Genomic DNA, 55689 nt, shown 5'->3' on the forward strand with positions numbered 1-55689 from the left:
TCATTCAGACACCCTACCCGACCAAAGCCAGACAGAGTGTCCATTACATATGGAATATGTGAAGGACATATGAGAACGACTTAGCTTTAAACGATACTCCGGAGCCTTGAGGACCCCGGAAACCGCAAGCCGCCGCCCACATGTCCCTTCATCTTAACCTACAATGTCAAAGAGCCGACAAAAATACCGACACTCGCATAACCCTCCCTTCCGAGAAAGCTTGCAGCATCTGGTTTTTTGCGACCGCGGCGTCCAGACCGTGTGGTCGTTCGCTGCGGTGACACCCCTCTAAGCGGGGTTCCGATTCGCGTCAAACACAATCTTTCACATTTGTGGCAATTTTCTTGAGTTGGCGCGTTTATGACGCCCCACACCCCCCGGCCGGTGCTGACGAAGCGCTTGTAACTGCACTTCATTCCGCCGCCGGAGATCGCCAAAGGACGCCCCCGCGTCCTGTGGCACGCACCATCCGTCTTTAGGGCCTCGCCTTAAGCGCTTGTGAAGGCCCATATCGCTACATGCCCGATACGATGGATACCGCGATCCCTGCCCCCCCGCCGGCGAACGTGCCCGAGACCCTGTCGGCGCCTGGGTCCTCGGACGCGCCGGGCGCGCTCTCCGGACCGACCTCGCTCGCCGGGCAGGTCCGCAGCGCGCTCATATGGCGATCGGGCAGCCAAATCGTCGCGCAGATGGTTCAGTGGTGCGCGACCTTCCTAGTTATCCGCATCTTGGCGCCTGCCGATTACGGCCTGTTCGCGATGTGTCAGGTGGTTCTCACCTTCATGGCGATGCTCAACGGCTATGGCTTGGCGAGCGGGCTGATCCAGCAAAAGGAGATCAGCGAGCGCGAAGTCCGGCAGCTGTTCGGGATGCTGATCGTTTTGAACGTCGGGCTTGCCGTCGCGCAGCTCTCACTCGCACCACTCGCCTCCGCCTATTATCGCCAGCCGATCGTCGGCGACATGCTCCGCGTCCAAGCGCTGCTCTATCTGACGACCCCCTTCATCGCGCTCCCGTATGCGCTGCTCTCGCGGGCGATGGATTTCCGTCACCAGGCCAAGGCTAACATCACCGCGTCGATCGCCTCGGCCAGTGCGGCGCTCGGCGGTGCGCTCTATGGTCTCGGGGTATGGACTTTGGTGCTGGCGCCGATCGTGCTGTTTAGCGTGCGCGGCGCGATGATGACGTGGAGCGCGCGGTCGCTGGTCTGGCCGAGCTTTGACTTTCGCGGCGCCGGGACGATCGCGCGTTATGGCGGGGTGATGGCCGCGGGGCAGCTGTTCTGGTTCCTGCAGAGCCAGACCGACGTGTTCATCGCCGGGCGCAGCTTTTCGCCGCACATGCTCGGCATCTATACGACCAGCCTGTTCCTCACGCAGATCTTCGTCTCGAAATTCGTGCCGCCGCTGAACGAGGTCGCCTTCTCCGCCTATGCGCGGATGCAAGCCGATCCCGCCGCGATCGGGCGCGCGTTCGTGAAGGGGGTGCGGATGGTGATGATCGTCGCGATGCCATTCTACATGGGGCTGGCCGCCACCGCCGAGCCGCTGGTGCTGACTGTGCTGGGCGACAAATGGCGCGAGACGGCGCCCATCGTCCACCTGCTCGCGCTGGCGATGCCGTTCATGACGTTGCAGGTGTTGTTCACGCCAGCATCGGACGCGCGCGGCCGTCCGGGAATCGGCGTCCAGAACGGCGCGGTCGGTGCAATGATCCTGACCACGGCGTTTCTGGTCGGCGTGCAATGGGGCCCTACCGGCATGGGCATCGCGTGGATCACCGCGTATCCGCTCTACCTGGCGATCAGCGCATGGCGGACGCTGCCGGTAATCGGGGTGCGCGCGCGAGACGTGGCGCGGGCGGTCGCATCACCGGCGCTGGCGGCGATCGCGATGGCGCTGATCGTCGGCCTGGTGGATCGCGGCCTGCCGCCGCTCGACGCGCATTGGCGGCTGGTGGTTCTCGTAGCTATCGGCGCAGCGGTCTATGCGGCGTCGATGCTGATCTTTGCGCGGGCGACGGTGCGCGAACTGATCGCCGTGGTGCGAAAGCAACCTGTCGCCGCCTAGTTTAGCCCCCTGATCTAGGCGGACTGAATGTATTCGCGCATCGCTGCGGCATCGGCTTCGATCCGGTCGATGCGGTATTTGACCAAGTCGCCGATCGAGACGAAGCCGACCAGCGTGTCGCCGTCGATCACCGGCAGATGGCGGATGCGGCGCTGAGTCATCAGCGACAGCGCGCCGATCGCGGACTCGTTCGGCCCGACCGACTTCACCGCGGTAGTCATCACATCGGCGATCCGCCGGTCCAGCGCCGCGGCCCCGTCCGATTGCAGGCAGTGGATGACATCGCGTTCGGAGAATATGCCGACCACCCGGTCGCCATCGAGCACCGGTGCCGCGCCGATCCGCTTCTCTGCGAGCAGCGCCACCGCCTCCGCCACAGTCGAGTCCGGGTGTAGCGACTCTATGCCGCCCTTTCGGTCCTTCAGGATCGCCGCGATCGTCATCTTCGCCTCTCCTCATATGCGCCTGGTGCGCCTGACTTGAGGAAACCATGTTTGCGCGGCAATGTGAAGCGATGACCGATCGACTGCCTGAACCACCGGCCGGGTTGGACGACCCGCATTATGCGGCGTTCGCATGGGCGCGGTTTCGCGCGATCATGGCGTGGATGGTGCTGGCGGCGGCGATCTGCGTCGCGGCGGTGATTGCGGCGATGGCGCACCTGCAGGGGCCGCTGCATCTGGTGACGATGCTCGCGGTGATCGGCGGGGTCGGCGGATCGGTGATGATGGCCGGGCTGCTGATGGGGCTCGCGTTCCTGAGTTCGGGAAGCGGGCATGACGAGGATGTCGCGCGGATCGATTGAGCGGACGCCGATCATGACGTCGATCAGACGTCGAACATGACAAAGGCCGGTGTCGCGTGACGCGGCACCGGCCTTATCAGGTCTCAGCTATACCCCGGACCAGTCCGGGATGACGGCTTCAGCCTGCGACCTCATCCGGTACCGCACGAACGCGGCGACGGCGGGGCTTTTCTTCCGGCGCCGCATCGGTAACGGTCGCTTCGGCCGCCGGCGTTGGCGCCGGCGCGGGCGTTATGGCCGAGATGCCGAGCGATGGCGGCAGGCGGTCCGCATCGAATGCGGTCGGTGCTGCATCTTCGGTCGCAACGGGTGCGTCGAGGCTGCGATCGCGGCGCGGACGACCGCGACGGCGGGGCTGCTCCTCGGTGGCCGCGGCGACAGGCGTCGTCGTCTCGACGGCTTCGATCGGCTGGGCAACCTGCTCCGAGGCTTCGGTTACCGAACGGACCGCGTCGGCTTCCGAATCCTGGTTGGCGTTGGCGACCTGGACGCTGGTGCGCGGCGTGCGACGGATCGTCTCACGCTGCGGCGCATCGCGGTAGTCCGAGCGGGGCTCGCGGACCTGCTCGTCGCGGGGCTGGGTCTCGCGCGATTGGTTCTCACGGGCCTGGTTCTCACGGGCCTGGGCCTCGCGCGCCTGACCCTGCTCTTCGCCGCTACGCTCGTCGCGCTGCTGCGTATCGCGGGGAGCGTTGCGCTGGTTGCGCTGGCCTTCGCCACGAACGCGGTCTTCGCGCTGACCTTCGTTGCGCGACTGGCCCTCGTTACGCTGACCCTCGTTACGCTGACCCTCGTTACGCTGACCTTCGTTACGCTGACCTTCGTTACGCTGGCCCTCATAACGGGCGTTCTCGTACCGCGGGCGCTCTTCGCGCTGGGGCCGGTCGTCGCGCTGCGGACGATCTTCGCGGGTCTGCGTGTCGCGATTCTGGCGGGGCGCGTTCTGGTACTGGCCGTTCTGGCCGCCATTCTGCTGCTCAGCCGAAGCCTGCCCCTGCTGCTCGCCGGAGCGGATCGGTTCGCCCTCGTCGCCATAATCGTCGTCGCCGTCGAGATCGAACGGCTGCTGGCGGCGCGGCTGCTGCTGCGCCTGCGGCTGGCTCTCTTCGAAGCGGGCGCGGGTTTCGCTCAGGACGCGGAAATAATGGTCCGCGAACTGGAGGTAATATTCGATGTTGACGCGGTCGCCCTGCTGCTGCGCGTCGCGCGCGAGGTTCTTGTACTTCTCGTACAGCTGGCTCGCGTTGCCGCGCGCGCGGCTGTCGATGCGGTTGCCGGTATCGCGACCACCCTGGCCACCGCCGCCACCCTGGCGTTGACCGCCACCACTACCGCCGCCGCCATTATTATTGTTGCCACGACCGCGACGGCGGCCGGCTTGCCGGTTGTTGATCAAGCTTGTGTCCTCAGTCGTCGAACCAAAATCTGGTCGTGCTCCGAAATGCGGTGCAAACCCCCGTCGCGCACCGACGATCTAGACGAGATCGGTGCGTCGAACTTGCCAGGGCCGCCGGACTGCAGCGACCTCAAAGCGAAGGATGCGGGTCATCGCTCTAAACCGACCAATCGTCGAGAGTGCGTGCCCCTGCCCGCGTGATAGCGGCCGCAAGGGACCTACTACAAGCGAAATGTGAGGTTTAGCGCCATATTGTTCAAGTCGCGGGGGCGTAGGTTGCGACTAACGCACGCGCGTTGCCGCCATAGTCGTGGTGGAGCGCGACGTGCAGGCCCTGCGCTTCGAGCAGCGCGGTGACGGGGGCGGCCTGCGTCGAACCGATCTCGATCACCGCCGCGCCGCCGGGGGCGATCAAGGCGGGGAGTTGTTCGGCGAGGATCCGGTAGTCGTCTAGCCCGTCTGCGCCGGCGAAGAGCGCGGCGTGGGGTTCGTGGTTATGGACTTCGGCTGGGAGGCGTTCGTCGGTGGCGATGTAGGGCGGGTTGGCGAGGATCAGGTCGAACTGGCCGACGATCGCGCTGGCCCAGCTGCCGCGGATGAAGTGGGTGCGGTCGGCCATGCCGAGGGTTGCGGCGTTGGCGCGGGCGTAGGCGAGCGCTTGGGGGGAATAGTCTACGCCGAGGCCTTGCGCCGGCCATTCGTCGAGCGCGGCGAGGAGTAGCGTGCCGGGGCCGGTGCCGAGGTCGAGTATCGTTGCGGGGGGGCGCCCGGCGAAGTGCGCTTGGGCGGCGATCAGGAGGGTTTCGCTGTCGGCGCGGGGGACGAGTGCGCCGGGGCCGACGGCGAGGTCGATCGACCAGAAGCCGCGGGTGCCGGTGATGTAGGCGATCGGCTCGTGGTTGAGCCGGCGTTCGACTAGCGCGGGGAAGGTGTCGGGGACGGTGTAGCGCGTCGGGTCGAGGAGGATCGCGTTGCGCTCGACGCCGAGCGCGTGCGCCATCAGGAGTTCTGCGTCGAGGCGTGGGGTGGCGGAGAACGCGAACCGCGCAGCGGCAGAGGTGATGGCCAAACTTACCCCCCCGCCCGCTTGCGGGAGGGGGTTGGGGGGTGGGCACGCGCTCACCGCGTACGAACCGGCTGCGATGGATCGAAAGACCCGAACGCAACGCACGTTTGGAACCAGTCGCGAGCCCACCCCCCGGCCCCCTCCCGCTTGCGGGAGGGGGGGAAGTAGGGACGCTCAGCCATCTAGCTGCGCCAGGCGGTCCGCTTCGTCCTGCGCGACCAGCGCGCCGATCAGTTCGTCCATTTCGCCCGCGACGATCTCCGGTAGGCGGTGCAGCGTCAGGTTGATGCGGTGATCGGTCACGCGGCCCTGCGGAAAATTATACGTCCGGATTCGCTCCGAACGATCGCCCGAGCCGACCATCGATTTCCGCGCGCCTGCCCGCTCGGCATGCAACCGGTCGCGCTCGGCCTCGTAGAGGCGTGTCCGCAGCACGCGCAAAGCCTTGGCCTTGTTCTTGTGCTGCGACTTCTCGTCCTGCTGGATCACCGTCAGCCCGGTCGGGATGTGGACGATCCGCACCGCGCTGTCGGTGGTGTTGACCGACTGACCGCCGGGGCCCGACGAGCGATAGACGTCGATCCGCAGGTCTTTGTCGTCGATCTTGACGTCGACCTCCTCCGCTTCGGGCAGCACCGCGACGGTCGCCGCCGAGGTGTGGATCCGGCCGCCGGCCTCGGTCGTCGGAACGCGCTGGACGCGGTGGACGCCGCTTTCGAACTTGAGTTTCGCGAAGACGCCCTGCCCGGTGACGCTGGCGACGACTTCCTTGAACCCGCCCGCGTCCGACGACGATCCGGAGATCATCTCGACCCGCCAGCCCTGCGATTCGGCATAGCGCTGGTACATCCGGAACAGGTCGCCCGCGAACAGCGCCGCCTCGTCGCCACCGGTGCCGGCGCGGACTTCGAGCATCGCCGAGCGCTCGTCGGCGGAGTCGCGCGGCAACAGCGCGAGCGCGAGTTTGCGGTCCGCGGTCTCGAGCAACGTGCGGTTCTCGTGCAGCTCGTCCGACGCCATCGCGCGCAGTTCGTCGTCGGCATCCTCGGCCATGAACGCGAGGCTTTCGGCCTCCTGGCGCAACCGGCGCACCTCGGTGGCGGCCTGCGCGACGGGTTCGAGCTCGGCATATTCCTTCGACACCGCGACGAAGCGGTCCGAGGAGAGGTCACCGGTCGACATCAGCGCCTGCAGCTCGTCACGCCGCGCCTCGATCGCGCGGATGCGGTCGGGGGAGATCTGGGTCATTCTCCCGCCCCCTTATCCGTCATCCCAGCGAAAGCTGGGATCTCACTGGGGCGGGTGCTGCGTCCGCCCACCGGGATATCCCAGCTTTCGCTGGGATGACGGGTGTGGAGGGAGCCGGCAGACGGCGCGACGTTCAACGCAGCGCCTCCGCCAGATTTGCGAACGCGACTTCGGCTTGCGTGCCCGCGCCAAGGGTCTTCACCGCAGCAACACCCTTGGCGAGTTCGTCGTCGCCGATAATGATCGCAAACCGTGCACCGAGCGCATCCGCCTTCGCCATCCGCGCCTTCATCTTACCCTTATACGCCATCTCGACCGCCACGCCTGCACGCCGCAGATCGGCAACGATACCGGTCGCGCGGGTTTCGGCTTCGGCACCCATCGGCACAACGACCGCATCGATCGTTGCCGCCGCCGGCTCCTCCAACAGCATAGCCAGCCGCTCGACACCAGCAGCCCAACCCACGCCCGCCGTCTCCGGCCCGCCGAGCGAGCCGATCAACCCGTCGTACCGGCCGCCCGCGAGCACAGTTCCCTGCGAGCCCAACCGGTCGGTCACGAACTCGAACGCGGTGTGGCGATAATAATCGAGGCCGCGGACGAGGCGCGCGTTGCGCTCCCACGCGACACCCGCCGCGTCGAGCCCGGCTGTCACCGCCTCGAAGAACGCGCGTGCCTCGGGCGTCAGATATGCGTCGATATCCGGCGCGCTGTCGGCGATCGGGCGGTCGCGTGGGTCCTTCGAGTCGAGGATTCGCATCGGGTTCTTCTCGAGCCGGGTCAGGCTGTCCTCGGACAGTTCGCCGCGATGCGCCTCGAAATGCGCCACCAGCGCCTCGCGCCATGCGTCGCGCGTCGCCGCGTCGCCCAGCGTGTTGAGCTGCAACGTCACGCCCTCGGAAATGCCGAGTTCACGCAGCAACTGATCCGCGAGCACGAGCAGTTCGACGTCGGCTGCCGGTTCGGCCGCCCCTATCACCTCGGCGTCGATCTGGTGGAACTGGCGGAAGCGCCCCTTTTGCGGGCGCTCGTAGCGGAACACCGGCCCGCTGGTGGTGAGCTTCAGCGGCGCGAACTGCTGCCAGCCCTCGGTAAGGTAGGCGCGCGCGATGCCTGCGGTGAACTCGGGGCGGAGCGTCAGCGAATCCCCGCCGCGATCCTCGAACGTGTACATCTCCTTCGACACGACGTCGGTCGTCTCGCCGAGCGAGCGCGCGAACACCGCCGTCGACTCGAACACTGGAATATCGACGCGCTGGAAGCAATACAGCGCCCGCACGCGCTCGAACGTGGCGAGGACGTGCGCGAACCGGCGCTGCTCGTCGCCGAAAATGTCCTGGGTGCCACGGATGCGGCGCGGGGTTTCTGTCTTGGCCATGATGCGCGCGTATCTAGGCGACGTGCCCGCGAAGCGCTAGCGCTGTGGCATGACCAGCAAAGCCAGATATTGGGGCCTAGGCCAACGCGTTGCCCCGCCGCGCTTCATCCTGTTCGTGCTGGTCTTCGCGATCGGGCTCGCCGCGCTGATCCCACGTATCGGGTTGGGCCGGGGGACGATGGCGGCGTTCGACGTCGCTGCGGTCGTGTTCCTGATCGCGGTTTCGACGCTATTCCGCAACGCCACCGCGGCACGGATGCGCCGCGCGGCGGAAGAGAACGACGCCAATCGCGCGGTGCTGCTCGGGTTCAGCGGTATGATCATGCTCGTCATCCTGGTCGCGGTCGCCAAGGAATTGCAGGGCAAGAACGACGCGGTCGGGATCGCGCTGACGATCGCGACGCTGGCGCTCGCGTGGCTGTTCTCGAACATGATCTACACGCTGCACTACGCGCATCTTTATTATGTCGACGATCCGGATGGGAAGGACGCCAAGGGCCTCGATTTCCCGAGTTGCGACGAGCCCGATTACTGGGACTTCGCCTATTTCGCGTTCACGCTGGGGATGACGTTCCAGACCTCCGACGTGCAGATCACCTCGCGGCGGGTGCGCAAAGCCGCGCTCGGCCAGTGCATGGCGGCGTTCGTGTTCAACATCGGCGTGCTGGCGTTCACGATCAACGTGCTGGGGAGCGGTGGCTGAGGTGAGCTCGTGTCGTCATGCCGGAAGGGCTCCGGCATGACGACATGGCGAAATTATTTCGCCGTCCACTTATCCATCCAGCCGAGCACCTCGCCATACCATTGCCGCGAGTTCTTCGGCTTCAGCACCCAGTGGTTCTCGCCCGGATTGACCAGCAGCCGCGACGGAATCCCGCGCCGCTGGAGCGCGGTGAACGTCGCCAGCCCCTGCGTGTACGGAATGCGGAAATCCTTCTCGCCGGTGATCACCAGCATCGGCGTCTTCCACTTGGCGACGTAATTGACCGGGTTCCATTTCTCGAACGCCTGCGGGTCCTCGTAATAAGCCTTCCCGCCATGCTCCCATTCGTCGAACCAGAGCTCCTCGGTTTCATATGCCATCGCGCGCGCGTCGAACACGCCGTCATGCTGGACGATGCACTTGAAGCGATCGGGCCACTGCCCCTCGATCCAGTTCATCATGTAGCCGCCGTACGACGCGCCGAGCGCACACGCGTTGTCGGCATCGAGCCACGCGAACTTGTCGGTCGCGGCCTTCAGACCCTTTTGCAGATCCTCGAGCGGCCAGCCGCCCCAGTTGTTGCTGATCGCATCGGTGAAGCCCTGGCCGTAGCCGGTCGACCCATGGAAATCGACCGCGACCAGGCCGTAGCCTGCGCCGGCGAACACCGCGGGGTTCCAGCGATACGACCAGCTGTTGTTACTCGATCCCTGCGGGCCGCCATGGACCATGTACGCGATCGGCACTTTCCTCGCGGAACCGTACGGCTTCACCGCATAGCCCCAGACGGTGTCCGCGTTCGCGCCCTTGAAGTTGAACCGCGTGACGGTCGGCATGTCGATCCCGGCAAGCTTCGTCGCGTTGACCTGGGTCAGACGCTGCGGCGCACCGGCGCCTGCGACGCGGTAGAAATCGGCGGGTGCGGTGAGGCTGTCGATCGCTACCACGGGACCGCGCGGGGTAATCGCGACCGCGCTGACATGACCCTCCTGAGTCAGCCGCGTGACCGCACCGGTGGTCGCATCGACGCGAAACAGCGGCGTCTCCTGCGTGTCGTCCGCCGTCACGTAGAGCGACTTCGAATCGGGCGCCCACGCGATCGAACCGACCGAGCGGTCCCAGCGCTCGGTCAGCGACACCGTCTTGCCGCTGGCAATATCGCGCAGCGTCAGTACCTGGCGATCCGCCTCGAACCCCGGCCGCCGCATCGCGAAAAACGCGAGCGTGCGGCCATCGGGCGATACCGTCGGCAGGTTGTCGGTCGCCTTGTTCGCCGCGGTCAGGTTGACCGGCGCCGCAGAGCCGTCCGCCAGCACTGAGAAGATGTCGAGATTGGTCGATAGCGCTTCGATCCGGCCCGCTTCGCGCATCGCGAAATAGACTGTGCGGCCGTCGGGGCTCCACGAGATTTCCTCGCCGCCGCCGTTGGGCTTCGAGGGCGTATCGCCGACCAGCGCGCCGACGATCGCGACGCCGTTGCCGGGTGCGCCCGCGGCGGTCAGCGGCAAGACGAACAGCTGCGATCGTGTGCCATCCGCCCACGTATCCCAATGCCGTACAAACAGCTGGTCATAGGTGCGACCGGCGCCCGCGTTCGGATCCTTCTTCACCATCGCCGGCTCCAAGCTCGGCGCGCCTGGCTTGCGATCCGCCCAGACGAGCAGCTTATCGCCGGTCGGCGCGACCTTAAAGCCGCTGAACCCGCCTTTGAAGCTGGTCAGCTTGCGCGGTGTGCCGCCCGTTACGGGCACCGACCAGACCGCATCTTCGCCGCCCTTGTCCGAGGTGAAATACACCGTGTTGCCGACGATCTGCGGGTCGTTCTCGTTGACCTGCGGATCGGCGAGCAGCTTTACCGGCGTCGCGCCCTGCGTGCTCAGATCGAGACGCCAGAGGTCGTAGCGCCCCTTGTCCGCCGCGAGATCGGTCTCGCGCTGCGCCCAGACGAGCCAATGCCCGTCCTGCGACGCGGTCGGCGCGCCGACGCGGCTGAGCATCGTCACGTCGTCGATGGTGAGTTGCCGGGCGGCGGCGGGGGCACTCGCAAAGGCGAGCACGGCGAGGCTGGCGGAGAGCATGATCTTCATGCGCGTGTGATAGGACGCTTGCGGGATTAGGCGCAATCACCGGGGTTTGGTGACGGATCGATTTGCCTGCGGGATCAAAGACGAGATGGACAGATGCGATAGCGATCCGCAGCGCCTCGCCTCGTCATCCTGACGAAAGTCAGGACCCAGGGTTACGAACGGTGACTTTCGCGGCTCTGAGTCCTGACTTTCGTCAGGATGACGGATGGGGGTTGTCGAACGGAAAGCTATCTTCACTAAAGACACCCCATGCCCCTCAAGCACTCCTTCCCCCCGATCGCCGCGCCCGATGCGCGCCTGCTCGTCCTCGGCAGCCTGCCAGGGGATCGCTCGCTTGCGGCGCAGCGCTATTACGCACATCCGCAGAACCAGTTCTGGCAGCTGATGTCGCCCGTCGTCGGTCGCGACCTCGCCGTGCTGGACTATGACGACCGGCTCGACGCGTTACGCGAGGCCCGCGTCGCGCTGTGGGACGTCATCGGTTCGGCCCGCCGCGCAGGCAGCACCGATGCGGCGATCGTCGATATCGAAGGCAACGACCTCCCCGCGCTGATCGCCACCCTGCCGCATCTCCGCGCGATCGCGTTCAACGGCGGCACCGCGCTCAAGCAAGGCATGAAGCTCCTTGGCCGCGACGTCGCTGGCCCCGAGATCGTCGCGCTCCCATCGAGCAGTCCCCTCCACACCGTCGGCATTGCGGCCAAGCACCCCGCCTGGAGCGCACTGGCGACGTTCCTGCTCGACCCGCCTGCAGAGCGCGCCTAGCCTTCTCGAATGACCAGCCTCTACGACCTCACCGTCCCCGCCTTCCGCCGCGGTTTTGCCAGCCTGTCGACGATCCTGACCGTCGGCGAGACGTTCGCGCGTGACAACGGCATCGCGGAGGCGGACATGCTCGACACCCGGCTGACCGCCGACATGACGCCGCTGACCGCGCAGGTGCAGCGCGCGAGCGACACCGCCAAAGGCGCGATGGTGCGGATCGGCGACATTCCCAATCTCGGCATGGCGGATGACGAAGCCAACTTCGCCGCGCTCCAGCAGCGGATCGTCGCGACGCTCGCGTTTCTCGACACCGTTCCCCGCGCAGCGATCGACGGCAAGGAGGACGCCCCGGTCACACTCGTCACGCCGGGTGGCAGCATCGACTTCACCGGCAAAAGCTACGTGCTCGCCTTCGTCCTGCCCAACTTCTATTTCCACATTACAACGGCCTACGCGCTTTTACGGATGCGCGGCGTGCCGATCGGCAAGATGCATTATCTGGGCCGATAAGCACGGCTGGCCAAACCCCGTGCGGTCCGGCAAGGGCGGCGAATGTCGATCGAAAGCTTCATTTCGCAGTACGGCCTTGCCGCGATCTTCCTCGGCGCAGCGTTCGAGGGTGAAACCAGCGTCGTCACCGGCGGGCTGCTCGCGCACCAGCATCTGGTATCGCTGGTCGGCAGCGCCGCCGCCGCGGTGACCGGATCGTTCTTTGCGGACCAGCTCTTCTTCTTCGCAGGCCGCCGTTATCGCGATACCAAGCGGGTCCGCCGGATCGCCGAAAAGCCCGCCTTCGCCAAGGCGCTCGACACGCTCGATCGACATCCGACGGTGTTCATCCTCGGCTTCCGCTTCCTCTACGGCCTGCGCACGATCAGCCCGATCGCGATCGGTACCTCGCATATCCCCGCGCGCACCTTCGTGGTGCTCAACGCGATCTCGGCGCTGGTCTGGGGCATGCTGTTTACCGGGATCGGCTACGTGTTCGGCGACGGGCTGATCGAGCTGGTTGACAAGGTCATGCCGAAGCAGAAGCTGGTCGGCGTGGCGATCCTGGTCGCGGTCGCGGCAGTGGTGATCACCGCGATCCGCTTCTGGCGGGGCCGCCACGTCCGCAAGGCGAGCGCGACGACCGCCACGTCAAACGCCGTCGTCAGTCGAGATCATTCTCGCTGATCACGACGATCTCCTGGTCGGGATCGCGGGCCAGCGCGACGACGCCGAGGTCGGCGATCTCGTCAAGATGCTGTTTGAAGATCGCCACCGCATCACCCTCCGGCGCCACCGTGCTCAGCGCTTCGAGCACATCATATTGCACCGCGAACTGATAGCGTTCCTCGCTGACTTCGCCCTCGAACTCGACCTGGCGCAGGTCGCTATTGTCCTCAAGGGTCTTCATATCGATGTCCAACCGGTCTTCGGCCATGTTCTACGCTCCTAGATAGATGGCCGTTAAGCGCGGTTGGACGTTCGATGTTCCGTCCTTAAACGTCGAGGTTGGCGACGTTGAGCGCGTTGTCCTGAATGAACTCGCGGCGCGGTTCGACGACTTCGCCCATCAGCTGCGTGAAGATCTCGTTCGCGCTCTCGGCGTTGAGCGCGGTGACGCGGAGCATCGAGCGGACCGACGGATCGAGCGTGGTTTCCCAGAGCTGCTCGGCGTTCATCTCGCCAAGCCCCTTGTAGCGCTGGATCGCGAGACCCTTGCGCCCTGCCGTGAGGATCGCGTCGAGCAGGTGGCTCGGGCGTGAGACCTGCGTCGAGCCGCGTGCGGCAACCGCGGTGACCGAGCCGATCACGCCGGTACCGGCCTCGGTACCTTCCTCAGCCTCGGGCTCTTCAACCTGCGAGGCCTTGCTGGCGGGAACGAGGTTCGAGGTGTGGGCGTAGCTCTCGGCATGCTCGCCCGACAGCGCGTGAAGCTTGCGCGCTTCGGCCGACACCAGGAAGCTGGCCTCGATGATGTGGTGGTCGGTGACGCCGCGCCATGCGCGTTGGAAATGGATGCCGCCGTCTTCGGTCAGTACGGCGGTCCAGCGTGCATCGCCGTCGTCGAGTTCGAGACGCCGCGTAACGATCTCTAGACGCGAGGTGCGGTCCTCGACCGACGCCTCCGGATCGAACACACCGCCGAGCGCGAGTGCCTCGATCATCCCGGCGTCGTAGCGCTTGGGAACGTAGCGCATCAGCGTCCGCATCCGGCGCGCGTGATCGACCAGATCCTTCAGGTCGCGACCCGAACGACCGCCGCCGGGGCCGTCGAGCACCATCGTATTGACGCCTGCATCGACGAGATATTCGTCGAGCGCCGCGTCGTCCTTGAGGTACACCTCGGACCGGCCCTTAGTCGCTTTGTAGAGCGGCGGCTGGGCGATGTAGAGATAGCCGCCCTCGATGATCTTGGGCATGTGACGGTAGAAGAGCGTCAGCAGCAGCGTGCGGATGTGCGCGCCGTCGACGTCTGCGTCGGTCATGATGACGATCTTGTGGTAGCGCAGCTTGTCCGCGTTGAAGTCGTCGCGGATGCCGGTGCCCATCGCGGTGATGAGCGTGCCGATCTCGCGGCTCGACAGCATGCGGTCCTCGCGTGCGCGCTCGGTGTTGAGGATCTTGCCGCGGAGCGGGAGGATCGCCTGGAAATGGCGGTCGCGGCCCTGCTTTGCCGAGCCGCCGGCGGAGTCACCCTCGACCAGGAAGAGTTCGGACTTGGCGGGATCGCGCTCCTGGCAGTCGGCGAGCTTGCCGGGGAGCGAGGCGATGTCCATCACGCCCTTGCGGCGCGTCAGTTCGCGGGCGCGCTTGGCGGCTTCGCGGGCGGCGGCGGCGTCGATGATCTTGGCGACGATCGCTTTCCCGTGCGCAGGGTTTTCCTCGAGCCACTCGGCCATCTTGTCGGCCATGAGGCTTTCCAAGGGCTGGCGGACTTCGGACGAGACGAGCTTGTCCTTGGTCTGGCTGCTGAACTTCGGATCGGGCAGCTTGACCGAGACGATCGCGGTCAGGCCTTCGCGCATGTCCTCGCCGGTGAGCTGGACCTTTTCCTTCTTCAACAGCCCCGATTTCTCGGCGTAGTTGTTGAGCGTGCGAGTCAGCGCAGCGCGGAACGCGGCCATGTGCGTGCCGCCGTCGCGCTGCGGGATGTTGTTCGTGAAGGCGAGGACGTTCTCGTAATACGAGTCGTTCCACTGGAGCGCGACGTCCATCGTGACGTCGTCGCGCGTGCCGCTGATCGCGACGGGCTCGGGCATCAACGGCACCTTGGCGCGATCGAGATACTTCACGAACGCGGCGATCCCGCCTTCGTAATAGAGCTCGACGGTCTTCATCTCCTCGTGCCGCGCGTCGCTGAGGAACAGGCGCACGCCCGAGTTGAGGAACGCGAGCTCACGGTAGCGATGTTCGAGCTTGTCGAAGTCGAAATCGGTGATCTTGAAGGTGGCGGGCGACGGGAAGAAGGTGACGCGAGTACCTTTTTGACCCTCCGTTGCGGGTCCGACGACCTTCAATGGCGCGACTGCGTCGCCGAACGCGAAGCGCATGTAATGCTCCTCGCCGTTGCGCCAGATCGTCAGGTCGAGCCATTCGCTGAGCGCGTTGACGACCGAGACGCCGACGCCGTGCAGGCCGCCCGAGACCTTGTACGCGTTCTCGTCGTTGGTGTTCTCGAACTTACCGCCGGCGTGGAGCTGGGTCATGATGACCTCGGCTGCGGACACGCCTTCCTCGGTATGGATGCCGGTCGGGATGCCGCGGCCATTGTCGGTGACGCTGACCGAGCCGTCAGCGTTGAGGACGATGTCGATCCGGTCGCAATGCCCGGCGAGCGCCTCGTCGATCGCGTTGTCGCTGACCTCGAACACCATGTGGTGGAGGCCCGAGCCGTCGTCGGTATCGCCGATGTACATGCCGGGGCGCTTGCGCACCGCGTCGAGGCCCTTGAGGACCTTGATCGAGTCGGCGCCGTAGTCGCCCATGTTCGGGAGGTTGGGATTATTGGATTCAGGGTTGGATGCCATGACAAGTATATAGGCATCCGGGGGCCGAAACGGAAGCGAAATGGCCTGTAGGGGCTGGGCGTCGGCGAGTGAAGTATAGGAAGTGCAGACGCTGGGAGCGTTTTGGCGCGGGTGTGCACTTCGGATGTCGGGCGTGCCGGTTTCGCGGAGGTTGGGAGCGCCATGCGGGGATGGTGACAGCGTCTGGCTGTGTAGGACAGCGCGCTCGCCCTAGCACCGCCCAGGCGAAGGTAGCACCGCCCCGGCGAAGGCCGGGGTCCAATTGGAAAGGTCGCAGTAACGACGAACTGCGCTTCGTCATCAATGTCCCCCAATTGGGCCCCGGCCTTCGCCGGGGTGGTGCAAGCATGTCCCTCTCCCCTTGGGGAGAGGGAGGGAGGAGCCGGAGGCGACGGGAGGGTGAGGGGGAGTTGGGATCAGCGTCGCGAGCCTCACTCCCCTCTCCCTTCCCACGGCAAGGGCCGCGGGCCCCTTCCCTCTCCCCGGAGGGGCGAGGGAGACGGTCCTCAGAAACGGTCGGCGCGCTGGCCGAGAAGGGTGACTTCGACGCGGCGGTTGAGACGCATGCCGGCGGGCGTTGCATTCGTGGCGACCGGATCGCGCTCGCCGTGGCCGACCACGTTGAACCGTGCACGTACGACGTCCATGTCGTCGAACGCCTGGCGGACGCTCGCCGCGCGCCGCTCAGACAGGTCCTGGTTGTGCGCGTCGGTACCACGCGAGTCCGTAAACCCATCGATCGACACGCGCACGCCGGGGTTACCGCGCAGATAGCGCGCGAGCGGACGCATCTTCTCGATCGCGCCGGGACGCAGCACATCGCTATCCGTGCGGAACAGTACGTCCTCCTGCAGCGTCAGCGTCGCGCCGCGCGGGGTCTGGCGGAAGCCGTAGTTGCGCATCGCGCCGCGATCCCACGTCGTGGTGGTCTCGACAATCGTCGTACCACCGCGGTCGCCGCGATAGCCGCCCGGGTCACGGCCGTATGCTTCCCAGTCGAACCGGTCGCGGCGGGGGCCTGCAATGCGCGCGAATTCGCGGTTGGCGTCGTCGGCTTCCCGCGGGCTAATCCGGCCATCGCCGTTCGCGTCGAAGTTCGGCATCACGAATGCGATGCCGCGCCGCGTATTGCGCAGTTCGGGGTAAAGCACCGGAACGCCGGCGCCTTCGAGGCGGTAGCCGGGGCGCAACCAGGGGGCGCGGCTCATGTCGTAACGCCCCTCGGGACGTCCGTCGTCTCGCGCTTGCGCGAAAACGGGGGCGGTGGTCGCTGCGACCATCAGGACGCCAAGGGCTGCGCGCGTGAAATTCCGGGTCATCATGATCTCTCCGTGTCTTGGATGGACCGAGCTTTGCCCGCGCCCGCTTGAACGCGCGGTGAGCCTGCTCGACAGCGCGCGTTCAGCCTAACGCCCGACCGCGATCCGCGTTGCCTGGGCGCCGATCGCGTCGAACAGCGCGTCTTCGGTGCCGGTCATCCACACCTGCCCGCGGCCTGCGAGGCGATTAAACAGCGCGGCGCGGCGTGCTGGATCGAGGTGCGCGGCGACCTCGTCGAGGAGCAGGACGGGGGGCTGGCCGGTGCGTTCCGCGACGAGGTCGGCGTGGGCGAGGACGATGCCGAGCAGGAGCGCCTTCTGTTCGCCGGTCGAGGCGAGCGAGGCGGCTCGCGCCTTGTCGAGATGGGTGACGATCAGGTCGACGCGGTGGGGTCCGCTGAGCGTGCGCCCGGCAGCGGCATCGCGCGCACGGCCCTGGGCAAGGTCGGATTGCAGGCGCGTGGTGTCGCCGGCCCAGCCTTCGAGTGTCAGGCCGGCGCGGGGAAATGGGCTGTCGCCTTGTTCCGCAAGCCGTGTTCCGAGCAACGTCACTGTCTCGCGCCGCGCGGCATCGACCGCGGCGCCGTGCTCGGCCATTTGCGCCTCGAGCGCGGAGAGCCAGTCGCTATCGGGCCGGCCTTCGTCGGCGAGCAGGCGGTTTCGCGCGCGCATCGCCGCGTCATAGCGGGCGGCGTGATGCGCGTGGCTCGGGGCGAGCGCCAGCGTGAGGCGGTCGAGGAAGCCGCGGCGTTCGCCGGCGGGGGCGACGAACAGGCGGTCCATCGCCGGGGTGAGCCACAGGATCGTGAGCCACTCGGCGAGCGCGTTCGCGGTGGTGGTGGCGCCCTGGATGCGGACGATGCGGCGTTCCGGGGCCGAGGCTAGCGTGCCGGTTGCGACGTCGACTTCGGCGTGCGCGTGTATTCCCCCTTCCGGCTCTGACTCCCCTCCCGCTGGCGGGAGGGGGCGGGGGAGGGGCGCGTTCTCCTCGACACCGGACGCCAGTACGTACGTCGCGCCCTCCCCTAACCCCTCCCGCGAGCGGGAGGGGAATTCTGTTGCGTGCTCGGGAGAAAGTGTCGCCGCGACACCGAAGCCTCCCGCCCCGCCCTGCCGCGCCATCTCGCCCAGTGCAGCGCGGCGAAGTCCGCGGCCGGGTGCGAGCAGCGACACAGCTTCGAGGATATTCGTCTTCCCTGCGCCATTCTCGCCGGTCAACATCACGAACCCCGGCCCCGGCTGGAGCGTCAGATCGGCATGATTACGAAAATCGGTAAGGACCAGGCGCGACAGCATCGCACCGCCCTTAGCGGCAATTTTCGCGCGCCGTCAGCCTTTGCCTCAGGCGGCGATCCGCTCGGGGACGATCGCCGGTTCGAGCTTCGCCTTCTGCATGCTGAGATACGAGGCGAGTTCGGGGCCGAGTTCGCGCTGTGCCCGCAGATAGGCGACCGGCGTGACGATCCCGAGCCGCGCGCGCGCCGCGTCGAGCGGTTCGTGGAGGAGGTGCAGATAGTCCTCGCCCGAAATCCACTTCGCTTTGCGTCCGTTGCGATAGCCTTCCCAGACCGCCTTCGCGAACAGCTTGCTGCCCGTGACGCGGATGCTCTTCAGCGCAGCCGCGGAGCCGATCAGCGCCCAGCCGAGCCCGCCGACCTGCGCGTAGCTGAACGCGACGAGTGCCGCCTCGCCCATGCTTTCGTCCGCCTTGTAGCCGGTCAGCACGTGCCAGATGTCGTGCGTGTCGCGCACCCGCCGGCCGAACCACGCATAGGGATGTGCCAGATCGTCCTCGGACGGCTCGAGCCGCGACACCTCGACCAGCCCGTCCGCGGAATAGCCCGTCGTCTCGAGGAAAGTGCGATACGCCGCGCCGACCGTGCCCGGCGCGAAGCTCGCGACGAACGCGGGGTCGGAGAAACGCTGTGCGAGTTCGACCCGGTCATAGGCGATGCGCCCGCCCGCCGCGGTGGCGATCAGCCGCGCGTAATTCATCGGCGCATTGCCGACGTTCAGCGCGCGCATGATCCGGAACACCTGGGTCGTGTCGTCGCCGTTCGCGAGCAGTTTCCTGATCGCATCGAACGCGGTGCGCCAATCGCGACGACCGGTCGTACCGGGAAACGGAGGAAGCTTCGCCATCGAGTCGACTCCTTACTGACATTGCTGTTAGTATTGGAGCCAATCCTTGCGGTCAAGCCGGCAGTAGAGCAACAACCTCCACACCATTGTGGCGCGCCGCGCCGGCCAATTGCTTGTCTAACGTCGCGAGGCCCAGCGCTCGGTCGACCACGATCGCCAGATGCAGCGCATCACCTGATCGTAGGCCCTTTGGTGGCGATGAGACGAGTCGCTGCGCGTCGACAAAATGGCGAGTTTCGACCGGTATCGACGATAGCGACGTAAGCAGCACCGCCGCAGCCCGTGTGACTTTTGCATGCGTGACGTCGTCAAGCTCACCAAGCCGACGCTTCAGCGCGAGCGCGCCGGCTAGCTCGGTGCCGACCCATGCGCTGGCGAATAGCGCACCCGCCGATTGTTCGCGCATCCAAAAATCCGCGACGATGCTGTGCGTTTCTCGGACCAGGAGGGCGACAAGCAGCGACGTGTCACAATAGATCATGACGGCGCATTTCCTCGACCGTCATGCTGCCATTGACGCCCCCGGCGTGATTGACCGTTGTCGCGCGCAACGCCCTCAGCGCGTCGAAATCGATGGGCTGGCGGGGCGGCAGAGGCGGCGCCGCGGGCGTGACGCAGGCGAAGTACTGGCCATCACGCATGATCTGCACCGCCTCGCCGGCTTCGAGCCGGTCGATCAACGTGTCCAGCTCGTCCTTGAGGTCGGCGATATTGATCGAGTCCATGATCCCGCTCCTGCCTGTCGCGCCGCTATACCACGGCGCGACAGGCAGACCGAATCACACGCGCATCGGCATCAGCACGTACAGCGCCGGCGACTTGTCGTTCTCGCGGATCAGCGTCGGGGCGGCGGCGTCGGCGAGGTGGACCTCGACCATGTCGCCATCGATCTGCGCGAGAATGTCCATCAGGTAGCGGCTGTTGAAGCCGATCTCGAACGGGAGCGCGACGTACTCGCCGGGGACTTCCTCCGCTGCGGTGCCGTTCTCGGGCGAGGTGACCGACAGCGTGATCTTGTCGCGGTCCAGCGCCATCTTCACCGCCCGCGTCTTCTCCGTCGCGATCGTGGAGACGCGGTCGACGCCTTCCATGAAGCTCTTCGGGTCGATCTTGAGGATCTTGTCGTTGCCGGTCGGGATCACGCGGCTGTAATCCGGGAACGTGCCGTCGATCAGCTTCGACGTCAGGATCGCCTGACCGAGGTCGAAGCGGATCTTGGTCGGCGACAGCGACACACCCACCGAACCGTCGACCTCGTCGAGCAGCTTGCGCAACTCACCGATGCATTTGCGCGGCACGATCACGTCGGGCATCGATTCGGCACCCTCGGGACGCGGCAGCGTGACGCGCGCGAGACGGTGGCCGTCGGTCGCGGCGGCCTTCAGCACCGGGTTCGAGCTGTCGCCGTCCGCGACATGGAGGAAGATGCCGTTGAGATAATAGCGCGTCTCTTCGGTCGAGATCGCGAAGCGAGTCTTGTCGATGATCTGCTTGAGCGTCTCGGCGGGCAGTTCGAACTGGGTCGGCAGTTCGCCCTCGGCGATCACCGGGAAATCGTCGCGCGGCAGCGTGCCGAGCGAGAAGCGGGCGCGGCCTGCGACGATGCTCATCCGGCCTTCCGACGCGGCGAGCTGGACCTGCGAGCCTTCCGGCAGCTTGCGCGCGATGTCGAACAGCGTGTGCGCGGACACGGTGGTCGCGCCGGGCTGGTCGACGGCTGCTGCGATCGATTCGTTGATCTGGAGATCAAGATCGGTCGCCATTAGCTTGAGCGTGCCCTCGGCGGTCGCCTCGATCAGCACGTTCGACAGGATGGGGATGGTGTTGCGCCGCTCCACCACGGACTGGACATGGCTCAGCCCCTTGAGGAGCGTTGCGCGTTCGATCGTCGCCTTCATCAAAATTCCCCCGGCCTCCACAGCCGGACTCGGGGCTGGGGGCAATCCGCTAATGGCTTACCCAACAACAAAGGGTCGGAGCAAGCGCCCCGACCCTTCTTTGATCACGGTAAACGTCGCGTTAAAACCCGCGCGCCGTTCCGATCAGAAACGGAAGCCGTAGCTGGCGACCACCTGATGACGATCCGTGTCGACGTCGAAACGCCCGCTGGTGCCACCGGTCGCGTAGTCGATGTCGCCGCGCTCATAGTTCGAATAGCGATATTCGAGCTTGGCGTAGCTGTTGGGGCCCATCGCATGCTCGGCGCCCGCACCGACGCGCCAGCCGCTGAGCTTGAAGTTGGTGTCGGTGGTCTGGCTGGTGCTGCCGGCGAGCACGCTCAGCTTCGAGTTGGTGTAGCCGCCCTTGACGTACAGCATCGTCGTCGGTGCGACGATGTAGCCTGCGCGCGCGCCGACATAGATGTCGCGGCCCTGCTTGACGCGGCCATAGCCGAAGTCGCTGGTGTAATCGTTGCGGTCGCTCTTCGCGGTCGAGCCGGTCAGTTCGGCTTCGGCGCCGAGCACGATGTTGTCCGACGTCGCGATGTCGTAGCCGATGCCGCCGCCGTACAGCAGGCCGTCGATCTTCTGGTCGTCGCGCCCGTTGTTGTTGGACACGCTGCTGCCGGCGCCGGTGTGGTCGTAGCCGAGCGTGGCCTCGACGCGGGGGCCGGTGAAGGTCGGGTTGGTCTGCGCGAGGGCGGGTGCCGCGACTGCGGTGGTGGCGAGCAGCGAGACGGCGATAAGCGTACGCATTGGGGTTACTCCTTACTGAACTGGCACCCCATTACGCGGGGCGGACCGCTCCAATGGACCAGTAGGCGAGGCGTTGCATGAACCCCAGATAAACGCGGAAATCCGTTGCTTTTGCGCCACAGGGGGTTGAAACGCGGGCCATGATTCCAAGCCAACGGCAGGGTGAAACGGACGCCCGATCAAGCGATAGTCCGGCCCTTCGCAAGGGACGCGATTTCGTCGCGCGGCACGGCGAAACCGTGTTCAACGCGGCGCATCGGTTGCAGGGGAATGCCGCGCATACGCCGTTGACTCGGGCTGGGTTCGCGCAGGCGGACGAGCTTGGGCGGGCTTTGCGTGGGGTGCTGGGGGTGAAGCCGAAGCTGGCGTTGTGGGCGTCGCCGACCGGGCGGGCCTTGCAGACGCTGGCGGTGATCTGCGAGCATCTGGAGCTGGATTGGCACGACGCGCGGACCGATGCCCGGTTGGTCGAGATCGACATGGGGTCGTGGGGCGGCCGCTATTACGCGGACGTCGTCGATGAGGTCGGGCCGGTGATGCTGCCGGGGGGCACGCTGAAGCCTGCGCCGGACGGCGAGACGTATGCGGAGATTGCTGCGCGGGTTGGCGGGTGGCTGGCAGATACCGCGGAGGAGTCGGGCGACCGGCTGGTGATCATGCACGGGATCTCGAGTCGGGTGATGCTGGGCGTGATGACAGGTGCGGCGGTCGATCCGTTGCTCGGTGCGCCGATTGCGAAGGGGTTGCCGCAGGGGTCGGTCACGCTGGTAGAGAACGGACGCGCGACAGTGCCGCATCTTGGTACGGGATTCGCTCCAGCGTGAGATTGGCGGCTCTGCTGATCCTCGCGACCGCGGTCCCGGCATCGGCGCGCGACACGATCGGCGTCTACAAGGGCTGGGGGGCGTTTCGCGATGCCTCGCCCCCGCGGTGTTACGCGATTGCTCGGCCGGTGATGGCGGGGGGGCGCTCGTCCGGGTTTGCGAGCGTGGCAACGTGGCCGAAGCGGGGTTTGCGCGCGTCTTTGTATGTGCGGCTCAGTCGGGAGCGAGATCGGTCGGCGGGGGTGACGCTGACGGTTGGCGAGCGTCGATTCGCGCTGGTGGCGAACGGGCTGGATGCGTGGGCGAGCGATGCGCCGAGCGATCGGGCGATCGTGGCGGCGATGCGGTCGGGACGGAGCATGAGTGTCGAGGCGGTCGGCGTCGGGGGGCAGCCGTTTGCGGATGTGTATGCGCTGTCCGGGGCGGCGACAGCGATCGATGCGGCTGTGCTGGCATGTAGCGGGGGGTGAACTGTAGGCGTTCGCCCTCACTCAGTACCACCACCCCGGCGAAGGCCGGGGCCCAATTGGGGGACGGGTGTAACGACGCTCAGTTCTCCGTTGCGACGACCTTTCCTATTGGGCCCCGGCCTTCGCCGGGGTGGTGGTTATTTTGGGTGACGTTCGGCCTGACTGCGCCGACTCCGCCCCCATCCCGCAGCCAGTAGAAAAATCACGAAAATTCGGCTACGGGCTCGCGCATGCAGACCGCCGCGAACCTCATGCCCATCCCTGGGCACATTGATCCCGTGCCCGTTCCCCGCAGCTTCGTGCCGCGTAGCGATGGGCGGATCGACCTGCTCGGGCTGTCGCTCGCCGATCTGCGGATGGCGCTGGAGACGTCGCAGCTCGAGGAGAAGCAGGCCAAGCTGCGCGCGAAACAGCTGTGGCACTGGATCTACAATCGCGGCGCGACCGAGTTCTCGGCGATGACCGATATCTCGAAGACGATGCACCCGTGGCTGGAGCAGCGCTTCGTGATCAGCCGGCCCAACGTGGTCGAGGCTCAAGTGTCGACCGACGGGACGCGGAAGTGGCTGCTGCGCTCGGACGACGCGCAGGATTACGAGATGGTGTTCATCCCCGACGCGGATCGCGGCACGTTGTGCGTGTCGAGCCAGGTCGGCTGCACGCTGAACTGCACCTTCTGCCACACCGGCACGATGCGGCTGGTGCGCAATTTGACGCCGGCCGAGATCGTCGGTCAGGTGATGCTCGCGCGCGATACGTTGGGCGAATGGCCGAGCCAGCCTGAGGGCCGCATGCTCACCAACATCGTGATGATGGGAATGGGCGAGCCGCTGTATAATTTCGAGAACGTCCGCGATGCGCTGAAGCTGGTGATGGACGGCGCGGGGCTCGCGCTCAGCCGTCGACGGATCACGCTGTCGACGTCGGGCGTCGTGCCGATGATGGCACGTGCGGGGGCCGAGATCGGCGTGAATCTGGCGGTGTCGCTGCACGCGGTGACCAAGGAAGTGCGCGACGAGATCGTGCCGCTCAACCGGAAGTACGGCATCGAGGAATTGTTGCAGGCGTGCGCGGACTATCCGGGCACGAACAACGCGCGGCGCATCACGTTCGAATATGTGATGCTGAAGGACAAGAACGACTCCGACGACGACGCGCGCGAACTCGTGCGGCTGCTGCGGAAATACGAGCTGCCGGCGAAGGTGAACCTCATTCCGTTCAATCCGTGGCCGGGTGCGCAATACGAGTGCTCGACGCCCGAGCGGATCAAGTCGTTCTCCAGCATCGTGTTCGGCGCGGGGATTTCGGCACCGGTGCGGACGCCACGTGGGCGCGACATCGACGCAGCGTGCGGACAGTTGAAGACCGCGTCGGAGAAGAAGAGCCGCGCGCAGATCGATCGCGAGGCCGCTGCCGAGGCTGATTCCGCCTTTGTCTGATCTCGGTTCGCTGGGATTGGCGGCGGGGGCGGGGATGCTGGGCGGCGCAATGAACGCGCTGGCGGGCGGCGGCAGCTTCGCGACGATGCCGTCGCTGATCGCGCTCGGCCTGCCCTCGCCGATCGCCAACGCGACCAGCAACGTCGCGGTCCAGCCGGCGGCGATGGCGAGCGCGTGGGCCTATCGGGCGGATCTCGGGCCGGTCGGCGGCGTCGGTATCCGGACGCTGGCGGGGATCACGTTCGTCGGCGGGCTGGTCGGCAGCCTGCTGTTGTTCTTCACCCCGGCGACCGCATTCGATGTGATCGTGCCGTGGCTGCTGCTGATGGCGACGCTCGCGATCGCGTTCGGCAAGCCTGCGTCGACCTGGCTGCACGCCCGCGTCGCGATCGGGTCGCGCTCGCTGATCGCCGCGCAGACGTTGCTGGGGATCTATGGCGGCTATTTCGGGGGCGGCGTCGGGATGATGCTGACGGCGGCATGGGGATTGTTGGCCGGCGCCTCGCCCGCCAAGCTCGCCGCGCCGCGCACGCTGATGCTGGCGACCGCGAATGCCGCCGCGACGATCGTGTTCGCGGCGACCGGCATGGTGGCGTGGACATTGTGCCTGCCGATGATGGCGGGCGGCGTGGTCGGCGGGTATTTCGGCGCACGGTTCGGGCGGAAGCTGCCGGATGGGGTGATCCGCGGGTGGACGCTGCTGGTGACGGCGACGACGACGGTGGTGTTTTTTTACAGAGCATACGCCTGAACCACGATGTTTCCCGCGAAGGCGGGGACCCAGTCTGGGCACCCGCCTTCGCGCGTGAACACGCTTGGTTGCCGTTACACATTTGCTAAAGAAGCCGTCACTCCAGCGAAAGCTGGGGTCTCGTGCGGCAAGGGCGCGCTCCGTTACCGGGATATCCCAGCTTTCGCCGGGATGACGGACTTTGGGGTGATGACGGACTTGGGGTTCAGCCCGGCCGGCGCATCTGGAACAGTGCGTCCTCGGTGATCTCGAAATAATCCGCGGGGCCGCCGCCGCGCAGGATCGGTTGCGCGCGCGCCGTCTGGTAGACACCGTCCTCCAGCATGGCCGAGTCGATGTGGATCGCGACCGCCTCGCCGAGCACCAGCCACTGGTCGAGCTCGCGGCCTTCCTTCGTTTCCAGCCGGATAAGCTGCGTCAGCTTGCACTCGAATTGCGCGCGGCTGGCGGCGACCCGTGCCGGCTTTACCTTGGTCGAGGCGGCCATATCGAGCTTGGCCAGCGCGAATTCGTCGACGTCGGCGGCGACGTTCGCGGCGGTCGTGTTCATCGCCTCGCTCAGATCGCGCGATACCAGGTTCCAGACGAACTCGCCAGTCGCCTCGATGTTGGCGACACTGTCCTTCCAGCCCATCGACGAGAAGCCGATCAGCGGCGGGCTGTAGTTGAACAGGTTGAAGAAACTGTACGGCGCGAGATTCGGCACGCCGTCGGCGGACAGCGTGCTGACCCAGCCGATCGGCCGCGGCGCGACGATCGCGTTCAGCGGATCGTGCGGCAGGCGATGGCCGTTCGCGGGCTCGTAAGAATGCCATTCGGTCATACGCTTATCCCTGCTATGCAACGTTTCGACTGCCTAGAGCGAAGGTCGAGCATGAACGATCCCCTACCCATCCCGATTATCAAGCGCCACAAACTGGCGACGCGCATCTGGCACTGGGTGACGGTGGTGACGATGTTCATCATGATCGGCAGCGGGATCGGCATCCTCAAGGCGCATCCGCGGCTGTACTGGGGCCGGTACGGCGCGAACTTCGATACGGCGTGGACGACGCTCGACCAGTGGCCGAGCTGGCTGGTGTCGCTGCTCAACCTGCTGACGATCCCGATGAGCTACAATCTGGCGATCTCGCGGCGGTGGCATTTGCTGTTCGCGCTGGTGCTCGCCTTCGCGCTGCTCGGGTTCATGATCGTCAGCCTGATCAACAAGCATTTCCAGCGCGACCTGCGCGTGCGGGCCGCCGAGTTGTCGCCACGCGAGGTCGTGCATGACGTGAAGGAGCATCTCGCGTTCCGCTTCCACGATCCGAAGCGGCCGGGCGCGTACAACATCCTCCAGAAGCTGTCGTACGTGGCGACGATCTTCGTGCTGATCCCGGTGATGATCCTGACCGGGCTGACGATGTCGCCAGGGATGGATGCGGCGTGGCCTTGGCTGCTCGAGGTATTCGGCGGGCGGCAGTCGGCGCGCTCGATCCACTTCATCGCCGCCACCGGGCTGGTGCTGTTCATCATTGCGCATCTGGCGCTGGTGATCCTCGCAGGGACGTGGAACGAGGTGCGGTCGATGATTACCGGGCGTTGGAAGGTTCCGGGGCACGTTCCCGCCCACCCGTCGGAGGACGTCGCATGAGCACGATCATTACCCGCCGTGCGCTCGTCACGGGTGCCGCGGTCGGCGCGGGCGTTCTCCTGACGGGCTGCGACAAGATCGCAGCGAACCCCGAGGCGCGGAAGATCCTGTTCATGGGCGAGGACATGAACCGCGGGCTGCAGCGTGCGCTGACCAACCGCAACGCGCTGGCGCCCGAGTTCAGCCCCGCGCAGATGTCGCCGATCTTCCGCTCGAACGGCACGAGCAATCCGGGGACGGCCGACTATACCGAGATGGTCGTCAACAACTTCGCGGATTACCGGCTGAAGGTCGGCGGGCTGGTCGATAACCCGTTGTCGGTGTCGCTCCCGCAACTCCGCCAGATGCCGTCGCGTGCGCAGATCACGCGGCACGATTGCGTCGAGGGCTGGAGCGCAATCGGCAAATGGCAGGGGCCGAAGCTCGGCGCGTTGCTGACCGCCGCGAAGATCCGCGACACCGCCCGCTATATCGTCTTCACCTGCGCCGACCTCTACCGCGGCGCGAACTATTACGAGTCGATCGATCTGGTCGACGCGTTCCATCCGCAGACGATCCTCGCCTGGGCGCTGAACGATCAGGTGCTCGACGTCGCGCATGGCGCCCCCGTCCGGCTGCGCGTCGAACGGCAGCTCGGCTACAAGCATGCGAAATACGTCATGGCGATCGACGCGGTCGCCAGCCTCGCGGGGATCGGCAAGGGCCAAGGGGGCTATTGGGAAGATAACGTAGATTATGACTGGTACGCGGGGATTTGAAGCGCGCCGAGGGGTGGCGCATTTCCGTACCAGTCATTAGCTAACCCAGCATGGCTCTTTTCGATCGTTTCCTGGCCCGGCAGGTTAAAACCGGCGAACTCACGCTCATCCATGCCAACGGCACCACGAAGCATTTCGGCAAGCCCGATCCCGCGTACAATCCCGTCACGATCCGACTGACCGAGCCTGGTATCGCGGGGGCGATCATCCGCCACCCGGCGCTGGGTGCAGCCGAGGCGTTCATGAACGGGCGGCTGGTGATCGACCGCGGCGACATCCGCGATCTGGTCAATCTGCTCAAGGGCAACAGCCCGTGGGAGCGTGGTGGTGGGCTCAATCCCTCGCTGCCGATCAAACTGCTCGACAAGGTGGTGCACCGTGTCGACCGCGTGAACATGGCGCGCCGGTCGAAGAAGAACGTCGCGCATCACTACGATCTGTCCGACCGGCTGTACGACCTGTTCCTCGATGCGGACCGGCAATATTCTTGCGCGTACTTCACCGATGCCAGCAACAGCCTGGAGCAGGCGCAGTCCGACAAGAAGGCGCACATCGCCGCCAAGCTGGCGATCCAGCCGGGGATGCGCGTGCTCGACATCGGCTGTGGCTGGGGCGGGATGGCGCTGTACCTGCACGCGAAGACAGGGGCGGAAGTGCTCGGCGTGACGCTGAGCGAGGAGCAGCTGAAGGTCGCGCGGCGGCGGGCCGAAGAGGCTGGCGTTGCCGACAAGGTGAAGTTCGAACTGATCGATTATCGCGCGCTGACCGGGAGTTTCGACCGGATCGTCTCGGTCGGGATGTTCGAGCATGTCGGCCCGGCGCACTACAAGGCGTTCTTCCGCAAGTGCCGCGACCTGCTGACCGACGACGGCGTGATGCTGCTCCACACGATCGGCCGGATGGGTGGGCCGGGCGTCACCGACACCTTTACGACCAAGTACATTTTCCCGGGCGGGTATAATCCGGCGCTGTCGGAGATCGTGAAGGGGTATGAGGGGCTGCGGATGTTCCCGACCGATATCGAGGTGCTGCGCGTCCATTACGCGCTGACGATCGACCAATGGTACGATCGGACGGTGGCCGCGAAGGACTCGATCGTCGCGCTGTACGACGAGCGGTTCTATCGGATGTGGACGTTCTACCTGGCGGGCGCTGCGGCGGCGTTTCGGACCGGGGGGATGGTCAATTACCAGATCCAGCTGTCGAAGAGCCGGATGACGCTGCCGCTCACGCGCGATTATATGATCGAGGGCGAGCGGGCGTTGCGGGACTAAGTCCGTTCGTCCTGAGTAGCTGCTGATCTTGTCGAAGCGGCGTATCGAAGGATTCGCCTGGGGCAATGTCCTTCGATACGGGTCTTCGGCTTCGCTCAGCCCCTACTCAGGACGAACGGAATTCTGGCGACCATCGGGTGGGCGTCAGCGCGGCCCCTGCACGTCGGCCTTCGCGGCAGCGCGCTCGTCGCCGCCGATCTTGCCGTCCTTGTTGGCATCGTACTTCGCGAACGTCGCCGCGAGCAGCGCCTGCGCTTCGGCCTGCGTGACCTTGCCGTCCTTGTTCTTGTCCGCGCTGGTGAACCACAGGTCGGCGAGACGCTTGGCGTGGACCGGATCCGGACGCCCCTGTCCGCCGACCTTCATGTTGCCGATCCGCGCCTGCACTTCCGCGCGCGTGAGGACGCCGTCCTTGTTCGTGTCCGACGCAGCGAACTCGGTCTTGAACTTGGCCGAGGCGGACGCGCGGGTTTCCTGCGCGAGCGCTGGCGTCGCAAGGCCAGCGAGGACGAAGAGGGTGAGGCTTTGGCGTAGCACGGTGGTTAAACTCCAGAGGATGCGAGGCGCGAATAGACCGGTTTGGTTGTACGCGCCATGAATGCGCGCGGTTGCATGAGGGCCACTCAACGCATAGGGGCGCCGCATTGGATATTGCCCGAAGGACCCTGCCCGTGACCGATCAGATCAACCGCGTCGTGCTCGCCTATTCCGGTGGCCTGGACACGAGCGTGATCCTGAAGTGGCTCCAGCAGACGTATAACTGCGAAGTCGTGACCTTCACCGCCGATCTCGGCCAAGGCGAGGAACTCGAGCCGGCGCGCGCCAAGGCCGAGATGATGGGGGTCAAGCCCGAGCATATCTTCGTCGACGACCTGCGCGAGGAGTTCGTCCGCGATTACGTCTTCCCGATGATGCGGTCGAACGCACTGTACGAGGGGCTGTACCTGCTCGGCACGTCGATCGCGCGGCCGCTGATCGCCAAGCGCCAGATCGAGATCGCCAAGATGGTCGGCGCGGACGCGGTCAGCCACGGCGCGACCGGCAAGGGCAACGACCAGGTCCGCTTCGAGCTCGGCTATTACGCCCTGTCGCCCGACATCAAGGTCATCGCACCATGGCGCGAATGGGATCTCACCAGCCGCACCAAGCTGATCGAGTTCGCCGAGCAGCATCAGATCCCGGTCAGCAAGGACAAGCGCGGCGAGTCGCCCTTCTCGACCGATGCCAACATGCTGCACACCTCGTCGGAGGGTAAGGTCCTCGAGAACCCGTGGGACGAGGTCCCCGACTACGTCTATTCGCGCACGGTGAACCCCGAGGACGCGCCCGACGCGCCGGAATACATCACGATCGATTTCGAGCGCGGCGACGGCGTCGCGATCAACGGCGAGGGGATGAGCCCGGCAACGTTGCTGTCGACGCTCAACGACTATGGCCGCCGTCACGGCATCGGCCGCCTCGACCTCGTCGAGAACCGCTTCGTCGGCATGAAGAGCCGCGGCATGTACGAAACGCCCGGTGGCACGATCTATCAGCTCGCCCACCGCGGTATCGAGCAGCTGACGCTCGATCGCGGCGCCGCGCACCTGAAGGACGAGCTGGCGCCACGCTATGCCGAGCTGCTCTACAACGGCTTCTGGTTCAGCCCCGAGCGCGAAATGCTGCAGGCGGCGATAGACCACAGCCAGGAGAAGGTGTCGGGCACGGTTCGCCTGAAGCTGTACAAGGGCGGCGTGTACGTGGTCGGCCGGAAATCGCCGAACTCGCTGTATTCGGAGAAGGTCGTCACGTTCGAGGACGACCAGGGCGCCTACGACCAGCGCGACGCGGAGGGCTTCATCAAGCTGAACGCGCTGCGTCTGCGGTTGCTTGCCAAGCGCGACCGGTAAGCCCCTGCCACGATTATACCTCTCCGGCGAAGGCCGGGGCCCAGTTGGGGGACGCCGCTAACGAAGGTCGGCGCGCCGTTACCGAGACCTTTCCATCTGGACCCCGGCCTCCCCCGGGGAGGTGCACTTGGCGTGAGCACTTCCGCTCAATCCCTCAACGCCCCGCCCCGTTAACCACGCCTTAGGCATCTTCCCCCATAGATCGAGCATCTTGTGGGGAATGCCTGGATGCCGAACACACCTGTCGACGTTGCGATCATTGGCGCCGGCCCCGCTGGCCTCACCGCGGCCTATCTGCTTGGCAAGGCTGGCTATTCCGTCACCGTGATCGAGAAGGATCCGGTGTACGTCGGCGGGATCAGCCGGACCGTCGAGCATCAGGGCTTCCGATTCGATATCGGCGGGCACCGGTTCTTCTCGAAGTCGCAGCCGGTGGTCGATCTCTGGAACGAGATTCTGCCCGACGACTTCATCGAGCGGCCGCGGATGAGCCGGATCTATTACGAGGGCAAATTCTACAGCTACCCGCTGCGCGCATTCGAGGCGCTCGGCAATTTGGGGATCTGGCGCTCCACGCTGTGCATGGTGAGCTATGCCAAGGCCAAGTTGCGTCCCAATCCCAACGTGCGCAGCTTCGAGGATTGGGTCGTCAACCAGTTCGGCCACAAGCTGTATTCGATCTTCTTCAAGACCTATACCGAGAAGGTCTGGGGCATGCCGTGCGACACGATGTCGGCGGATTGGGCCGCCCAGCGCATCAAGGGACTGAGCCTCGGCGGGGCGGTGATCGATGGGCTGAAGCGCTCGCTCGGGCTCAACAAGAAGCCAAACGACGGTATGCAGACCAAGACGCTGCTGGAGAGCTTCCGCTATCCGCGGCTCGGGCCGGGGATGATGTGGGATGCGGCGCGCGACAAGGTGCTCGGCCACGGCAATACGATCCTGATGGGGCATGCGCTCAAACAGCTTGCCGAAGATTCGACCGGTCGCTGGCGAGTTACCGCGACCGATCGCGACGGCGCGACCGTCACGATCGATGCGGGGCACGTGATCAGCAGCGCGCCGATGCGCGAGCTGGCGGGGCGCCTGCACCCGTTGCCGACGACGTTGCCGCAAGCGAGCGCGCTCAGGTACCGCGATTTCCTGACGGTGGCGCTGATGATCAAGTCGCCCGACCTGTTCCCCGATAACTGGATCTACATCCACGATTCGAAGGTGAAGGTCGGCCGCGTCCAGAACTTCCGCAGCTGGTCGCCCGAGATGGTGCCCGATCCGGACATCGCCTGTGTCGGCCTCGAATATTTCTGCTTCGAGGGCGACGGGCTGTGGGCGTCGAGCGATGCCGACCTGATCGCGCTGGCGACGAAGGAGATGGCGATCCTCGGGCTGTGCGACCCGGCGCATGTGACCGGCGGCGCGGTGGTGCGGCAGGAGAAGGCGTACCCCGTGTACGACGAGGAGTACCGCGACAATGTCGATGCGTTGCGCGAGGAGATCGAGGCGCGGCATCCGACCTTGCACTGCGTCGGGCGCAACGGGATGCACCGCTACAACAACCAGGATCACGCGATGATGACCGCGATGCTGACGGTGCGGAATATTCAGGCCGGCAAGCGGGTGCATGACATCTGGAGCGTCAACGAGGATGCGGAGTATCACGAGGCGGGGAACGAGGGCGAGCAGGCGGGGATCGCCGCGGCTTTGTCGAGTGTGCGTGGGGTACCGGAGCGGCTCAAGGCTGCATGATGGGCCTGCGTCTACGTCATTCGTGAGCACCACCCCGGCAAAGGCCGCGGTCCAGTTGGAAAGGTTGTAGTAACAGCGCGATGCCCTCCGTTTGCGACGTCCCTCAACTGGGCCCCGGCCTTCGTCAAAGTGGTGTAAATAGGGCTGATCGCTGGAACGAACACGGCATGATTGACGCCCCCTTCCCCTCTGCCACACCGAAGCTCGACACCCGCCTCTGGCCAACCGTCCTGGGCGGTTGGGCACTCGCGGCGATCGTGCTCTGCCTCGCCTATTCCGGCGCGATCGCGACGTTGCGCTTCCCCGACCCCGACGATGCGATGCGGTTGCTCGAAGTGCGCGACTGGCTTGGCGGGCAGAGTTGGTGGGACGTCGCCCAGCACAGGCTGAACGGCGGCGACTTCGCGATGCACTGGTCCCGACTGGTAGACCTGCCGATCGCCGCGGCGATGCTGGTGCTGGATCCGTTCTTCTCGATCGATACCGCGAACCGGATTGCGATGACGATCGTGCCGCTGATGACGCTGCTCGCGCTGATGGCATTGGCCGCTGCGCTGACGCGGCAGGTGAGCGATGTCGAACGCGCCAAGCTTGCGCTGCTGCTGGCGCCGCTGTCGGTCCCGATTCTATATCAGATTCGCCCGCTGCGGATCGACCACCATGGTTGGCAGATTGTGCTCGCGATGGCTGCGACCATGGCGCTTCTCGGACGTGCCAACCTGCGAAACGGTATCCTTGCCGGACTGGCGTTGGCGACTCTTGTGACGATTTCGCTGGAAGGGTTGCCGGTCGCCGTCACCATAACCGCAGTTGGGGCGCTGGCCTGGGCGTGGGACCCATCGCGGCGCGCTGCCTTGATCGGCCTTGCAATTACGTTCTTCGTAGCGGCTTTGATGTTGCACATCGCTACGCGGGGGCCGGGGGCTTTCACCGCCGTTTGCGACGCGGTGTCTCCAGGCTGGTTGGCAGTGCTCGGCGTTGCGGCAGTGGGGCTGTCGGTAGCGACGCTATTTGGGGCTCGATCGCTAGCGGCTCGGCTTGGAGCACTGGCTGCTGGCGCCGGCGCCTGCGTGGCGACGCTCGCCTTGATGACGCCGGAATGCCTTCGTGGGCCATTCGCAAGCCTCGATCCGCTTGTTTATAATCTGTGGTATCTCAAAGTTTCCGAAGGCCTTCCGATCTGGGACCAGATGCTGGTGCCGGCAATCATTACGATAGCGTCCCCTGTCGTTGGTCTCATTGGAACCGCGCTTGCACTTCGTCGAACGTCCGGTGCGGGGCGAGAGAGTTGGGCTATGTTATTGGCGATATTGCTGGGCGCATTCGCAGTCTCCCTCATGGTTCAACGAGCCGCAGGCACCGCTAATGCATTGGCCTTGCCGGGTGGGGCGTGGATTTTATTGGCCATGCTCGAACGGGCACGGCGCATCGTGCCTGTCTTGCCCCGTATATTAGCGACGATGTTGGCTTTGATCGTCGTTTCGCCGGGCATCGTAGCCGGCACCGTTTATTCGGTATCGCGCTCAAACGCATTGCCGGGCGGCGCTGTAGCACAACTGACCGACCGCGTTGCCTGCACGAAATTCTCCGATGTACGCGGTATAGCGATACTGCCGCCCAGCGTGATCTTTGCGCCCCTTGATCTTACGCCCGACCTGATCGCTACCACGAATCACCGTGGCATCGGCTCAGGTTATCATCGCAACGTGGCTGCTATGCACCGGGTCATCGCCACCTTCACGGGAAGCCCCAAGGCAGCCGAAGCGATGATCATCGCGAGCGGGGCGCAATATGTCGTTGGGTGTCCAGCACTCGACGAAACCGAAATATATAAGCACTTCGCCCCAAATGGCCTTTGGGCCCGTCTTGAACGCGGCGAGCGGTTCGCGTGGCTGACTCCCGTCCCGATCGCCGGATCGCCGGTTCTTGCATGGCGCGTGAACAACTCGTCGCGCGCACCCTTGTCTGGAGCGCCCGTCCGCCCCTAGGGTCGGACGATATGATTACTCAGGGGGAAACGCCGCATTGGTGGCAGACGCGCGGCTTTGTCGTCGCGGTGGCGCTGGCGTCGATGATACCGTTGCTGTGGCCGGAAATCCCGCCGCTGGTCGATCTGCCCGGCCATATGGGGCGCTACCGCGTCCAGCTCGCGATCGGCGACAATCCCTGGCTTTCTCAGTGGTATAACTTCCATTGGCAGATGATCGGCAACCTCGGCATCGACCTGCTGATCGAGCCGCTCGCGCCGATCTTCGGGTTGCAGCTGGCGGTGAAGCTGATCGTGATGACGATCCCGGCGCTCACTGTGACGGGGCTGCTGTGGATCGCGCGCGAGGTGCATGGGCGTATCCCGGCGACCGCGTTGTTCGCGTTGCCGCTCGCCTACAGCTACCCGTTCCAGTTCGGATTCGTGAATTTCGCGCTCGCGATGGCACTCGCGCTCAACCTGTTCGCGCTGTGGCTGCGGATGGGGCGGCTCGGGCGAACCACGCTGCGGACCGCGATCTTCATCCCCGTCTCGTGCCTGTTGTGGCTGTGTCATACATTCGGCTGGGGCGTGCTGGGCGTGCTTGCCTTCTCCGCCGAGCTGATCCGCCAGCATGACATCCGCCGCGACAGCGATCCCAAAAGCTGGGCGCATGGCTGGTTCAGGGCGTTCGTCCAGGCGGGACTGAACTGCCTGCCGCTCGCATTGCCGATGGTGATGATGGTGGTGTGGCGGTCGGGCGATCATGTCGGCGGCAAGACGCAGGACTGGTTCAACTGGCGCTGGAAAATGAACTGGATCACGATGGTCCTGCGCGATCGGTGGATGGCGTTCGACATCGCGTCGGTGACGGTGCTGTTCGTGATCCTGTTCCGCGGCGTGCGCGACCAGACGATCGAATATTCGCGCAACCTGGGGCTGTCGGCGCTGTTCCTGGCGGCGGTGTACGTGCTGTTGCCGCGGATCGTGTTCGGGTCGGCCTATGCGGACATGCGGCTCGCGCCGTTCGTGCTGGCGATCGCGGTGATCGCGCTGCGACCACGGCATGGGCTGTCGTTGCGTGGGGCGGCGGTGCTTGCGGTGCTGGGGTTTGCGTTCTTCGGCGTGCGGCTGGCGGGGACGACGGTCAGCTACCTGATGTACGACCGCAGCTACGACCAGGCGATCGCGGCGATCGATACGGTGCCCGAGCGGTCTCGCGTGGTGTCGTTCGTCGGGCGGCGGTGTCGCGACGACTGGGCGTATTCGCGGCTCGAGCATGTACCCGCGTTGCTGCTGGAGCGGCGTCTCGCCTTTACCAACGATCAGTGGTCGATGGCGGGCGCGCAGTTGCTAACGACCAACTATGCGGCGGCGAAGGGCTTTGCGCATGATCCGTCGGAGGTCGTGAGCGACGTCAAATGCCGCGGCCAGTTCTGGCGGCCGATCTCGATGGCGCTGGCGAAATTCCCGCGCGATGCGTTCGATTATATGTGGCTGATCCACCCGCAGAAGTTCGATCCGGCGCTGGTCCGCGACCTGACGCTGATCCGCCGCGATGGGACCAGCCTGTTGTACCGCGTCAACAAGCCTGCGGTTCGCCCCGCCGGAACGGAGTAAGCTCGCCGAGATACTCCTGCTGCTCGGCGACGGCTTCGCGTTCGCGGACGAGATAGTCGGCGATCGCGCGGCGGAAGCTCGGGTCGGGGATGTAGTGCGCGGAATAGGTCGCGACGGGCGCATAGCCGCGCGCGAGCTTGTGTTCGCCCTGCGCGCCGGCCTCGACGGTCTGCAGGCCGCGCGCGATGGCGGCGTCGATCGCCTGGTAATAGCAGACCTCGAAATGGAGGAACGGCACCTCCTTGGTCGCGCCCCAATAGCGGCCGTAAAGCGTGTCCTCCCCGATCAGGTTGAGTGCGCCGGCGATGGGGATGCCGTCGCGCTCGGCAAGGATCAGCAGAATCTGGTCGCCCATCGTCTTGCCGATCTGGTCGAAGAACGCGCGCGTCAGATAGGGCTGGCCCCATTTGCGGGCGCCGGTGTCCTGATAGAACACCCAGAACGCGTCCCAGTGCGCGGGCGTGATCTCGGCGCCGGTGAGGTGGCGGATCGTCAGGCCTTCGACCGCGGCGGCGCGCTCCTTGCGGATCGCCTTGCGCTTGCGACTGGCGAGCACGGCGAGGAAATCGTCGAAGCTCGCATAGCCGTCGTTCTTCCAGTGGAACTGCGTGCCTTGCCGGATTAGCCAGCCGGCAGACTCGAACAGCGCAACTTCGTCGGGATCGATGAAGGTGGCGTGGGCGGAGGACAGCCCGCTCTGGTCGGTCACCGCCTCTAGCGCGGCGATCAGCGCGGGGGCTTGGTCACGGTCGCGGAGGAGCAAGCGCGGGCCGGGCACCGGGCTGAACGGCGCCGCAATCTGGAGCTTGGGGTAATATTGCCCCCCTGCCCGCTCCCATGCATCCGCCCAGCCCTGGTCGAAGACGTATTCGCCCTGGCTGTGGCTCTTTGCGTAGGCGGGCGCGATTGCCGCGGGCTTGCCGTCGGGACCGTCGACCACCACCGGCAGCGCCTGCCAGCCGGAGCGGCCACCGACACTTTTCGACGCTTCGAGCGCGGAGAGGAAGGCGTGGCCGACGAACGGGTTGGCAGTGCCGGAACACGCGTCCCACTCCTCTGCCGCGATCGAGGTGACGCCTTGGGCGATGCGGGCTGTGACGGCGTTCATTGCCGCCTTAGGTAGAGACGCAAGGGCGCGCCTCCAAGACGGTCAGGCGGAAACCTGCACGATCGCGTCGATCTCGACAGCAGCACCGAGCGGGAGGACGGCAACGCCGACGGCCGAGCGGGCGTGCTTACCGCTATCGCCGAACAGGTCGACCATCAGTTCGGAGGCGCCGTTGGCGACCTTCGCCTGATCGGTGAAGTCGCCGGTCGAGTTGACGAACACGCCGAGCTTCACGATTCGCTCGACGCGGCCGAGCGTGCCGAGCGCCGCCTTCATCTGCGCGACGAGCATGAGCCCGCAGAGCTTGGCTGCCTCCTGCGCGTCTTCGAGCGATACGTCGTCGCCGACGCGGCCCTTTACCAGCGCGCCGTCCTTGAACGGCAACTGGCCCGAGATGTGGAGCATGCCGTTCGCCAGCACGGTCGGGACATAGGCGGCGACGGGCGCGGCAGCCTGCGGAAGGGTGAGGCCCAGCTCTTCGAGCTTGCGGTCGATACGATCGGTCATGGCGGAGGTATCACCACAGCGGTAGGGGATGGGTCAAGTGGGCGGGCACGCCCAACCCCTGCAAGGGGAGGTGGCAGCGCTTAGCGCTGACGGAGGGGTGACCCGCTCTCGATAGGGCGTCACCCCTCCGTCGCTTCGCGCCACCTCCCCTTGCAGGGGAGGATCGAGGGAATCAGGCGTTCGCCGGCACACCCGCTTCGAACCGCGCGGCAATCCAGTCCGCCGCCTCACGCCAGTCGTCGATGCGCGCGTGTGCCTCGGGCGCTTTCGGCACATTCACCGCCAACGTCGGCTCCGAGACCATGTGCAACCGGTGCACCCCCGGGGCGTGCTTCGCGACCGACTCGTGATGCACCGCAAGATCGTCAACGAACACCGTTACAGGCGACCCATATTCCTCAACCAGTCGCGACACCGGCGTGCCCTTGCCGCCCTGATTGCACTCGACGCGGTGGGCGATGCCGAACTTGGCAAGCTGCTCGATCCGCGGCTGGCGGCATTCGTCCTGGAGGTTGGTGAGGATGACGATGTCCGCGACCTGCGCCAGCCGCTCGAGCGCCTCGACCGCATGCGGGACCAGCGTCTGGCGATGCATCTCGGCGGGGAAGAACTCGCCGAGCATTGCCCACATGTCCTCGCGCGACGGCGGCGGGCCACCGTCACGCCGCGTCATCGCGGCCGAGAAATCGCCGTGCTGGATGGCGAAGTCGATGTCGTGGCGCTCGTCGAGCCACACGCCGAAATGCTTGACCATGTGCAGCAGCACTTCGTCGCAATCGCTGATCAGCAACGGCCTCATGCTTCGAATTCTCCTTGGTCCAGTTTGGCGCGCGCGCGAACTAGCGCCTCGGGCTTTACGCCGAGCGATTCGGCGCAAGCGATCAGGTCCGGCTCGTGGTTTTCGAGAAAGCCCAGCGCCGCCGACAGCACCGCGGGATCGCTCGCGCGTGCGCGCAGGTCGCTCGGGTCGAGACCGGTCACCGACAACAGCCGCATCGCGCGGTCGGGCTCGACCAGCGTCCATACCAGCGCGCGCAGGGCGAGCGCTTCGGCGTCTTCGTTTGAATCGCGGTCGCGCATTGCCTATCGTGCCTTCTTTCCGGATAAGGTGCGGCGGTGACAAAGAAGGTGCTCGTTGTCGAGGACAACGAACTGAACCTCAAACTATTCTGCGATTTGCTGCGCGCGCACCAGTTCGCCGTCGAACCCGTGCGCGACGGCCGCGAAGCCGTTGCGCGGGCACGGGATTTCGTACCCGACCTGATCATCATGGACATCCAGATGCCGCACGTCACTGGCTACGAGATCATCCTCGAACTGAAGGCGGACGAGGAGCTGCGCGCGATCCCGGTGATGGCGGTGACGGCCTATGCCGGGCGCGAGGACGAGGAACGGATCCGGGCCGCGGGCGCGGATTCGTATGTGTCGAAGCCGATTAGTTTGGCGCGGTTTATGGATGCGGTCGGGGCGTTGATCTAACCAGCCGAACCGTCCAATTTTCCGCTCGTGCTGAGTAGCGACCGAGTAGCTCCGCCAGGAGCGTATCGAGGGCGCGTATCGAAGCATGGGTTCTCCGCGCCAACCTGTCCTTCGATACGCCCTCTCGATACGCCGCCTGCGGCGGCTACTCGATGGCTACTCAGGACGAACGGGGGGGGCGGGCGCGCGCGCCCCACATCGTCACCCCAGCGAAAGCTGGGGTCTCCCCGTTTCGAGCGCACCCTCGCGGCGGGAGATCCCAGCTTTCGCTGGGATGACGGACGTTCCGACCACAAACGCCAAAAGCCGAGGAGTTACCCGCGGCTTTCACGATCTTCGCAATCAGACGGCGGTTCGCACCGCCAACCCGATTACTTGATCTTGGCTTCCTTGAACTCGACATGCTTGCGCACGACGGGATCGTACTTCGAGAAGGAGAGCTTCTCCGTCTTGGTACGGGGATTCTTCTTGGTGACGTAGAAAAAGCCGGTGTCAGCGGTGCTGAGCAGCTTGATCTTTACGGTGGTCGGCTTGGCCATGAGCCCAATTCCTATGGCTTGAAAATGCGAAAGCGGCGAACTGACGCCGCCGCTCCATCAGGGGCGGCGCATGGCGGACGTAAGGAACGAAGTCAAGCTTTACGGCCCCCGCATCCGCCACGACGCCGCATTTAACCCGCTATTCACCACCGCAAGCGCATCATATCGTCAGATAAAAAGGAGCGGGATGATGGGGCAGGCGCTACGACTCACCGAGATGGTACCCGCGGACATAGGACGAATCGACGCCATGATCGCGGTGAAGGCCGATCTCGCCGCGCGAATCGCCGCGATCGATGTCCGAGCGCCCTATTCCCGCCCCTGTGACATCGCCACCGAAATCGATGCGATCCGCGTGATCGCGCACAGCAACGGCCTCAATCCCGCGGTCACCGTCGCGCACTTCGTCGATTCGGCGCTGTCGCGTGGCGAGCATGGCGCGCTGGTGCATGGCTGGCTGGCGATCCTGCGCGATGCGGTCGGCTGCGAGCGGCAGGACGTCCAGGCGTGCCACGCGTTCGCTGCCGCCTGTTCGGTGCGTCTTGCGGGATAATTCATGGACGCCTTGATGGCGGCCCTCGTCGCGGCCGCGCTGGCGCAAGTCGGCGATCGAACGGCGTGGCTCGCGGCGATCCTGTCGGACCGGTACGTGAAGCCGGGACTGGTGATTCTAATGGCCGCGGTCGCCTTGCTCGCGGCGAGCGGCCTCGCGGCAACGCTCGGTGCGGTCATCGGACCGAAGCTCGCGCCCAACGCACAACAACTCATGCTCGCGCTCGCATTGCTGTTGCAGGGCGGCGGGTCGTTCTTTCCGGCCAAGGCGCCCGAGCGGCTTACGGGCTGGAAGATCGGCGCGCTCGCGACCACCGCACTCGGCCTCTTCATCCTCGCGTTCGGCGACGGCGTGCAGTTCATCGTCCTGACGCTCGCCGCACGCACCCCCGTCCCTGCGCTCGCCGCGATCGGCGCGACGATCGGCTCGCTGGTCGTGATCGTCCCCGCCGCCTTGATGGGCGAAGCCGCATGGCTGAAACTTCCGCTCAAGCCGGTCCGTATCGCCATCGGCATCGTGTTCGTGATCTTCGGCCTCATCCTCGCGCTCGGTGCGCTCCGGCTCGTTTGACGGGAGGAGCAATTTCGCGTTCGGATCGTTTACGCAACGACTTTCCAGAACCGGAGCTAGACATGGCCGATATCAACCCCGCCCTCGACACGCCGACCGACCTGCCGAGCAACAGCACCAAGTCGGTCGCCGACGCGCTGAACGCCGCGCTCGCCGATTGCTACGCGCTGTATCTCAAGACCAAGAACTTCCACTGGCACATGTCGGGGCCGCATTTCCGCGACTATCACCTCCTCCTCGACGACCAGTCCGCGCAGATCATCGGCGTGACCGACGCGATCGCCGAACGCGTGCGGAAGACGGGCAACACGACGTTGCGCTCGATCGGCGACATCTCGCGGCACCAGACGATCGCCGACAACGACATGGCGTTCGTCGGCCCGACCGAGATGCTCGCCGAACTGCGCGAGGACAATCTGAAGCTCGTCGAGCAGTTCCGGATCGTCAAGGACGCCGCCGACGCGGCCAAGGACAACGCAACGAGTGGCATCGTCGACGAGTGGACGGATCATGCCGAGGAGCGTGCGTGGTTCCTGTTCGAGGCCAGCCGCAAGGGCTAAATCACGCGGACATCACGATCCTCCCCCACAAGGGGGAGGTGGCGCGAAGCGATGGAGGGGGAGCGTAACGCAACAGCTGTGATCGCCCCCTCCCCCCCCGTCTGGCAAGGGCCAGCCACCTCCCCCTGGCGGGGGAGGATCGTTAGGCCAGCCACTGCCGAAACGGTCGGCCGACGGTACGCCTAAAAGCGCGGAGACGACCGTCGTCGGAATCCTCCGGCGGCGGTCGTTTCGCATCTGCATCCCTTCGGGCGGCAGGCGCGTTGAACGACAATGCACGCTTTTGCCGCCCTGCTCGACTCGCTCACCTATACCCGGTCGCGCAACGCGAAGCTGAAGTTGATCGCGGATTACCTGCGCGCGACGCCCGACCCCGATCGCGGCTGGGCGATGGCGGCGCTGACCGGCGATCTCGATCTCAAGGGCGTGAAGTCGGCGGTGATCCGCGGGCTGATCGAGGAACGCGTCGACCCGGTGCTGTTCCGGATGAGCCGCGATTATGTCGGCGATACCGCGGAAACCGTCGCGCTGCTCTGGCCCGAGCCGACGGTTCCGGTCGACCCAACGCCGCTGTCGATCACCGATGTCGTCGAGCGGTTGGCGGCGCTGTCGCGTGCCGATGCCCCCGGCGCGCTGGCCGACATGCTTGATCGATCCGATGCCGAGGAGCGGTTCGCGCTGCTCAAGATGGCGACCGGCGCGCTGCGGATCGGCGTGTCGGCGCGGTTGGCGAAGACCGCGCTGGCCGACGCGTTCGGGCTCGATGTCGATGCAGTCGAGGAGGTCTGGCATGGGCTGGATGCACCCTATCCGAGCCTGTTCGCCTGGGCCGAGGGCACGGGCGAGCAGCCGACGCCGGCCGACGTGCCCGTGTTCCGGCCGTTCATGCTCGCGCACGGACTGGAGGATCTGCGTGTCGATCTCGCCGACTATGCGGCCGAGTGGAAATGGGACGGCATCCGTGTGCAGATCGTCCATGTCGCGGGCGAAACGCGACTCTACAGCCGCACCGGCGACGACGTGACGGGCAGCTTCCCCGAGATCGCCGCCGCATTCCGGACGCCGGGGACGGTCGACGGCGAACTGCTGGTGAAGGGCGAGCATCAGGGCGGCACGCTGGAGGATGGCGGCGGTGCGGCGAGCTTCAATGCGTTGCAGCAAAGGCTCGGGCGCAAGACCGTGTCGGCGAAGATGCTGGCAGAGTACCCCGCGTTCGTCAGGCTCTATGACCTGTTGATCGATGGCGAGGAGGATCTGCGCACGCTGCCGTGGACCGAACGGCGCGCGCGGCTAGAAGCATTCATGCCGCAACTCGATCCCGAGCGGTTCGACCTGAGTGCGGTCATAGTAGCGCAGGACTTCACCGCGCTGGAAGCAATCCGCGCAACCTCGCGCGATGCCGCAATCGAGGGCGTGATGCTCAAGCGTCGCGACTCGCCCTATGTCGGCGGGCGCCGCGCCGGGCTCTGGTACAAATGGAAGCGCGATCCGCTGACCGCCGACTGCGTCATGATGTACGCGCAGCGAGGCTCGGGGCGACGCTCGTCCTATTATTCGGACTACACGTTCGGCTGCTGGACCGAGGACGGCGAACTGCTGCCCGTCGGCAAGGCCTATTCCGGGATTACGGATGAAGAGCTCAAGATGCTCGACAGCTTCGTCCGCAATCACACGCAGAACCGCTTCGGCCCGGTCCGCGAGGTCGAGAAGACGCTGGTCCTCGAGATCGCGTTCGATTCGCTCCACGATTCGAAACGGCATAAATCGGGCGTGGCGATGCGCTTCCCGCGGATCGCGCGGATTCGGACGGACAAGCCAGCGGCGGAGGCCGATCGGATCGAGACGCTGAAGCGGATGATTACGTAATCCGCGCGTCATCGAAGCGCATGGCGGGGCGGCCTATCGCCGCCCGATCTTGGTGCGTGTAAGGACGGTCCGGTGAATATGACGAAGCATCCCCGCACGGTCGTGGCACGGCGCGTCCGCCGTGGCGCCTGGGTCACCGGGATCATCTCGGCGATCGTCGTGCTGTTCGTCTACCTCGCCGGCTATTTCGACCGCGATCCGGTGCATGTGTATCCGGCGCTCGGCGTGCACGCGTCCGGACCGCCGCCAATCGCGGTGGTGAACTTTTCGGGCGACATGGGGCTGCGATTCCTGCTCGGCGCATCGACCTCGCGGGGGCTAACCGAGCACGGCATTCCGGTCGTCGGGATCACCACGCCCGCGCTGTTCGCGCATCACGTCTCGCGTGCCGAGCTTGACGCGATCATCGCGGAGGGCGTGCGGACCGCACTGACGCGCACCGGGGCGAAGCGGATCGTCGTGATGGGGCAGTCCTACGGCGCGGATATCGTCCAGACCGGTCTCGCCAACCTGCCGGCGGACTTGCGCCCGCGCGTTGCCGCGATCGTGCTGATCCTGCCGGGGGACGCCGTGTTCTATCGCGCCGATCCGTCCAGCCTGCTCTACGATCATGGCACGCCCGACAGCATGGGGGTGACGACGGGGAACCAGCTGACCTGGGCGCCGGTCACGTGCATCTATGGGGTGGAGGAAACCGACAGCCTGTGTCCGCTGCTGACGACGCCGAACGCGCGGAAGATCGGGATGCCGGGGGGGCATAATATCCGTCACGACGCCGATGGCCTGCTCGCGCATGTGCTGACCGCGATCCGGTCGGTTTCACCCTAGGCCGGCGAAGCGTTCGACTGATGGTCAGGCCGTGATGCGCGCGATCAACGCCATTGCGGCCTGGGGAGCACGCACCTTCGCACCGTTGATGAAGAACATAAACGTCTCACGGGGCTGGTTCGGCGGCGTGGTATCCTCGACATAGGGTAGCCCCTGCGGTCTGCCACCAGCAGCCCAGATCTTCGCTTTGCCGGCCCAGTCGTCGAGCGCGGTCGGGGCGTAGCCGGCGACGAAGCGCTCCTCTGCATCCTCCAGCCGCGCATAGACGAAATCGCCGGTGATGTCGGCGATCGCCGGGTATTCGGCAGATTGCGCGAACACGATCGCGACCCCCGCATCGCGGCACATCGCGACGAATTCGGGCACCGCGAAACTCTCATGCCGGACCTGGACCGCATGACGCAGCGCGACGCCGTCCTGCCGATCGGGCAACAGTTTCAGGAACGCGGCGAAATCGTCCGCATCGAAAGTCTTGGTCGCCATGAACTGCCACAGGATCGGCCCGAGCCGGTCGCCGAGTTCGACGATCCCCTGCCCGGTGAACCTGGCGATCGACTCCCCCGCCTCCGCGAGCACCTTGCGATTGGTGCAATAGCGCGAGGCCTTGAGCGAGAAGACGAACCCGTCGGGCACCGCCTTGGCCCAGGCGGCGAACGTCGCGGGCTTCTGGCTGCCATAATAGGTGCCGTTGATCTCGATCGCGGTGACGTGACCGGCCGCATAGTCGAGTTCGCGCTTCTGCGGCCATTTCTCGGGATAGAAGGTCCCGCGCCACGGCTCGTAGGTCCAGCCGCCAATACCGATTCTGATGGTCATGCCGCATGTGTAGCGCGTCGGCGGCCGCGCTGGCGACATCGCTTCGGCGTTTTGGCGCAAAACCCCGACGGCCTGCGCCATCGGGGTTTCGTACCGCCTGAACGACGGGGCGGCGGATCCGATCGGCATCGTCATCCTTTGGGGGGCGATGCCGATGCCGGGGCTCGGATTACTGAAGCAGCTTCAGGACGCTCTGCTGGCTCTGGTTCGCCTGGCTGAGCATCGCCGTCGATGCTTGGCTCAGGATCTGTGCCTTGGCGAGTGCGGTCGTTTCCGACGAGAAGTCGGTGTCTTGGATCCGGCTCTTGGCGTCCGACAGGTTGGTCGCGTTCGAGGTCAGGTTGTTGACCGCCGACTGGAGCTGGTTCTGCGATGCACCGAGCGAGGCGCGACGGTTCGAGACGTTCGAGAGCGCCGTGTCATAGTCAGCGAGCGTGCCTGCCGAACCGGTTGCAGTGACGACCGTGCCGAGGCCCGTGCCGGCAGCCTTGAGGTCGCCGCCGAGCGCGAGATCAATCGCGTCGGTCGAGTTCGCACCGGCCTGGATCTTCACCGTGCCGCCAGTACCGGCCGAGCCGTCGAACAGGGCCACGCCGTTGAACTTGGTGTTCGTCAGCACGTTGGTGATCTGGGTCGAAAGCGCATCCTGCTCGGCCTTGATGTTCAGAATGTCGCTGGCGGAGTAGGTGCCGTTGCCCTTCTGGACTTCGAGTTCGCGCATCCGCTGCAGGTTGTTGCTGACCTCGTCGAGCGCGCCCTCTGCGGTCTGCGCCATCGAGATGCCGTCGTTGGCGTTGCGGATGCCCTGGTTCATGCCCTTGATCTGCGACGTCATCGACGACGAGATGGCGAGGCCGGCGGCGTCGTCCTTGGCCGAGTTGATGCGCTTGCCGGTCGACAGACGCTCCATCGACGTTGCGAGCATGTTCGAAGCCGAGGTCGAAGCGTTCTGGGCGCGCAGTGCCGAGACGTTGGTACCGATGACAGTCATTGCGAAATCTCCGTGAATGTTCAGACGATCCGCGCCGCCCCCATGGCGAAGTCCCGTGCCGTCAGAGTGAGTAACGGCCGGGTCGGGGCGGGCTTTAGAAAAAAAATTGCAGGCCCCGACCGCGTTCGGATCGCCTCGCACGTAGGCGGGACGCGTGCTCGCAGGCAGGACGCGCGCGTGCAGGTGAGCCCGTGTGTCCGCGCGAACGCGCCCGGATAAAATTTGCCGGCAGACGGCAGCGTTTAACCACAAGTTTACCACCAATGCCCCAATCGACGAATCGTCCAGGGGGAACACCATGCGTTCGATTTTTCCATCAGCCGCAGTCACTTCGCGGAAATACGCGCTCGTCTCGTCGCTGCGCGCGCAGGGTTTCGGCGTGGGCTCGTTCGCCACCACCCAACCCGGCCCGAACGATCTGTTCCTCGTCGCGGATGGCGAGGGTATCACCGCCCCTGCCCGCACCGTGGTGATCGGCTGCGAAGGCCGCGAAGTCACCCCGTCGCGTGCTGGCGCACCGGCGCGCATCAGCTTTGCCGCCGAGGATACCGCGGTCGGCAACGGCTTCGCCCGTGCCCTGATCGGTGGCCCGGAAATGCCGACTGCCGCAGACCCGGAATCACTCGCGCTGCTCGCCCTCGCGGAGCGCGTCGCCACCGCCGACATCACCGTACTGATCAACGGACCGACGGGCACCGGCAAGGAAGTGCTCGCCCGCGCCATCCACAATGGTTCCGCGCGGAAGGACAAGCCGTTCATCGCGATCAACTGTGCTGCGCTCCCCGAATCGATGCTCGAGGCGCTGCTGTTCGGGCACCAGAAGGGCGCGTTCACCGGTGCGTCGTCGGGCGGCGACGGGTTCTTCCGCGCAGCCAATGGCGGCACGATCCTGCTGGACGAAATCGCCGAGATGCCGCTCCAGTTGCAGGCGAAGCTGCTCCGCGTATTGCAGGAGCGCGAGGTCGTGCCGCTTGGCGCGTCGGTGCCGCAGCCGATCGACGTCCGCGTGATCGCCTGCGCCAACCGCGATCTTCACGCCGAAGTCGCCGCCGGCCGGTTCCGCGCCGATCTCTATTACCGCCTCGCCGTATTTCCGCTCGCGACCAAGTCGCTGGCCGAGCGCCCTCAGGACATTCCCGCGCTCGCCGCGACGCTAATCCTGCGTCATGCCGGCAACCGCAATGTCATCCCCTGGCCGAGCCACGCGGCGATCGAGCAACTGATGCTGCACGACTGGCCGGGCAACGTCCGCGAGCTGGAGAACGTGATCCAGCGCGCGCTGCTGTTCTGTGGCGGCGATACGATCGAGGCGAACCACATCGTGTTTGATCGCCCGGTGACGATGACGTTCCAGCGCACTATCGCCGTGGCGCCGCTCGCGCCTGTCACGGTATCGTCGGAACCCGAGACGCCCCCCGGGACACTGGGCAACATCGTCCAGATGAGCGAATTCGCCGCGATCCGCGAGACGCTGAGGGCGTGCAACGGCAGCCGGATCGAGACCGCCAAGCGTCTCGGCATCTCCGAGCGCACGCTGCGCTATCGCCTCGCCAAGGCGCGCGAGCAGGGTGACGATATCGGCAACGCCCAAAACTGGAACAACGCTAACTGGGCCGCCTCGGCATGAGCGGCGTCTCGGGCATCGGTGGCGGCGCGATGAGCGTCGACCGCGTGATGGCGCTGCGCTCGCAGATCCTAGAACGCAACCAGGCGCTTTCGCGCGCTGGCGCGGCGGGCAACGTCACGCCGACCGAGCAGGTCAAGCCGACCAGCTTTGCCGACTCGATGGAAACCGCGCTGAAAAGCGTCAACGACGGCCAGACCCAAGCGGCCAAGCTCAGCGAAAGCTATGAGCGCGGCGAGACGGTCGACATCGCGAAAGTGATGCTCGCCCGCCAGCAGGCGTCGGTCGGGTTCGAGGCGACGTTGCAGGTCCGCAACAAGCTGCTGTCCGCCTACAAGGATATCATGAGCATGCCGGTCTGACATGAGCACCGCACTCATCCCCACATCATCCGGCGGCACCGAACGGTTCGCCAATCCCCTCCAGCAGATCAAGGGCGCGTTTGCGCAGCCCGCGGTCCGCCGTTCGCTGCCGATGGCGCTGATGGTCGGCTTGATCGCCGCCGCCGCACTCGCGTGGATGAGCCTGTCGACGCCGACGCAGAAGACGCTGTTCAGCGGCCTGCCCGATTCGGACAAGGCCGCGGTTACGTCCGCGCTGACGACGGCCAACATCAAGAGCCATATCGACGAAGGCACCGGAGCGCTGACCGTCGGCGAGGAGGATTACAGCCGCGCCAAGATGGTGCTCGCGGGCCAGGGCCTGCCGAAAGCAGCACCGGGCGGCTACGCGATCCTCGACCAGTTGCCGATGGGCGTTTCGCGCGCGGTCGAAGGCGAACGCCTCCGCCAGGCACGCGAATCCGAGATGGCGAAGTCGATCGAGGAGATCGACGCGGTCGCCGAAGCACGCGTGCATCTCGCCATGCCCGAAGCGTCGGTGTTCGTCCGCGACAATGCCTCGCCGTCTGCGTCGGTCATCCTGAAACTCCAGGGCGGCCGCTCGCTGAGCGATGCGCAGGTCAGCTCGATCATCAACCTCGTCGCCTCGTCGGTGCCGGGAATGAAGCCCGAGGCCGTGACGATCGTCGACCAGATGGGCGCACTGCTCACCAAGGCTGGCGGCAACGACGGCGCGGGTGCGGCGAGCGACGCGCGGATCGATATCCAGCGCCGCATCGAGGACAAGTATCGCACCCAGCTGATCGCATTGCTCACGCCGCTGGTCGGCGCGGGCAACTTCACCGCCGAGGTGCAGGCCGACGTCAATCTCGACGAGAGCCAGGCGACTCGTGAAAGCTATGAGAAGCAGGGCGTGCTGCGCGCCGAGACGGGCAACTGGACCGGCAACCAGAAGGACGGCGCAGGCGCTGCCCCCGGCGGTATCCCCGGCGCACTGAGCAACACGCCTCCCGCCGCCAGCACCTTGTCGACGCCGCAAGCTGCGACCGGCAATCCCGGCACGCCCGCCGCACAGCCGGTTGCCGGTGGCCCCGCTCCCGATGCGATGAAGCAGTCGGACCAGTATCAGCGCGCCTACGACCTCGGCCGCGAAGTCTCGGTCACGCGCGCCACGCCCGGCGGCGTGAAGCGCCTGTCGGTCGCCGTTCTCCTCCGCGATCCCGACAAGACCCGCCGCACCGCGATGGAGATCAACCAGATCACCGATCTCGTGAAAAGCGCGGTCGGCTTCGACCAGGCACGCAACGACAATGTCACGGTTATCAGCCGCAAATTCGCCGGCGCGACCGATGCCGCCGCTGGTCCCGCCTGGTACGACAATGCCTGGTTGCCGGTGCTCGCCCGCAACGGCACCGCGATCCTGATCGCGCTGCTGGTCTTGCTGCTCGGCGTCCGCCCGATCGCCAAGGCGCTCATGAAAAAGCGTGACGAAGCCACGTCGCGCCCCGCGCTCGGCCAGCCGATCGGCGGCGTCGATGGCGAAGGCGGCGTGACCGGGATCGGCGTTGCCGCGCCAGTCAGCCTCGACCAGCTCGAGAACACGCGTGGCTATGACGACCGGATCGGCGCGGTCCGCGGCTTCACCCGCGACAATCCCACGCGCGCCGCGCTCGCCGTGCGCGACATGATCAAGGCGGACGCCAAGTGACCGAGGCCGTGATCCGCACCTACACCGGCGTAGAGCGCGCCGCGGTGCTGATGATGCTGGTCGGCGAGGAGGAGGCCGCCGCCATCCTCCAGAAGCTCGACCCCGAGGAAGTGCGTCAGCTGGGCGCGGCGATGTTCAAGGTCGCCGACGTGTCCGAGCAGGAAGTCGAGGACGTGCTCGACGATTTCGTCGGCCACGCACGCGAGCGCACCGCGATCGGCTTCGACCCGCGCCCGCAGATCGAGGCGGTGATGAACCGCGCGCTCGGTCGCGAAAAGGCCGAGAGCGTGCTCGCGCGGATCACCCCGGCCGAAGCCGCCTGCGAACTCGAGCTGCTCGACTGGCTCGACGCGCCCGAGATCGCCGCGATGATCGAGAAGGAACATCCACAGATCGCCGCGGTGCTGATCGCCAATCTCGACGCATCGGTCGGCGGCCAGGTGCTCGAACTGCTGCCCGACGCGGTCCAGCCCGACATCCTCCACCGCATCGCGCGGCTCGGGCCGATCACGCCCGAGGCGGTCGATACGCTGCGCACCTTGCTCGCCAACCGCACCGCCTCCGCGCCCGGCGGCGCCGGCGTTACGTTGGGTGGCACGCGCGAGGCCGCCAAGATCCTGTCGGGCGCACGAAAAGCGACCGAACAGCGCGTCATGCCGAAGCTGTTCAAGATCGACCGCGAAGTCGCCAAGGCGATCGAGGAAGCGATGTTCATCTTCGACAATCTGCTCGACCTCGACGACAAGAATTTGGGGACGTTGATCCGCAACGTCGACAGCGAGATCCTGACCAAGTCCTTGAAGGGCGTCGACGAGACGATCCGCAACCGCTTCCTCGGCTGCATGTCGGCGCGCGCCGCCGACGGTATCCGCGACGAGATGGAAGCGCGCGGGCCGATGAAGCTCGCCGAAGTGCTCGAAGCGCAGAAGGCGATGATCGCGATCGCGCGCGGGCTCGCGAAGGACGGCACGATCCAGATGGGCGGGGGCGAAGACGATTATGTCTAACGGGTTCACGGCGGGCTTCGCGTCGCGCCACACGACGACCGCGAATATCCTGGCCAGCGCGTTCGCACCGCCGTCCGGCTTTGCCGCTGCGGATATCCGCGAGCGCGCGACGGTGCGTCCGGCTAGCTTCGCGTCCCCGAACTTCACGACGGAGCCGAGCGCCCCGAAGCATTTCAGCCCGGCGGACAAGGACGTGAACCCGACTGCCGGCTGGGATCCGCTCGATCCGGTCAGCGAGTCGTCGTTCATCGATCCGCTCGCCGACGCACATGCCGCCGGCTATGCAGAGGGCCTTGCCGCTGCGGCCGCGGCCGCGGCCGCACAGGAAACGGCTGCACGGGACGGCGCGCTGCTCGGCGATCTCGCCAGCGCGCTCGGCAACGACCGGATCGACCGCGACCGCGTTGCGGCGCAGCTCCGCCAGACGGTACTCTTCCTCGTGTCGAAGCTGGTCGGCGAAGTCGGCATCGCGCCCGACGTGCTCGCCGGTCGGATCGAGACTGCCGCCGAACTCCTGTCCGACTCCGCCGAATCCGCGCTGCTCCGCGTCCACCCGGAAGACGTCGCATTGCTCGAAGGCCGGTTGCCCAAATCGATCTTCGCCGCGGGCGATCCGGGCGTTGCACGCGGCAGCTTCGTGCTCGAAAGCGCATCGACCATCGTCGAGGACGGCCCCGAGCTCTGGCTCGACCAGTTGGCGCACGCGATCGACCGCGTGCCGGTGCCCAAATGCTGAACCGCTTCACCGCCGATTATCTCGAAACCCTCTCCAACGCCGATTTCGTCGCCAAGCCTAAAGTCTCCGGTCGCCTCGCCTCGTTCGATGGGCTGCTGATGGAAGCGGTCGGACTGACATTGCCGGTCGGCACCGTCTGCCAGGTCGGCGAGGGCGCGGCGAGCGTCGAGGCCGAGGTCATCGGCTTCCGCAACGGCCGCACCTTGATGATGAACCTCGGCGGTGCCGCCGCGCTCCTCCCGCGGGCGCCGGTCAAGCCGATCGGCGCGCCGGGCGAAGCCGAAGTCGGTGCGGCATTGCTCGGTCGCGTCGTCGACGGCGCCGGCAAGCCGATCGACGGACTCGGCCCGATCCGCGGCGCCGGTCGCTGGCCGCTCGCCGGCAAACTCCAGTCGCCACTCGACCGGGGCCGCGTACTCGAACCGCTCGACGTCGGCGTTCGCGCGATCAACGGCCTGCTGACGATCGGCCAGGGCCAGCGCGTCGGCATCATGGCGGGCTCGGGCGTCGGCAAGTCGGTGCTGCTCGGCATGATCGTCCGTGCCGCGCAAGCCGACGTCATCGTCATCGGCCTGATCGGCGAGCGCTCACGCGAAGTCGCCGACTTCCTGGAAACCAAAGTCGCAGGCGCAGCGCGGAAACGTTCGGTCGTCGTCGCAGTCCCTGCCAACCACTCGCCGGTCCTTCGCATCCGTGGCGCGCTCCGGGCCCATGCGATCGCCGAATCCTTCCGCGACGAGGGCAAGAAGGTCCTGCTGATCATGGATTCGCTGACCCGCGTCGCGCATGCCGGCCGCGAGATCGGCCTCGCGCTCGGCGAACCCGCGTCCGCGCGCGGCTATCCCCCGAGTGCCATCGCGATGCTGCCGAACCTGATCGAGCGCGCAGGCGTCGACGTCCACACCGGCGGATCGATCACCGCGATCTACACCGTGCTGGCGGACGGCGATGACGGCAACGACCCGGTGGTCGATTCGGCCCGTTCGATCCTCGACGGCCATATCGTCCTCAACCGCCAGCTCGCCGAGCGCGGCGTGTACCCCGCGATCGACATCGGTCCGTCGGTCAGCCGCGTCATGACCGATATCGTCGACGCACCCCATGCAAAGGCCGCGCGGACGCTCCGCCGTCACCTAGCTACCTATGAGGAAAACCGCGATCTCGTGCTGATGGGCGCGTATCGTCACGGCGCCGATCCAGCGATCGACGCGGCGATCGCCTGCCACCCGGCAGTCATGGAATATATCCGCCAGGACGCCGACGAAACCGTATCGCTGAACGACGCCGTCGCCGAGCTGACCGGCGTGTTCGGCGGCTGAGATGGACAAGCGCGGCAAGACCCTCGCGCGCATCCACCGCGTCCGCACGCTCCAGCTCGGGCTGACCCGCGCCGACGAAGCGCGCGCGCACGACAAGTTCGCCAGCGAAAAACTCTTGTCCGGGCGTATCGCGCTGCTCGTCGAGGCGGTCGCGCCGGTCCACGAGACGCAGGTCGCAGTATCGCTGGGCGCCGCCGCGCATTACCGCGAACGCCTGCAGAAATCTGCCGACGCCGCGGTCGAGCGCATGCAGGCGGCCGAACACCAGGTCGACCGCGCCGCGGAAGCGACGCGCGCCGCCAAGCGCGATCAGACCGCGGTCGAGAAGCTGCTCGCACGCGCCGACGCCGATGCTGTGCTGAAGGCGATCCGCGCAATGGAGGAATCGCCCGCCTTCCGAAGGGTTCGGCACGATCCTTGCTGAGCGGGAGCCGAACGGCGCCATACCGCCACCCGAACGAGTATCCTGCATGATCCAGACCGCGACTCTTTCTCCCATGCTGCCGGCCCAGGCGCGGTCGACGACCGTGCCAAATGGTCCGACGCCGGGCGATTTCGCGGGTTCCTTCGCGCAGGCGAACGACGACGCTGCCGCGGAGGGTGCGCCGACGACGCCGGCTCCGATCGTCGCGATCCCGGCGCTGTCGGCCGGCACGATCGTCCGGCAGGACGCCGCCGCGACCGGCAACACCTTGCCGACCCCGATCGTGACGGAGGCCGCACAGCCGATCGTCCCGGCGATCGTCACCCTCCTCGCCGAACCGCTTGCGGCAGGTCTGCGCCCGACATCGCCAACGCTCGTACAGCCAATAATCCCGGTAACTCCGGAGCCCGCGACGCCTGACATCGTCAAACGCACCATCGCTCCGCGTCCGAGCCCCAATGCGGCGCGTCCCGCGGCGTTCGCGATCGCGCCCCGCGGCGGCAAGGCCAAGAACGACACCCCGACGACCCCGTCGGACGACACCGCCGACGCGACACTCGCCGATCAACCGGCCCTCCCCGATCAGCCCATGATCGCGCAGCCCACGCTCGCTCCTCCCCTTGCGCAGGCAAACCCGGACATCCCGCTCGTCGCGTCCCCCGCACCTTCGCCGCCCCCCGAAGCCGCCAAGATGATCGTGGCCGAGAACGCCGTCGCCCCCGCCGGATCGGCGATTGTTGGCGCGAAACCCAGCGCTACCGGTGCGGCAGACGCAAAGCCTCTCGTGGCGGCGGAACCGGACCTCACGACCTCGATCACCCCGGCCCCCCGGCAATCCCGCAGCGCGACGAAGCTCGCACAGGCCGAACGGGCTGTGCCAACAGCGATCCCCGTCGCGCCACCCGCACTTCTGCAAAATCCGATCGCGCTACGCCCAGTCGCACAGCCCAGCGCCCTACCCGTCGCCACAGCCTCGCCGCAACCTGCGGTGGGAGTCGTCGACCGTAGCCAGATCTCTCCGCGAGAGGTCACGCCGGTCGCTCTGACGCCCGCCACCCCGGTCATCACCACGCCCGTCGCGGCTCCGCCGTTGCAGATCGTGGCGCTAGCGGGGACCGTGCCCGTCGCACCACAAATCTCGAGCGTGAGTCCCCCACTTGGTCTTGCGAGCGAACCCGGTTCGACCGCGCAATCGTCGCTGCCAGCACCAGACGCCGACACCGCGCCGGCCACGCCGCGCTGGGTCGCGACCGACGCGACGACCCCGGTGGCGCTCGCGCTCGCGCAGCCTGCCGCGATCCAGCCGCAACCGGGCACCGTCGCGTCCGCCAGCCAGGTATTCGGCGCCGCGATCCAGGCCGCCACCAAGGCGCGCGACGAGCGCGACACGACCGATCCGACCGCGCCAACGCTTGCCGCCGGAGCGCCCATATCGGCGCCTGCGATCAAGACCGCCGAGGCGCAACAGGCTCCGCTCGACATGCGGCAGGAGCGCTGGCCGCACGCGATGATCGAGCGCATCGAGATCCTGCGCGACGCCGCCGACGCGACCGATACGCGGATCCGCTTGGTCCCCGACGCGCTCGGCGCGATCAGCGTCTCGATGCGCAAGGATGGCGACACCGTCCACGTCCACTTCAACGCCGAGCAGTCCGCAACCCGGACGCTGCTGGCCGACGCGCAGCCGCGCCTTGCCGAGCTGGCCGAAGCACGCGGACTTAAGCTTGGCCAAGGCGCGCTCGGTGACGGCAATGCCGGCTCCAGCCAGCAGCGCGCGCCCACCCCATCACAGATTCCGAATCGCACGACGACGACGGCCGCGATGATCGCGGACGCCGCCGACGATACCCGAATCGCTTGACCCGAAGGACCCTGACATGAGCGACAAAAAAGAAACTTCAGACGCCGCCCCGAAGAAGAAGGGCAAGATGAAGACGATCCTGATCGGCGGCGTTGCGCTGCTGGTACTGGTCGGCGGCGGCGTCGGCGCGGGCGTCTATGCGTCGAACGCCGGGCTGCTTGGCGGCGGCCATGCCGAAGTCGACGACGGCAAGCCCAAGCTGGTTCCCAAGAGCGAGCAGAAGCATGCCGGTGAGGGTGGCGAAGAGAGCGGTGGTCATGGCGGGGGCGAGGAGGCCGCGCCTGAAAACCACGGGATGAAGCCGCCCGCGGGCGAGGGCGGCGATAAATACGCGTCGACCTATTACCCGATGGAGAAGGAATTCACCTCGAATCTCCAGGACTCGGCGCACTTTGTCCAGGTCGGCATCGCGGTCGCCACGCCGTACGACGACACGGTCATCACCAACCTCAAGACCAACGACATCGCGGTCCGTTCGGCCATCCTGATGGCGCTCGGCGACACCACCGAGGAGCAGGTGATGAGCAGCGACGGCAAGCGCCAGTTGCAGGTCCGGCTGGCGAAAGCGATCAATGATACGCTCAAGCAGAAGGAAGGCTTCGGCGGCATCGGTAACGTTTACTTTACCAGTTTCGTTGTTCAGTGAGGCATGGTTAACGAGGGCTCAGCAAAGACGCGCGAACGGCGCGACCGGGATCGCTCCGGCGCGCCCCAGGGCGGCGTGCTGCATCAGGGCGTGCTCGGCGGGGCCAAGCTCAATCCGTTCGGCGACCTGCATTCGTTGCAGCA

At 66.1% G+C, this 55689-nt stretch carries 57 protein-coding genes (1 of these 57 only partly in view); 33 read left to right on the top strand and 24 right to left on the bottom strand.

What is annotated here, in order from left to right; genetic code table 11:
- Positions 1-518 precede the first annotated feature (518 nt).
- Positions 519-2072, top strand: a complete 1554-nt coding sequence (locus tag U1763_RS14825; RefSeq protein ID WP_332755816.1) for a lipopolysaccharide biosynthesis protein — start codon at positions 519-521, stop codon at positions 2070-2072.
- Positions 2073-2086: 14 nt separating this feature from the next.
- On the opposite strand, the gene U1763_RS14830 is transcribed toward U1763_RS14825, so the two are convergent.
- The gene (locus U1763_RS14830; RefSeq protein WP_132742438.1) at positions 2087-2515 is read right to left on the bottom strand and encodes a CBS domain-containing protein; all 429 of its coding nucleotides are present in this window, start codon (positions 2513-2515) and stop codon (positions 2087-2089) included.
- A 71-nt stretch (positions 2516-2586) separates the two neighbouring features.
- On the opposite strand from U1763_RS14830, the gene U1763_RS14835 reads away from it, so the two are divergent.
- The gene (locus U1763_RS14835) at positions 2587-2877 is read left to right on the top strand and encodes a hypothetical protein (RefSeq protein ID WP_243643540.1); all 291 of its coding nucleotides are present in this window, start codon (positions 2587-2589) and stop codon (positions 2875-2877) included.
- Positions 2878-2995: 118 nt separating this feature from the next.
- On the opposite strand, the gene U1763_RS14840 is transcribed toward U1763_RS14835, so the two are convergent.
- From U1763_RS14840 to hisS, 4 genes are all read right to left on the bottom strand, one after another.
- Positions 2996-4273: a DUF4167 domain-containing protein gene (locus U1763_RS14840; protein WP_332755817.1), complete on the bottom strand. Its 1278-nt coding sequence runs from the start codon at positions 4271-4273 to the stop codon at positions 2996-2998.
- A gap of 256 nt (positions 4274-4529) precedes the next feature.
- Positions 4530-5342, bottom strand: a complete 813-nt coding sequence (prmC, locus tag U1763_RS14845) for a peptide chain release factor N(5)-glutamine methyltransferase (protein ID WP_332755818.1) — start codon at positions 5340-5342, stop codon at positions 4530-4532.
- A 171-nt stretch (positions 5343-5513) separates the two neighbouring features.
- The gene (gene prfA / locus U1763_RS14850; RefSeq protein WP_332755819.1) at positions 5514-6587 is read right to left on the bottom strand and encodes a peptide chain release factor 1; all 1074 of its coding nucleotides are present in this window, start codon (positions 6585-6587) and stop codon (positions 5514-5516) included.
- 133 nt (positions 6588-6720) lie between these two features.
- Entirely contained in the window at positions 6721-7965 is a 1245-nt protein-coding gene (gene hisS, locus U1763_RS14855) for a histidine--tRNA ligase (protein ID WP_332755820.1), read from the bottom strand.
- Between the two features lie 49 nt (positions 7966-8014).
- Here hisS and U1763_RS14860 point away from each other — a divergent pair, with 49 nt between their 5' ends.
- Positions 8015-8668 (top strand): DUF1345 domain-containing protein, encoded by a 654-nt coding sequence (locus U1763_RS14860; RefSeq protein ID WP_332755821.1) that lies wholly within the window; start codon positions 8015-8017, stop codon positions 8666-8668.
- Positions 8669-8721: 53 nt separating this feature from the next.
- Here U1763_RS14860 and U1763_RS14865 read toward each other — a convergent pair whose 3' ends face one another.
- Positions 8722-10755 (bottom strand): S9 family peptidase, encoded by a 2034-nt coding sequence (locus U1763_RS14865; RefSeq protein WP_332755822.1) that lies wholly within the window; start codon positions 10753-10755, stop codon positions 8722-8724.
- A gap of 249 nt (positions 10756-11004) precedes the next feature.
- Between U1763_RS14865 and U1763_RS14870 the strand changes: the two genes are divergently transcribed.
- Genes U1763_RS14870 through U1763_RS14880 form a run of 3 tightly spaced genes read left to right on the top strand, consistent with a single transcriptional unit; the run spans position 11005 to position 12696 of the window.
- Positions 11005-11520, top strand: coding sequence for a DNA-deoxyinosine glycosylase (locus U1763_RS14870; RefSeq protein ID WP_332755823.1), 516 nt, complete (start codon positions 11005-11007; stop codon positions 11518-11520).
- A 9-nt stretch (positions 11521-11529) separates the two neighbouring features.
- Positions 11530-12030 (top strand): DUF1993 domain-containing protein, encoded by a 501-nt coding sequence (locus U1763_RS14875; protein WP_332755824.1) that lies wholly within the window; start codon positions 11530-11532, stop codon positions 12028-12030.
- A gap of 42 nt (positions 12031-12072) precedes the next feature.
- Positions 12073-12696, top strand: coding sequence for a DedA family protein (locus U1763_RS14880; RefSeq protein WP_332755825.1), 624 nt, complete (start codon positions 12073-12075; stop codon positions 12694-12696).
- Here U1763_RS14880 and U1763_RS14885 read toward each other — a convergent pair.
- The 9 genes from U1763_RS14885 to U1763_RS14925 form a co-directional block, all read right to left on the bottom strand.
- Positions 12674-12946 (bottom strand): DUF1488 family protein, encoded by a 273-nt coding sequence (locus tag U1763_RS14885; protein WP_132742447.1) that lies wholly within the window; start codon positions 12944-12946, stop codon positions 12674-12676. The two genes, U1763_RS14880 and U1763_RS14885, sit on opposite strands and share 23 nt — an antisense overlap.
- Before the next feature lie 58 nt (positions 12947-13004).
- Positions 13005-15536 carry a DNA topoisomerase (ATP-hydrolyzing) subunit B gene (gene gyrB, locus U1763_RS14890; RefSeq protein WP_332755826.1) on the bottom strand — a complete coding sequence of 844 codons (2532 nt, stop codon included), beginning with the start codon at positions 15534-15536 and terminating at the stop codon, positions 13005-13007.
- 506 nt (positions 15537-16042) lie between these two features.
- On the bottom strand, positions 16043-16855 hold the full coding sequence (locus U1763_RS14895; RefSeq protein WP_332755827.1) for an OmpA family protein: 813 nt from the start codon (positions 16853-16855) through the stop codon (positions 16043-16045).
- 87 nt (positions 16856-16942) lie between these two features.
- Positions 16943-18151: a DNA replication/repair protein RecF gene (locus U1763_RS14900; RefSeq protein ID WP_332755828.1), complete on the bottom strand. Its 1209-nt coding sequence runs from the start codon at positions 18149-18151 to the stop codon at positions 16943-16945.
- Positions 18152-18196: 45 nt separating this feature from the next.
- Entirely contained in the window at positions 18197-18997 is an 801-nt protein-coding gene (locus U1763_RS14905) for a Coq4 family protein (protein ID WP_332755829.1), read from the bottom strand.
- A 52-nt stretch (positions 18998-19049) separates the two neighbouring features.
- On the bottom strand, positions 19050-19478 hold the full coding sequence (locus U1763_RS14910) for a type II toxin-antitoxin system VapC family toxin (RefSeq protein WP_332755830.1): 429 nt from the start codon (positions 19476-19478) through the stop codon (positions 19050-19052).
- The gene (locus U1763_RS14915) at positions 19465-19722 is read right to left on the bottom strand and encodes a type II toxin-antitoxin system Phd/YefM family antitoxin (protein WP_332755831.1); all 258 of its coding nucleotides are present in this window, start codon (positions 19720-19722) and stop codon (positions 19465-19467) included. The genes U1763_RS14910 and U1763_RS14915 overlap by 14 nt, the downstream gene beginning before the upstream one ends.
- Before the next feature lie 54 nt (positions 19723-19776).
- Positions 19777-20895 (bottom strand): DNA polymerase III subunit beta, encoded by a 1119-nt coding sequence (gene dnaN / locus U1763_RS14920; protein ID WP_277983735.1) that lies wholly within the window; start codon positions 20893-20895, stop codon positions 19777-19779.
- A 144-nt stretch (positions 20896-21039) separates the two neighbouring features.
- Positions 21040-21693 carry an outer membrane protein gene (locus U1763_RS14925; protein WP_332755832.1) on the bottom strand — a complete coding sequence of 218 codons (654 nt, stop codon included), beginning with the start codon at positions 21691-21693 and terminating at the stop codon, positions 21040-21042.
- Between the two features lie 140 nt (positions 21694-21833).
- On the opposite strand from U1763_RS14925, the gene U1763_RS14930 reads away from it, so the two are divergent.
- From U1763_RS14930 to U1763_RS14945, 4 genes are all read left to right on the top strand, one after another.
- Positions 21834-22517, top strand: coding sequence for a histidine phosphatase family protein (locus U1763_RS14930; RefSeq protein WP_332755833.1), 684 nt, complete (start codon positions 21834-21836; stop codon positions 22515-22517).
- Positions 22514-22987 (top strand): invasion associated locus B family protein, encoded by a 474-nt coding sequence (locus U1763_RS14935; protein WP_332755834.1) that lies wholly within the window; start codon positions 22514-22516, stop codon positions 22985-22987. Before U1763_RS14930 ends, U1763_RS14935 begins: the two co-directional genes overlap by 4 nt.
- 230 nt (positions 22988-23217) lie before the next feature.
- On the top strand, positions 23218-24426 hold the full coding sequence (rlmN, locus tag U1763_RS14940; protein WP_332755835.1) for a dual-specificity RNA methyltransferase RlmN: 1209 nt from the start codon (positions 23218-23220) through the stop codon (positions 24424-24426).
- Positions 24419-25177: a sulfite exporter TauE/SafE family protein gene (locus tag U1763_RS14945; RefSeq protein WP_332755836.1), complete on the top strand. Its 759-nt coding sequence runs from the start codon at positions 24419-24421 to the stop codon at positions 25175-25177. Before rlmN ends, U1763_RS14945 begins: the two co-directional genes overlap by 8 nt.
- A gap of 205 nt (positions 25178-25382) precedes the next feature.
- Here the strand turns inward: U1763_RS14945 and U1763_RS14950 are convergent, their stop codons facing one another.
- A complete protein-coding gene (locus U1763_RS14950) occupies positions 25383-26000 on the bottom strand; it encodes a flavin reductase family protein (protein WP_332755837.1) in 618 nt (205 codons plus the stop codon).
- Positions 26001-26051: 51 nt separating this feature from the next.
- Between U1763_RS14950 and U1763_RS14955 the strand changes: the two genes are divergently transcribed.
- The 3 genes from U1763_RS14955 to U1763_RS14965 are packed head-to-tail and all read left to right on the top strand — an operon-like array spanning position 26052 to position 28842.
- Positions 26052-26810: a cytochrome b/b6 domain-containing protein gene (locus U1763_RS14955; protein ID WP_332755838.1), complete on the top strand. Its 759-nt coding sequence runs from the start codon at positions 26052-26054 to the stop codon at positions 26808-26810.
- Positions 26807-27568, top strand: a complete 762-nt coding sequence (locus U1763_RS14960) for a molybdopterin-dependent oxidoreductase (protein WP_332755839.1) — start codon at positions 26807-26809, stop codon at positions 27566-27568. The genes U1763_RS14955 and U1763_RS14960 overlap by 4 nt, the downstream gene beginning before the upstream one ends.
- A 50-nt stretch (positions 27569-27618) precedes the next feature.
- Positions 27619-28842 carry a class I SAM-dependent methyltransferase gene (locus U1763_RS14965; protein WP_332755840.1) on the top strand — a complete coding sequence of 408 codons (1224 nt, stop codon included), beginning with the start codon at positions 27619-27621 and terminating at the stop codon, positions 28840-28842.
- 144 nt (positions 28843-28986) lie between these two features.
- Here U1763_RS14965 and U1763_RS14970 read toward each other — a convergent pair whose 3' ends face one another.
- The gene (locus U1763_RS14970; protein WP_332755841.1) at positions 28987-29379 is read right to left on the bottom strand and encodes an EF-hand domain-containing protein; all 393 of its coding nucleotides are present in this window, start codon (positions 29377-29379) and stop codon (positions 28987-28989) included.
- A gap of 134 nt (positions 29380-29513) precedes the next feature.
- Between U1763_RS14970 and U1763_RS14975 the strand changes: the two genes are divergently transcribed.
- The 4 genes from U1763_RS14975 (at position 29514) to U1763_RS14990 (ending at position 36063) form a co-directional block, all read left to right on the top strand.
- Positions 29514-30731 carry an argininosuccinate synthase gene (locus U1763_RS14975; RefSeq protein WP_277983726.1) on the top strand — a complete coding sequence of 406 codons (1218 nt, stop codon included), beginning with the start codon at positions 29514-29516 and terminating at the stop codon, positions 30729-30731.
- Between the two features lie 228 nt (positions 30732-30959).
- A complete protein-coding gene (locus U1763_RS14980; protein WP_332755842.1) occupies positions 30960-32477 on the top strand; it encodes an NAD(P)/FAD-dependent oxidoreductase in 1518 nt (505 codons plus the stop codon).
- A gap of 293 nt (positions 32478-32770) precedes the next feature.
- Positions 32771-34465 (top strand): hypothetical protein, encoded by a 1695-nt coding sequence (locus tag U1763_RS14985; protein ID WP_332755843.1) that lies wholly within the window; start codon positions 32771-32773, stop codon positions 34463-34465.
- A gap of 11 nt (positions 34466-34476) precedes the next feature.
- On the top strand, positions 34477-36063 hold the full coding sequence (locus U1763_RS14990; RefSeq protein WP_332755844.1) for a hypothetical protein: 1587 nt from the start codon (positions 34477-34479) through the stop codon (positions 36061-36063).
- Here U1763_RS14990 and U1763_RS14995 read toward each other — a convergent pair.
- The 4 genes from U1763_RS14995 to U1763_RS15010 all read right to left on the bottom strand — a co-directional run bounded on the left by U1763_RS14995 (position 36026) and on the right by U1763_RS15010 (position 38758).
- Positions 36026-37171 carry a GNAT family N-acetyltransferase gene (locus U1763_RS14995; RefSeq protein ID WP_332755845.1) on the bottom strand — a complete coding sequence of 382 codons (1146 nt, stop codon included), beginning with the start codon at positions 37169-37171 and terminating at the stop codon, positions 36026-36028. The two genes, U1763_RS14990 and U1763_RS14995, sit on opposite strands and share 38 nt — an antisense overlap.
- Positions 37172-37213: 42 nt before the next feature.
- A complete protein-coding gene (locus tag U1763_RS15000; protein WP_332755846.1) occupies positions 37214-37678 on the bottom strand; it encodes a RidA family protein in 465 nt (154 codons plus the stop codon).
- Between the two features lie 172 nt (positions 37679-37850).
- The gene (locus U1763_RS15005; protein ID WP_332755847.1) at positions 37851-38477 is read right to left on the bottom strand and encodes an HAD family hydrolase; all 627 of its coding nucleotides are present in this window, start codon (positions 38475-38477) and stop codon (positions 37851-37853) included.
- Positions 38474-38758: a DUF3572 domain-containing protein gene (locus tag U1763_RS15010; protein ID WP_132742467.1), complete on the bottom strand. Its 285-nt coding sequence runs from the start codon at positions 38756-38758 to the stop codon at positions 38474-38476. Before U1763_RS15010 ends, U1763_RS15005 begins: the two co-directional genes overlap by 4 nt.
- A 36-nt stretch (positions 38759-38794) precedes the next feature.
- Between U1763_RS15010 and U1763_RS15015 the strand changes: the two genes are divergently transcribed.
- A complete protein-coding gene (locus U1763_RS15015) occupies positions 38795-39157 on the top strand; it encodes a response regulator (protein ID WP_132742468.1) in 363 nt (120 codons plus the stop codon).
- 371 nt (positions 39158-39528) lie between these two features.
- Here the strand turns inward: U1763_RS15015 and rpmG are convergent, their stop codons facing one another.
- Complete coding sequence (rpmG, locus tag U1763_RS15020; protein WP_055881863.1) at positions 39529-39696, bottom strand: 50S ribosomal protein L33; 168 nt, start codon at positions 39694-39696, stop codon at positions 39529-39531.
- Positions 39697-39886: 190 nt separating this feature from the next.
- On the opposite strand from rpmG, the gene U1763_RS15025 reads away from it, so the two are divergent.
- The 5 genes from U1763_RS15025 to U1763_RS15045 all read left to right on the top strand — a co-directional run bounded on the left by U1763_RS15025 (position 39887) and on the right by U1763_RS15045 (position 44073).
- Positions 39887-40249, top strand: a complete 363-nt coding sequence (locus U1763_RS15025; protein ID WP_243693389.1) for a hypothetical protein — start codon at positions 39887-39889, stop codon at positions 40247-40249.
- Between the two features lie 3 nt (positions 40250-40252).
- Complete coding sequence (locus U1763_RS15030) at positions 40253-40819, top strand: TMEM165/GDT1 family protein (RefSeq protein WP_332755848.1); 567 nt, start codon at positions 40253-40255, stop codon at positions 40817-40819.
- A 62-nt stretch (positions 40820-40881) separates the two neighbouring features.
- Positions 40882-41379, top strand: coding sequence for a Dps family protein (locus U1763_RS15035; RefSeq protein WP_132742470.1), 498 nt, complete (start codon positions 40882-40884; stop codon positions 41377-41379).
- A gap of 273 nt (positions 41380-41652) precedes the next feature.
- On the top strand, positions 41653-43245 hold the full coding sequence (locus U1763_RS15040) for a cisplatin damage response ATP-dependent DNA ligase (RefSeq protein ID WP_332755849.1): 1593 nt from the start codon (positions 41653-41655) through the stop codon (positions 43243-43245).
- A gap of 78 nt (positions 43246-43323) precedes the next feature.
- On the top strand, positions 43324-44073 hold the full coding sequence (locus U1763_RS15045) for an AcvB/VirJ family lysyl-phosphatidylglycerol hydrolase (RefSeq protein ID WP_332755850.1): 750 nt from the start codon (positions 43324-43326) through the stop codon (positions 44071-44073).
- Positions 44074-44097: 24 nt separating this feature from the next.
- Here the strand turns inward: U1763_RS15045 and U1763_RS15050 are convergent, their stop codons facing one another.
- Together U1763_RS15050 and U1763_RS15055 are read right to left on the bottom strand one after the other, a co-directional pair.
- Positions 44098-44889: a DUF72 domain-containing protein gene (locus tag U1763_RS15050; protein ID WP_332755851.1), complete on the bottom strand. Its 792-nt coding sequence runs from the start codon at positions 44887-44889 to the stop codon at positions 44098-44100.
- 169 nt (positions 44890-45058) lie between these two features.
- Entirely contained in the window at positions 45059-45880 is an 822-nt protein-coding gene (locus U1763_RS15055; RefSeq protein ID WP_277983714.1) for a flagellin N-terminal helical domain-containing protein, read from the bottom strand.
- Between the two features lie 298 nt (positions 45881-46178).
- On the opposite strand from U1763_RS15055, the gene U1763_RS15060 reads away from it, so the two are divergent.
- The 10 genes in view from U1763_RS15060 to U1763_RS15105 are tightly spaced (at most 46 nt apart) and all read left to right on the top strand, a layout consistent with a single transcriptional unit that may run on beyond the window.
- Positions 46179-47507 carry a sigma-54 interaction domain-containing protein gene (locus tag U1763_RS15060; protein ID WP_132742475.1) on the top strand — a complete coding sequence of 443 codons (1329 nt, stop codon included), beginning with the start codon at positions 46179-46181 and terminating at the stop codon, positions 47505-47507.
- Positions 47504-47866 (top strand): flagellar hook-basal body complex protein FliE, encoded by a 363-nt coding sequence (gene fliE, locus U1763_RS15065; protein ID WP_132742476.1) that lies wholly within the window; start codon positions 47504-47506, stop codon positions 47864-47866. Before U1763_RS15060 ends, fliE begins: the two co-directional genes overlap by 4 nt.
- Position 47867: 1 nt before the next feature.
- Positions 47868-49553 (top strand): flagellar basal-body MS-ring/collar protein FliF, encoded by a 1686-nt coding sequence (fliF, locus tag U1763_RS15070; protein ID WP_332755852.1) that lies wholly within the window; start codon positions 47868-47870, stop codon positions 49551-49553.
- A complete protein-coding gene (fliG, locus tag U1763_RS15075) occupies positions 49550-50560 on the top strand; it encodes a flagellar motor switch protein FliG (RefSeq protein WP_332755853.1) in 1011 nt (336 codons plus the stop codon). Before fliF ends, fliG begins: the two co-directional genes overlap by 4 nt.
- Positions 50553-51296 carry a FliH/SctL family protein gene (locus U1763_RS15080; RefSeq protein WP_332755854.1) on the top strand — a complete coding sequence of 248 codons (744 nt, stop codon included), beginning with the start codon at positions 50553-50555 and terminating at the stop codon, positions 51294-51296. Before fliG ends, U1763_RS15080 begins: the two co-directional genes overlap by 8 nt.
- The gene (locus U1763_RS15085; RefSeq protein WP_132742480.1) at positions 51290-52615 is read left to right on the top strand and encodes a FliI/YscN family ATPase; all 1326 of its coding nucleotides are present in this window, start codon (positions 51290-51292) and stop codon (positions 52613-52615) included. Before U1763_RS15080 ends, U1763_RS15085 begins: the two co-directional genes overlap by 7 nt.
- Position 52616: 1 nt before the next feature.
- Positions 52617-53039, top strand: coding sequence for a hypothetical protein (locus U1763_RS15090; protein ID WP_332755855.1), 423 nt, complete (start codon positions 52617-52619; stop codon positions 53037-53039).
- Between the two features lie 46 nt (positions 53040-53085).
- Positions 53086-54900: a flagellar hook-length control protein FliK gene (locus U1763_RS15095; protein ID WP_332755856.1), complete on the top strand. Its 1815-nt coding sequence runs from the start codon at positions 53086-53088 to the stop codon at positions 54898-54900.
- A 16-nt stretch (positions 54901-54916) separates the two neighbouring features.
- On the top strand, positions 54917-55546 hold the full coding sequence (locus tag U1763_RS15100; protein WP_332755857.1) for a flagellar basal body-associated FliL family protein: 630 nt from the start codon (positions 54917-54919) through the stop codon (positions 55544-55546).
- 3 nt (positions 55547-55549) lie between these two features.
- Positions 55550-55689 carry the 5' end (the start) of a flagellar motor switch protein FliM gene (locus tag U1763_RS15105; RefSeq protein ID WP_332755858.1) on the top strand. It continues 823 nt past the right edge of the window, so the window shows 140 of its 963 coding nt (coding positions 1-140); it begins with the start codon at positions 55550-55552; its stop codon lies off the right edge, out of view.

Origin of the sequence: Sphingomonas sorbitolis, assembly GCF_036663875.1 — a bacterium.
Classification (GTDB): Bacteria; Pseudomonadota; Alphaproteobacteria; order Sphingomonadales; family Sphingomonadaceae; genus Sphingomonas.

What these genes read in the sequence shown, in the direction of transcription:
- U1763_RS14965 (WP_332755840.1), top strand. Translation starts at nt 27,619, where the DNA reads ATGGCTCTTTTCGATCGTTTCCTGGCCCGGCAGGTTAAAACCGGCGAA.
- fliF (WP_332755852.1), top strand. Translation starts at nt 47,868, where the DNA reads ATGAGCACCGCACTCATCCCCACATCATCCGGCGGCACCGAACGGTTC.
- U1763_RS14955 (WP_332755838.1), top strand. Translation starts at nt 26,052, where the DNA reads ATGAACGATCCCCTACCCATCCCGATTATCAAGCGCCACAAACTGGCG.
- U1763_RS15030 (WP_332755848.1), top strand. Translation starts at nt 40,253, where the DNA reads ATGGACGCCTTGATGGCGGCCCTCGTCGCGGCCGCGCTGGCGCAAGTC.
- U1763_RS14895 (WP_332755827.1), bottom strand. Translation starts at nt 16,855, where the DNA reads ATGACCCGGAATTTCACGCGCGCAGCCCTTGGCGTCCTGATGGTCGCA.
- U1763_RS15000 (WP_332755846.1), bottom strand. Translation starts at nt 37,678, where the DNA reads ATGACCGATCGTATCGACCGCAAGCTCGAAGAGCTGGGCCTCACCCTT.
- U1763_RS14950 (WP_332755837.1), bottom strand. Translation starts at nt 26,000, where the DNA reads ATGACCGAATGGCATTCTTACGAGCCCGCGAACGGCCATCGCCTGCCG.
- U1763_RS15095 (WP_332755856.1), top strand. Translation starts at nt 53,086, where the DNA reads ATGATCCAGACCGCGACTCTTTCTCCCATGCTGCCGGCCCAGGCGCGG.
- U1763_RS14830 (WP_132742438.1), bottom strand. Translation starts at nt 2,515, where the DNA reads ATGACGATCGCGGCGATCCTGAAGGACCGAAAGGGCGGCATAGAGTCG.
- U1763_RS15085 (WP_132742480.1), top strand. Translation starts at nt 51,290, where the DNA reads ATGCTGAACCGCTTCACCGCCGATTATCTCGAAACCCTCTCCAACGCC.
- U1763_RS15045 (WP_332755850.1), top strand. Translation starts at nt 43,324, where the DNA reads ATGACGAAGCATCCCCGCACGGTCGTGGCACGGCGCGTCCGCCGTGGC.
- U1763_RS14980 (WP_332755842.1), top strand. Translation starts at nt 30,960, where the DNA reads ATGCCGAACACACCTGTCGACGTTGCGATCATTGGCGCCGGCCCCGCT.
- U1763_RS14835 (WP_243643540.1), top strand. Translation starts at nt 2,587, where the DNA reads ATGACCGATCGACTGCCTGAACCACCGGCCGGGTTGGACGACCCGCAT.
- U1763_RS14870 (WP_332755823.1), top strand. Translation starts at nt 11,005, where the DNA reads ATGCCCCTCAAGCACTCCTTCCCCCCGATCGCCGCGCCCGATGCGCGC.
- U1763_RS15060 (WP_132742475.1), top strand. Translation starts at nt 46,179, where the DNA reads ATGCGTTCGATTTTTCCATCAGCCGCAGTCACTTCGCGGAAATACGCG.
- U1763_RS14875 (WP_332755824.1), top strand. Translation starts at nt 11,530, where the DNA reads ATGACCAGCCTCTACGACCTCACCGTCCCCGCCTTCCGCCGCGGTTTT.
- dnaN (WP_277983735.1), bottom strand. Translation starts at nt 20,895, where the DNA reads ATGAAGGCGACGATCGAACGCGCAACGCTCCTCAAGGGGCTGAGCCAT.
- U1763_RS14865 (WP_332755822.1), bottom strand. Translation starts at nt 10,755, where the DNA reads ATGAAGATCATGCTCTCCGCCAGCCTCGCCGTGCTCGCCTTTGCGAGT.
- U1763_RS14900 (WP_332755828.1), bottom strand. Translation starts at nt 18,151, where the DNA reads ATGCTGTCGCGCCTGGTCCTTACCGATTTTCGTAATCATGCCGATCTG.
- prfA (WP_332755819.1), bottom strand. Translation starts at nt 6,587, where the DNA reads ATGACCCAGATCTCCCCCGACCGCATCCGCGCGATCGAGGCGCGGCGT.
- hisS (WP_332755820.1), bottom strand. Translation starts at nt 7,965, where the DNA reads ATGGCCAAGACAGAAACCCCGCGCCGCATCCGTGGCACCCAGGACATT.
- U1763_RS14925 (WP_332755832.1), bottom strand. Translation starts at nt 21,693, where the DNA reads ATGCGTACGCTTATCGCCGTCTCGCTGCTCGCCACCACCGCAGTCGCG.
- U1763_RS14960 (WP_332755839.1), top strand. Translation starts at nt 26,807, where the DNA reads ATGAGCACGATCATTACCCGCCGTGCGCTCGTCACGGGTGCCGCGGTC.
- gyrB (WP_332755826.1), bottom strand. Translation starts at nt 15,536, where the DNA reads ATGGCATCCAACCCTGAATCCAATAATCCCAACCTCCCGAACATGGGC.
- U1763_RS15035 (WP_132742470.1), top strand. Translation starts at nt 40,882, where the DNA reads ATGGCCGATATCAACCCCGCCCTCGACACGCCGACCGACCTGCCGAGC.
- U1763_RS14910 (WP_332755830.1), bottom strand. Translation starts at nt 19,478, where the DNA reads ATGATCTATTGTGACACGTCGCTGCTTGTCGCCCTCCTGGTCCGAGAA.
- U1763_RS14915 (WP_332755831.1), bottom strand. Translation starts at nt 19,722, where the DNA reads ATGGACTCGATCAATATCGCCGACCTCAAGGACGAGCTGGACACGTTG.
- U1763_RS14880 (WP_332755825.1), top strand. Translation starts at nt 12,073, where the DNA reads ATGTCGATCGAAAGCTTCATTTCGCAGTACGGCCTTGCCGCGATCTTC.
- U1763_RS15040 (WP_332755849.1), top strand. Translation starts at nt 41,653, where the DNA reads ATGCACGCTTTTGCCGCCCTGCTCGACTCGCTCACCTATACCCGGTCG.
- U1763_RS14825 (WP_332755816.1), top strand. Translation starts at nt 519, where the DNA reads ATGCCCGATACGATGGATACCGCGATCCCTGCCCCCCCGCCGGCGAAC.
- U1763_RS15100 (WP_332755857.1), top strand. Translation starts at nt 54,917, where the DNA reads ATGAGCGACAAAAAAGAAACTTCAGACGCCGCCCCGAAGAAGAAGGGC.
- U1763_RS14905 (WP_332755829.1), bottom strand. Translation starts at nt 18,997, where the DNA reads ATGGCGAAGCTTCCTCCGTTTCCCGGTACGACCGGTCGTCGCGATTGG.
- U1763_RS14930 (WP_332755833.1), top strand. Translation starts at nt 21,834, where the DNA reads ATGATTCCAAGCCAACGGCAGGGTGAAACGGACGCCCGATCAAGCGAT.
- U1763_RS14990 (WP_332755844.1), top strand. Translation starts at nt 34,477, where the DNA reads ATGATTACTCAGGGGGAAACGCCGCATTGGTGGCAGACGCGCGGCTTT.
- rpmG (WP_055881863.1), bottom strand. Translation starts at nt 39,696, where the DNA reads ATGGCCAAGCCGACCACCGTAAAGATCAAGCTGCTCAGCACCGCTGAC.
- U1763_RS14860 (WP_332755821.1), top strand. Translation starts at nt 8,015, where the DNA reads ATGACCAGCAAAGCCAGATATTGGGGCCTAGGCCAACGCGTTGCCCCG.
- U1763_RS15055 (WP_277983714.1), bottom strand. Translation starts at nt 45,880, where the DNA reads ATGACTGTCATCGGTACCAACGTCTCGGCACTGCGCGCCCAGAACGCT.
- U1763_RS14995 (WP_332755845.1), bottom strand. Translation starts at nt 37,171, where the DNA reads ATGAACGCCGTCACAGCCCGCATCGCCCAAGGCGTCACCTCGATCGCG.
- U1763_RS15025 (WP_243693389.1), top strand. Translation starts at nt 39,887, where the DNA reads ATGGGGCAGGCGCTACGACTCACCGAGATGGTACCCGCGGACATAGGA.
- U1763_RS15050 (WP_332755851.1), bottom strand. Translation starts at nt 44,889, where the DNA reads ATGACCATCAGAATCGGTATTGGCGGCTGGACCTACGAGCCGTGGCGC.
- fliE (WP_132742476.1), top strand. Translation starts at nt 47,504, where the DNA reads ATGAGCGGCGTCTCGGGCATCGGTGGCGGCGCGATGAGCGTCGACCGC.
- U1763_RS15080 (WP_332755854.1), top strand. Translation starts at nt 50,553, where the DNA reads ATGTCTAACGGGTTCACGGCGGGCTTCGCGTCGCGCCACACGACGACC.
- U1763_RS15090 (WP_332755855.1), top strand. Translation starts at nt 52,617, where the DNA reads ATGGACAAGCGCGGCAAGACCCTCGCGCGCATCCACCGCGTCCGCACG.
- rlmN (WP_332755835.1), top strand. Translation starts at nt 23,218, where the DNA reads ATGCAGACCGCCGCGAACCTCATGCCCATCCCTGGGCACATTGATCCC.
- U1763_RS14885 (WP_132742447.1), bottom strand. Translation starts at nt 12,946, where the DNA reads ATGGCCGAAGACCGGTTGGACATCGATATGAAGACCCTTGAGGACAAT.
- U1763_RS15005 (WP_332755847.1), bottom strand. Translation starts at nt 38,477, where the DNA reads ATGAGGCCGTTGCTGATCAGCGATTGCGACGAAGTGCTGCTGCACATG.
- U1763_RS15010 (WP_132742467.1), bottom strand. Translation starts at nt 38,758, where the DNA reads ATGCGCGACCGCGATTCAAACGAAGACGCCGAAGCGCTCGCCCTGCGC.